The 57,671-nt window shown below is 42.5% G+C and carries 52 protein-coding genes, 3 tRNA genes, 3 rRNA genes, 1 pseudogene and 1 riboswitch (1 of these 60 running past the window's edge); of the genes and pseudogenes, 35 read left to right on the top strand and 24 right to left on the bottom strand.

The window, feature by feature from the left end:
- Positions 1-75, top strand: the end of a protein-coding gene (gene leuC, locus F9817_RS04575; protein WP_161153782.1) for a 3-isopropylmalate dehydratase large subunit. Its footprint begins 1,332 nt before the window's first position; the window shows 75 of its 1,407 coding nt (coding positions 1,333-1,407); its start codon lies off the left edge, out of view; it ends in the stop codon at positions 73-75.
- A gap of 17 nt (positions 76-92) precedes the next feature.
- Positions 93-695: a 3-isopropylmalate dehydratase small subunit gene (gene leuD / locus F9817_RS04570; protein WP_161153781.1), complete on the top strand. Its 603-nt coding sequence runs from the start codon at positions 93-95 to the stop codon at positions 693-695.
- 150 nt (positions 696-845) lie between these two features.
- Here the strand turns inward: leuD and rrf (F9817_RS04565) are convergent.
- The 3 genes from rrf (F9817_RS04565) to rrf (F9817_RS04555) all read right to left on the bottom strand — a co-directional run bounded on the left by rrf (F9817_RS04565) (position 846) and on the right by rrf (F9817_RS04555) (position 1,260).
- Positions 846-961: ribosomal RNA gene (gene rrf / locus F9817_RS04565) — 5S ribosomal RNA — on the bottom strand.
- Positions 962-1,012: 51 nt separating this feature from the next.
- Positions 1,013-1,088: transfer RNA gene (locus tag F9817_RS04560), tRNA-Thr, on the bottom strand.
- A 56-nt stretch (positions 1,089-1,144) separates the two neighbouring features.
- Positions 1,145-1,260: ribosomal RNA gene (gene rrf, locus F9817_RS04555) — 5S ribosomal RNA — on the bottom strand.
- 82 nt (positions 1,261-1,342) lie between these two features.
- On the opposite strand from rrf (F9817_RS04555), the gene rrf (F9817_RS04550) reads away from it, so the two are divergent.
- From rrf (F9817_RS04550) to thiH, 10 genes and pseudogenes are all read left to right on the top strand, one after another.
- Positions 1,343-1,458: ribosomal RNA gene (gene rrf, locus F9817_RS04550) — 5S ribosomal RNA — on the top strand.
- Between the two features lie 52 nt (positions 1,459-1,510).
- Positions 1,511-1,587: transfer RNA gene (locus F9817_RS04545), tRNA-Asp, on the top strand.
- Positions 1,588-1,646: 59 nt separating this feature from the next.
- Positions 1,647-1,723: transfer RNA gene (locus F9817_RS04540), tRNA-Trp, on the top strand.
- 660 nt (positions 1,724-2,383) lie between these two features.
- Positions 2,384-2,767 (top strand): fluoride efflux transporter CrcB, encoded by a 384-nt coding sequence (crcB, locus tag F9817_RS04535; protein WP_161153780.1) that lies wholly within the window; start codon positions 2,384-2,386, stop codon positions 2,765-2,767.
- 99 nt (positions 2,768-2,866) lie between these two features.
- Positions 2,867-2,965, top strand: a riboswitch (TPP riboswitch).
- 110 nt (positions 2,966-3,075) lie between these two features.
- Positions 3,076-4,867: pseudogene (thiC, locus tag F9817_RS04530) on the top strand (phosphomethylpyrimidine synthase ThiC); the annotation flags it as partial.
- A gap of 139 nt (positions 4,868-5,006) precedes the next feature.
- Positions 5,007-6,302: a thiamine phosphate synthase gene (gene thiE, locus F9817_RS04525; RefSeq protein ID WP_161153778.1), complete on the top strand. Its 1,296-nt coding sequence runs from the start codon at positions 5,007-5,009 to the stop codon at positions 6,300-6,302.
- Complete coding sequence (locus F9817_RS04520; protein ID WP_161153777.1) at positions 6,286-7,119, top strand: HesA/MoeB/ThiF family protein; 834 nt, start codon at positions 6,286-6,288, stop codon at positions 7,117-7,119. Before thiE ends, F9817_RS04520 begins: the two co-directional genes overlap by 17 nt.
- On the top strand, positions 7,112-7,315 hold the full coding sequence (gene thiS / locus F9817_RS04515; RefSeq protein WP_161153776.1) for a sulfur carrier protein ThiS: 204 nt from the start codon (positions 7,112-7,114) through the stop codon (positions 7,313-7,315). Before F9817_RS04520 ends, thiS begins: the two co-directional genes overlap by 8 nt.
- Before the next feature lie 3 nt (positions 7,316-7,318).
- On the top strand, positions 7,319-8,143 hold the full coding sequence (locus F9817_RS04510; RefSeq protein ID WP_161153775.1) for a thiazole synthase: 825 nt from the start codon (positions 7,319-7,321) through the stop codon (positions 8,141-8,143).
- Positions 8,140-9,267, top strand: coding sequence for a 2-iminoacetate synthase ThiH (gene thiH / locus F9817_RS04505; RefSeq protein ID WP_161153774.1), 1,128 nt, complete (start codon positions 8,140-8,142; stop codon positions 9,265-9,267). Before F9817_RS04510 ends, thiH begins: the two co-directional genes overlap by 4 nt.
- A 143-nt stretch (positions 9,268-9,410) precedes the next feature.
- Here the strand turns inward: thiH and choV are convergent, their stop codons facing one another.
- From choV to F9817_RS04465, 8 genes are all read right to left on the bottom strand, one after another.
- Positions 9,411-10,637 (bottom strand): choline ABC transporter ATP-binding protein, encoded by a 1,227-nt coding sequence (gene choV, locus F9817_RS04500; RefSeq protein ID WP_161153773.1) that lies wholly within the window; start codon positions 10,635-10,637, stop codon positions 9,411-9,413.
- On the bottom strand, positions 10,637-11,482 hold the full coding sequence (gene choW, locus F9817_RS04495; RefSeq protein WP_161153772.1) for a choline ABC transporter permease subunit: 846 nt from the start codon (positions 11,480-11,482) through the stop codon (positions 10,637-10,639). Before choW ends, choV begins: the two co-directional genes overlap by 1 nt.
- A 60-nt stretch (positions 11,483-11,542) precedes the next feature.
- Positions 11,543-12,481 (bottom strand): choline ABC transporter substrate-binding protein, encoded by a 939-nt coding sequence (locus F9817_RS04490; RefSeq protein WP_161153771.1) that lies wholly within the window; start codon positions 12,479-12,481, stop codon positions 11,543-11,545.
- 34 nt (positions 12,482-12,515) lie between these two features.
- Positions 12,516-14,213 carry a choline dehydrogenase gene (betA, locus tag F9817_RS04485; RefSeq protein ID WP_161153770.1) on the bottom strand — a complete coding sequence of 566 codons (1,698 nt, stop codon included), beginning with the start codon at positions 14,211-14,213 and terminating at the stop codon, positions 12,516-12,518.
- A gap of 9 nt (positions 14,214-14,222) precedes the next feature.
- Positions 14,223-15,683: a betaine-aldehyde dehydrogenase gene (gene betB / locus F9817_RS04480; protein ID WP_161153769.1), complete on the bottom strand. Its 1,461-nt coding sequence runs from the start codon at positions 15,681-15,683 to the stop codon at positions 14,223-14,225.
- A gap of 8 nt (positions 15,684-15,691) precedes the next feature.
- A complete protein-coding gene (betI, locus tag F9817_RS04475; protein ID WP_161153768.1) occupies positions 15,692-16,294 on the bottom strand; it encodes a transcriptional regulator BetI in 603 nt (200 codons plus the stop codon).
- A 266-nt stretch (positions 16,295-16,560) separates the two neighbouring features.
- Entirely contained in the window at positions 16,561-18,354 is a 1,794-nt protein-coding gene (locus F9817_RS04470; protein ID WP_161153767.1) for an aminopeptidase P family protein, read from the bottom strand.
- 145 nt (positions 18,355-18,499) lie between these two features.
- On the bottom strand, positions 18,500-19,459 hold the full coding sequence (locus F9817_RS04465) for a LysR substrate-binding domain-containing protein (protein ID WP_161153766.1): 960 nt from the start codon (positions 19,457-19,459) through the stop codon (positions 18,500-18,502).
- Between the two features lie 151 nt (positions 19,460-19,610).
- Here F9817_RS04465 and F9817_RS04460 point away from each other — a divergent pair, with 151 nt between their 5' ends.
- Together F9817_RS04460 and tsrA are read left to right on the top strand one after the other, a co-directional pair.
- Positions 19,611-20,774, top strand: coding sequence for a multidrug effflux MFS transporter (locus F9817_RS04460; RefSeq protein WP_161153907.1), 1,164 nt, complete (start codon positions 19,611-19,613; stop codon positions 20,772-20,774).
- A gap of 106 nt (positions 20,775-20,880) precedes the next feature.
- Positions 20,881-21,165, top strand: coding sequence for an H-NS-like global regulator TsrA (gene tsrA, locus F9817_RS04455; protein ID WP_161153765.1), 285 nt, complete (start codon positions 20,881-20,883; stop codon positions 21,163-21,165).
- Between the two features lie 49 nt (positions 21,166-21,214).
- Here tsrA and asnC read toward each other — a convergent pair whose 3' ends face one another.
- Positions 21,215-21,685, bottom strand: coding sequence for a transcriptional regulator AsnC (gene asnC / locus F9817_RS04450; RefSeq protein ID WP_161153764.1), 471 nt, complete (start codon positions 21,683-21,685; stop codon positions 21,215-21,217).
- Positions 21,686-21,918: 233 nt separating this feature from the next.
- Here asnC and F9817_RS04445 point away from each other — a divergent pair, with 233 nt between their 5' ends.
- A complete protein-coding gene (locus tag F9817_RS04445) occupies positions 21,919-22,701 on the top strand; it encodes a class I SAM-dependent methyltransferase (protein WP_161153763.1) in 783 nt (260 codons plus the stop codon).
- A gap of 82 nt (positions 22,702-22,783) precedes the next feature.
- A complete protein-coding gene (locus F9817_RS04440) occupies positions 22,784-23,191 on the top strand; it encodes a hypothetical protein (RefSeq protein ID WP_161153762.1) in 408 nt (135 codons plus the stop codon).
- Positions 23,192-23,300: 109 nt separating this feature from the next.
- On the opposite strand, the gene F9817_RS04435 is transcribed toward F9817_RS04440, so the two are convergent.
- Positions 23,301-23,726, bottom strand: coding sequence for a universal stress protein (locus tag F9817_RS04435; RefSeq protein WP_161153761.1), 426 nt, complete (start codon positions 23,724-23,726; stop codon positions 23,301-23,303).
- 250 nt (positions 23,727-23,976) lie between these two features.
- On the opposite strand from F9817_RS04435, the gene ftnA reads away from it, so the two are divergent.
- The 4 genes from ftnA (at position 23,977) to gntR (ending at position 27,354) form a co-directional block, all read left to right on the top strand.
- Complete coding sequence (ftnA, locus tag F9817_RS04430) at positions 23,977-24,504, top strand: non-heme ferritin (RefSeq protein ID WP_161153760.1); 528 nt, start codon at positions 23,977-23,979, stop codon at positions 24,502-24,504.
- Positions 24,505-24,578: 74 nt separating this feature from the next.
- Entirely contained in the window at positions 24,579-24,902 is a 324-nt protein-coding gene (gene uspB / locus F9817_RS04425; protein WP_161153759.1) for a universal stress protein UspB, read from the top strand.
- Positions 24,903-25,018: 116 nt separating this feature from the next.
- Positions 25,019-26,209 carry a BaiN/RdsA family NAD(P)/FAD-dependent oxidoreductase gene (locus F9817_RS04420; protein WP_161153758.1) on the top strand — a complete coding sequence of 397 codons (1,191 nt, stop codon included), beginning with the start codon at positions 25,019-25,021 and terminating at the stop codon, positions 26,207-26,209.
- 140 nt (positions 26,210-26,349) lie between these two features.
- The gene (gene gntR, locus F9817_RS04415; protein ID WP_161153757.1) at positions 26,350-27,354 is read left to right on the top strand and encodes a gluconate operon transcriptional repressor GntR; all 1,005 of its coding nucleotides are present in this window, start codon (positions 26,350-26,352) and stop codon (positions 27,352-27,354) included.
- Positions 27,355-27,477: 123 nt separating this feature from the next.
- On the opposite strand, the gene gntU is transcribed toward gntR, so the two are convergent.
- Positions 27,478-28,821 (bottom strand): gluconate transporter, encoded by a 1,344-nt coding sequence (gene gntU, locus F9817_RS04410; RefSeq protein WP_161153756.1) that lies wholly within the window; start codon positions 28,819-28,821, stop codon positions 27,478-27,480.
- Between the two features lie 158 nt (positions 28,822-28,979).
- On the opposite strand from gntU, the gene F9817_RS04405 reads away from it, so the two are divergent.
- Complete coding sequence (locus tag F9817_RS04405) at positions 28,980-29,474, top strand: gluconokinase (RefSeq protein WP_161153906.1); 495 nt, start codon at positions 28,980-28,982, stop codon at positions 29,472-29,474.
- 195 nt (positions 29,475-29,669) lie between these two features.
- On the top strand, positions 29,670-30,035 hold the full coding sequence (locus F9817_RS04400; protein ID WP_161153755.1) for a YbaN family protein: 366 nt from the start codon (positions 29,670-29,672) through the stop codon (positions 30,033-30,035).
- 180 nt (positions 30,036-30,215) lie between these two features.
- Here F9817_RS04400 and yjfF read toward each other — a convergent pair whose 3' ends face one another.
- The 7 genes from yjfF to F9817_RS04365 all read right to left on the bottom strand — a co-directional run bounded on the left by yjfF (position 30,216) and on the right by F9817_RS04365 (position 38,748).
- Positions 30,216-31,214 (bottom strand): galactofuranose ABC transporter, permease protein YjfF, encoded by a 999-nt coding sequence (yjfF, locus tag F9817_RS04395; RefSeq protein ID WP_161153754.1) that lies wholly within the window; start codon positions 31,212-31,214, stop codon positions 30,216-30,218.
- Positions 31,207-32,235, bottom strand: a complete 1,029-nt coding sequence (gene ytfT / locus F9817_RS04390; RefSeq protein ID WP_161153753.1) for a galactofuranose ABC transporter, ATP-binding protein YtfT — start codon at positions 32,233-32,235, stop codon at positions 31,207-31,209. The genes yjfF and ytfT overlap by 8 nt, the downstream gene beginning before the upstream one ends.
- Before the next feature lie 8 nt (positions 32,236-32,243).
- Complete coding sequence (gene ytfR / locus F9817_RS04385) at positions 32,244-33,740, bottom strand: galactofuranose ABC transporter, ATP-binding protein YtfR (protein WP_161153752.1); 1,497 nt, start codon at positions 33,738-33,740, stop codon at positions 32,244-32,246.
- Between the two features lie 83 nt (positions 33,741-33,823).
- Positions 33,824-34,786 (bottom strand): galactofuranose ABC transporter, galactofuranose-binding protein YtfQ, encoded by a 963-nt coding sequence (gene ytfQ / locus F9817_RS04380; protein ID WP_161153751.1) that lies wholly within the window; start codon positions 34,784-34,786, stop codon positions 33,824-33,826.
- Between the two features lie 376 nt (positions 34,787-35,162).
- Positions 35,163-36,152 carry an L-arabinose ABC transporter permease AraH gene (araH, locus tag F9817_RS04375; RefSeq protein ID WP_161153750.1) on the bottom strand — a complete coding sequence of 330 codons (990 nt, stop codon included), beginning with the start codon at positions 36,150-36,152 and terminating at the stop codon, positions 35,163-35,165.
- Between the two features lie 16 nt (positions 36,153-36,168).
- Positions 36,169-37,683 (bottom strand): L-arabinose ABC transporter ATP-binding protein AraG, encoded by a 1,515-nt coding sequence (araG, locus tag F9817_RS04370; RefSeq protein ID WP_161153749.1) that lies wholly within the window; start codon positions 37,681-37,683, stop codon positions 36,169-36,171.
- 57 nt (positions 37,684-37,740) lie between these two features.
- Positions 37,741-38,748: an arabinose ABC transporter substrate-binding protein gene (locus tag F9817_RS04365; protein WP_161153748.1), complete on the bottom strand. Its 1,008-nt coding sequence runs from the start codon at positions 38,746-38,748 to the stop codon at positions 37,741-37,743.
- 366 nt (positions 38,749-39,114) lie between these two features.
- Between F9817_RS04365 and F9817_RS04360 the strand changes: the two genes are divergently transcribed.
- The 3 genes from F9817_RS04360 to araA are packed head-to-tail and all read left to right on the top strand — an operon-like array spanning position 39,115 to position 43,079.
- Positions 39,115-40,818, top strand: a complete 1,704-nt coding sequence (locus F9817_RS04360; RefSeq protein ID WP_161153747.1) for a ribulokinase — start codon at positions 39,115-39,117, stop codon at positions 40,816-40,818.
- Positions 40,811-41,563 (top strand): L-ribulose-5-phosphate 4-epimerase, encoded by a 753-nt coding sequence (gene araD / locus F9817_RS04355; protein ID WP_161153746.1) that lies wholly within the window; start codon positions 40,811-40,813, stop codon positions 41,561-41,563. The genes F9817_RS04360 and araD overlap by 8 nt, the downstream gene beginning before the upstream one ends.
- 13 nt (positions 41,564-41,576) lie before the next feature.
- The gene (gene araA / locus F9817_RS04350; protein ID WP_161153745.1) at positions 41,577-43,079 is read left to right on the top strand and encodes an L-arabinose isomerase; all 1,503 of its coding nucleotides are present in this window, start codon (positions 41,577-41,579) and stop codon (positions 43,077-43,079) included.
- 213 nt (positions 43,080-43,292) lie between these two features.
- Here araA and F9817_RS04345 read toward each other — a convergent pair whose 3' ends face one another.
- Positions 43,293-43,616: a hypothetical protein gene (locus tag F9817_RS04345; protein WP_161153744.1), complete on the bottom strand. Its 324-nt coding sequence runs from the start codon at positions 43,614-43,616 to the stop codon at positions 43,293-43,295.
- A gap of 86 nt (positions 43,617-43,702) precedes the next feature.
- Between F9817_RS04345 and araC the strand changes: the two genes are divergently transcribed.
- A complete protein-coding gene (gene araC, locus F9817_RS04340) occupies positions 43,703-44,584 on the top strand; it encodes an arabinose operon transcriptional regulator AraC (RefSeq protein ID WP_345789711.1) in 882 nt (293 codons plus the stop codon).
- A gap of 156 nt (positions 44,585-44,740) precedes the next feature.
- On the opposite strand, the gene F9817_RS04335 is transcribed toward araC, so the two are convergent.
- Complete coding sequence (locus F9817_RS04335) at positions 44,741-45,649, bottom strand: DMT family transporter (RefSeq protein WP_161153743.1); 909 nt, start codon at positions 45,647-45,649, stop codon at positions 44,741-44,743.
- Between the two features lie 126 nt (positions 45,650-45,775).
- Here F9817_RS04335 and rmuC point away from each other — a divergent pair, with 126 nt between their 5' ends.
- The 7 genes from rmuC (at position 45,776) to tatC (ending at position 51,900) form a co-directional block, all read left to right on the top strand.
- Positions 45,776-47,305: a DNA recombination protein RmuC gene (gene rmuC, locus F9817_RS04330; RefSeq protein ID WP_161153742.1), complete on the top strand. Its 1,530-nt coding sequence runs from the start codon at positions 45,776-45,778 to the stop codon at positions 47,303-47,305.
- A 54-nt stretch (positions 47,306-47,359) separates the two neighbouring features.
- The gene (gene ubiE, locus F9817_RS04325) at positions 47,360-48,139 is read left to right on the top strand and encodes a bifunctional demethylmenaquinone methyltransferase/2-methoxy-6-polyprenyl-1,4-benzoquinol methylase UbiE (RefSeq protein ID WP_161153741.1); all 780 of its coding nucleotides are present in this window, start codon (positions 47,360-47,362) and stop codon (positions 48,137-48,139) included.
- 9 nt (positions 48,140-48,148) lie between these two features.
- Positions 48,149-48,754 (top strand): ubiquinone biosynthesis accessory factor UbiJ, encoded by a 606-nt coding sequence (locus F9817_RS04320; protein WP_161153740.1) that lies wholly within the window; start codon positions 48,149-48,151, stop codon positions 48,752-48,754.
- Complete coding sequence (ubiB, locus tag F9817_RS04315; RefSeq protein WP_161153739.1) at positions 48,751-50,385, top strand: ubiquinone biosynthesis regulatory protein kinase UbiB; 1,635 nt, start codon at positions 48,751-48,753, stop codon at positions 50,383-50,385. Before F9817_RS04320 ends, ubiB begins: the two co-directional genes overlap by 4 nt.
- Positions 50,386-50,427: 42 nt before the next feature.
- The gene (tatA, locus tag F9817_RS04310; RefSeq protein WP_161153738.1) at positions 50,428-50,676 is read left to right on the top strand and encodes a Sec-independent protein translocase subunit TatA; all 249 of its coding nucleotides are present in this window, start codon (positions 50,428-50,430) and stop codon (positions 50,674-50,676) included.
- A gap of 3 nt (positions 50,677-50,679) precedes the next feature.
- Positions 50,680-51,069, top strand: coding sequence for a Sec-independent protein translocase protein TatB (gene tatB / locus F9817_RS04305; RefSeq protein ID WP_161153737.1), 390 nt, complete (start codon positions 50,680-50,682; stop codon positions 51,067-51,069).
- A 66-nt stretch (positions 51,070-51,135) separates the two neighbouring features.
- Positions 51,136-51,900 (top strand): twin-arginine translocase subunit TatC, encoded by a 765-nt coding sequence (tatC, locus tag F9817_RS04300; RefSeq protein WP_161153736.1) that lies wholly within the window; start codon positions 51,136-51,138, stop codon positions 51,898-51,900.
- 51 nt (positions 51,901-51,951) lie between these two features.
- Here tatC and F9817_RS04295 read toward each other — a convergent pair whose 3' ends face one another.
- Positions 51,952-52,713, bottom strand: a complete 762-nt coding sequence (locus F9817_RS04295; protein ID WP_161153735.1) for a TatD family hydrolase — start codon at positions 52,711-52,713, stop codon at positions 51,952-51,954.
- 193 nt (positions 52,714-52,906) lie between these two features.
- On the opposite strand from F9817_RS04295, the gene hemB reads away from it, so the two are divergent.
- Together hemB and polA are read left to right on the top strand one after the other, a co-directional pair.
- On the top strand, positions 52,907-53,950 hold the full coding sequence (gene hemB / locus F9817_RS04290; protein ID WP_161153734.1) for a porphobilinogen synthase: 1,044 nt from the start codon (positions 52,907-52,909) through the stop codon (positions 53,948-53,950).
- 822 nt (positions 53,951-54,772) lie between these two features.
- Positions 54,773-57,562, top strand: a complete 2,790-nt coding sequence (polA, locus tag F9817_RS04285; protein WP_161153733.1) for a DNA polymerase I — start codon at positions 54,773-54,775, stop codon at positions 57,560-57,562.
- Positions 57,563-57,671: the final 109 nt, after the last annotated feature.

Below are 57,671 nucleotides of genomic sequence, written 5' to 3'. Positions count from 1 at the left end.
CACCTAGTTAGCCCAGCAATGGCCGCGGCTGCTGCAATCGCAGGGCACTTTGTCGACATCCGAGAAATCAACTAATTAGAAAGGACACTATCATGACAGGATTTAAACAACATACTGGTTTAGTTGTCCCATTGGATGCAGCCAACGTCGATACCGATGCGATTATCCCAAAACAGTTTCTACAAAAAGTAACACGAACTGGTTTTGGTAAGCACCTATTCCATGACTGGCGCTTTCTTGATGATGCAGGTGAACAACCTAACCCTGAGTTCGTATTAAATAAACCACAATACAAAGGAGCAAGTATCTTACTCGCTCGTGAAAACTTTGGTTGTGGTTCTTCTCGTGAACATGCACCTTGGGCACTTGCTGACTACGGTATTCAAGTAATGATTGCACCAAGTTTTGCTGATATTTTCTACGGCAACTCAATCAACAACCAAATGGTTCCAGTACGTTTGACAGAAGAGGAAGTCGATGAAATCTTCCATTTCGTACAAGCAACTGAAGGTGCAGAAGTCACTGTTGATCTAGAATCAATGACAGTAACAGCAAATGGCAAAAATTATTCATTTGAGATTGATGAATTCCGTCGTCACTGCTTACTCAATGGATTAGATAATATTGGCCTAACACTTCAACACGCAGATAAAATTGCCGAGTTCGAAGCAAACATACCTAATTTCTTGCAATAAAGAGCCATTCTTTATGAACAAAAGCTGCCGATATGGCAGCTTTTTTTATATCCGATAACCACAAACAAAAGTTCCTGAGGAAATATGAATATATACAGTAGGTATAAAACGAGAAAACCCCAGCCGAGTGGGCTGGGGTTTTGAAATAAAGCCTGGCGATGACCTACTCTCACATGGGGAAACCCCACACTACCATCGGCGCAATTTTGTTTCACTTCTGAGTTCGGCATGGAATCAGGTGGGTCCAAAATGCTATGGTCGCCAAGCAAATTCTGTATTATTGAGTAAAAAGAAGGCACTCAACAAATTGTAATAAATGGTGCTGATACCCAGAATCGAACTGGGGACCTCATCCTTACCAAGGATGCGCTCTACCGACTGAGCCATATCAGCTAAAGCGTCTGTTCAGACTAAAAGGCCCGTGATAACACGGGCCTCTTTAAATTAAAGCCTGGCGATGACCTACTCTCACATGGGGAAGCCCCACACTACCATCGGCGCGATTTCGTTTCACTTCTGAGTTCGGCATGGGATCAGGTGGGTCCAAAATGCTATGGTCGCCAAGCAAATTCTTTGTTGTTACCGCTNGAGAACGACAGCTTTCTGAATTAATTGTTGCTGCGATAGCGGTAACAACAAAGAATTTGCTTGGCGACCATAGCATTTTGGACCCACCTGATCCCATGCCGAACTCAGAAGTGAAACGAAATCGCGCCGATGGTAGTGTGGGGCTTCCCCATGTGAGAGTAGGTCATCGCCAGGCTTTAATTTAAACGGTAGAGTGTTAGACACTTTACGGTAAAAACCAGTTTCGCGGAGCGGTAGTTCAGCTGGTTAGAATACCGGCCTGTCACGCCGGGGGTCGCGGGTTCGAATCCCGTCCGTTCCGCCACTTATTTAAAAGCCTTAGTCTTAGACTGGGGTTTTTTCATATAAAAAATTTAATGTTTTAGGGGTGTAGCTCCAATTGGCAGAGCAGCGGATTCCAAATCCGCGTGTTGGGAGTTCGAATCTCTCCACCCCTGCCATAATTGAAGCCTTAGCAGCAATGCTAAGGCTTTTTTTACATCTGAATCATGGTGAATTGCTCCTAAGTGATAGAGCTACTCGTTATCTGACTAATGGAGTTGTGTATCTTGGCTGCTGGACTGCCGTCCAGTCGAATCTCCGGAATGCCGGCCGAGTCCCCCCTGCCATAATTTTAAGCCTTAGCAGTAATGCTAGGGCTTTTTATTTTGAGCTTAAAAAGCCTGTGTTTTTTTGTTTCTAGATTTTTGCCCCAGTCAAATATAGAGAGTAGGATTTTCAACTAAGTGGATCCTTAGACCATTAAATTACGGCTCTATAAGAATACTGGGTTTCTTTTATCGTTCGGCTCGATAGATATTATTACCCCTTAGTATGTAACTTGAGCCACTGTGAGACAGAGATTATTTTGTTATAGTTTTCGTTCTTTTTGATTTGGTTTTGAAAGACAAATCTGATCATGCTGAACTTTACTGTCTTATCTACCCGTTATAGCAATTCTACTTTTATTCGGATATAAGTGACTCCTGTAACTTTTTTATTTATCTATTCTTTCAGGTAGGATTAGTGGTAAATGAAAGTGATGATTTTTGTACTTATTTCTTAGCATTGGCGATTTTTTGTTTACAATAGTAAGCAAATATTACTATGTGGATTTCGATATGACTCAAATATCTATTTTGCTGTTTATTGCTATAGGCGGAGCATTTGGCGCTTGCTCTCGTTATTTAATTTCTGAGTGGACCGTTACCATGTTTGGACGAGCATTTCCTTACGGTACTCTATCTGTCAACATTATTGGTTCTTTTATCATGGGAATCTTAATGGCATGTTTTCAGAACGAATGGTTAGCTCCATACCCATGGCGTCAGGTAGTTGGTCTTGGTTTCTTAGGAGCGTTAACTACATTTTCAACGTTCTCTATGGATAACGTCTTGATGATTGAGCAGGGTGCATTCATTAAACTAGGTTTCAATGTGTTGTTGAATGTTCTATTCAGTATCTCAGCGGCTTATGTTGGCTATCAGTGGTTACTGCGTTCTTAAGTTTATTTTAAATAAAATGTTAAATTGAAGGCCTTCTCTCATTTTTGTTGTTCAATGAGAGAAGGCCTTTGTGTATTTAATTCGCTTGCATATAATAAAATTCACTTGTCGGAGTGCCATATGGCTGAGACCGTTAGTTCGGGATCCGTTGAACCTGATCAGGCTAGAACCTGCGAAGGGAACAAGAGAAGACACATCTCAGAAATGCTCTATTACTATTTCTGTCTTATCTTTGATCAATTTAACTGATCGCTCTTGTTGCATATATCCGTCAAGCATTATCCATCTAACTCATTGAGGAAAATGCTATGTCGAGTCGAAAGCAAAGCCGTTTACACGCTAAACAATTTATTCAATCACTATCTAATGAGCCGTTACCTAACTCAGAAAAGTCCTATTTGTTCGGTGGTAACCCCACGATAAAAGTCCCTTTTCGTAAAATATCCTTAAGTAAGACATTACTCGGTGGGAGCAAAGATAACCCTGAGTATCGTGATAATGCCCCTATCTATGTTTATGATACCTCTGGCCCTTATACTGACCCTAATGTAACCATTGATATTTTGTCAGGATTAGAGAGTGTGCGAAGTCAGTGGATAGAACAACGAGATGATACCGAAATATTAGCCAATTCTAAGTCCACCTATACATTAGAACGTTTGGAAGATCGTACACTTAATGACAGCCGCTTCCCTAACCAAACTATAATTCGACGCGCTAAACATTCACACTGTGTTACTCAACTTCATTATGCTCGAAAAGGCATTATTACTCCTGAAATGGAATTTATTGCCATCCGTGAAAATCAACGCTTAGATAATTTGGTTGACCCTCAATTGAGTAAACAACATCCAGGTCAACGCTTTTCTGCTAATACTCCTTCTTATATTACTCCGGAATTTGTTCGCCAAGAGGTCGCTGAAGGACGAGCTATTATTCCCAATAACATCAATCATCCTGAATCCGAACCAATGATAATCGGGCGTAACTTTTTAGTTAAGGTTAACGCTAATATTGGTAATTCCTCAGTGTCATCTTCTATTGAGGAAGAAGTAGAAAAATTAGTGTGGGCGACTCGTTGGGGAGCTGACACTATTATGGATTTATCTACTGGTCGACATATCCATGAAACACGCGAGTGGATTTTACGTAATAGTCCAGTTCCTATTGGCACTGTTCCTATGTATCAGGCTCTAGAAAAGGTAAATGGTATTGCTGAGGATCTGACTTGGGAAGTGATGCGAGACACTTTGATTGAGCAAGCAGAGCAGGGGGTTGATTACTTTACCATTCATTGTGGCGTGTTACTGAGATACGTACCTATGACAGCAAATCGAGTGACTGGAATTGTTTCTCGAGGTGGTTCTATTATCGCTAAATGGTGTTTAGCGCATCACCAAGAAAATTTTCTATACACCCATTTTGAAGAGATTTGCCAAATTTGCGCTGAGTATGACGTTGCTCTTTCTTTAGGTGATGGATTACGCCCTGGCTCGATTGCTGATGCTAATGATGAAGCTCAATTTTCAGAGTTACATACACTAGGTCAGCTAACAAAAATTGCTTGGGAACATGATGTCCAAGTCATGATTGAAGGCCCTGGTCATGTGCCTATGCATATGATTAAAGAGAACATGGATGAGCAGATGGAGCATTGCCATGAAGCTCCATTTTATACTTTAGGCCCTTTAACTACTGATATTGCACCTGGGTATGACCATATTACTTCTGGGATCGGCGCGGCTATGATCGGATGGTTTGGTTGTGCGATGCTTTGTTATGTCACTCCTAAAGAACACTTAGGGTTACCTAATAAAGAGGACGTAAAAACAGGTCTTATTACTTATAAATTGGCTGCCCATGCTGCGGATTTAGCGAAAGGGCATCCAGGAGCGCAGGTTAGAGATAACGCATTATCTCAGGCTCGTTTTGAATTTCGCTGGGAAGACCAGTTTAATTTATCTCTAGATCCTGATACCGCTAGAAAACTTCACGATGAAACCCTACCACAAGAGTCTGGGAAAATTGCTCATTTCTGTTCGATGTGTGGTCCTAAATTTTGTTCGATGAAAATTTCCCAAGAAGTTCGCCAGTATGCAGCTAGCCAATCTCATTCGGTATCAAGTAATCGGATAGATGTGGCTGATGTTACTGGAGGCATGGAAATGATGTCGCAACGATTTATTGATTCAGGTTCTCAGCTCTATCTTGAATCTGATTTAAAGGAGGGAAGGTCATAATGAACATTGATCTTCCTGAGCAGTTGGCTGTTGATGGCCTCGATACTCATATGGTAATGCAACAATTAGAAAAAAATGTGGAGTTTCTGCAGACACTTGGACTTTGTGAACCATCCATAGATATTGAGTATAGAGTTATATCTGGAGACATTATTTCAATCTCTTTCGATGATAAAAACCAAATCCATATTTTGCCAAGTAGGATAAGTAAGAGAGAGAAACAATATGACGTGTCGGGGTCTCTCTTATATCTGTACTATTCTACCGACATTCGTCGTTTAGTATCGGGTGACGCTGCTTATTCGCTGAGCCCATCGTTTTTGCTCAGATCTATCTTTGTTTCTCCGGAAGCTTCTGGATTAGACGCATGGTTTTTAGAAAATAGCACCGAAGGTATAGGAGCCCAATTTTCTAATTTGCCTATCAATATCCGTTATCATTTCTGTTGGCTGCTTACGTTACTCTGTCTGGAATTCACGCTCGAAGATAGTTTGTCATTAGCGCGGGTATTAGGACATGTTTCACGTGAAACATCTTGGCCAGTGAAGAAAGATGATTTTCCTGTACCTGTTGATCTCTGCTTTGCTAAAGAAGGGCAATTCAAAATAAGTTCTATCAGCTCTGATACGTTCTTTCCGGAGATATCCAAAGAGATTGGTTTGTACCCTGTTGTTGATAATACCAAATGGCTGAAAAAGCTTTTGGACTATGGTGTCAAAACGATTCAACTTAGGATTAAGGATAATAGGTCTGAAAGTTTGGAATCAGAAATTATCTCCGCAATATCCCTAGGGAAAGAGTACCAAGCTAATGTCTATATAAACGATCACTGGGAGTTGGCAATAAAGCATCAGGCATTTGGTGTCCATTTAGGTCAGGATGATATTAGTCAGCAAAATATTGATTGCTTAACTAAAGCCAATATTAGGCTTGGAATATCAACTCATGGATATTTTGAAATACTGCGAGCCATCAGATGTAGGCCAAGCTATATCGCGTTAGGGCATGTATTCGCGACAACAACGAAAAGTATGCCATCAAAACCACAGGGGCTGCATAAGCTTGCCGCTTATCTAAGTTTTATTGATTCATCGTCAGTTCGTTCGTTTGGAAGATTACCGACTGTAGCGATAGGTGGTATTCATTTAGATAATGCTCTGGACGTTTATAAAACAGGTGTGGATGGTGTCGCTGTTGTGAGGGCTGCCCATTTCAATCACCAGCAGCTTGAATCGATCGTGACTAAATTCCATGTTTTGGAGAAGAGAGGTAAAGCCAATGTCTTCTCTTACTGATGAACAATTTATTCGCTATAGCAAACATATTTGCTTGCATGAGTGGGGGGAAAAGTCCCAAATTCGTTTACTTGATAGTTCCGTTTTAGTAATCGGGTGTGGTGGTCTAGGTAATCATGTCGCGATCAGTTTAGCGGCGTCTGGCATTGGTCGTTTAGTGTTAGTGGATGATGATCAAGTAGAGCTCAATAATTTACCTAGGCAAATTTCTTTTAACATGGCTCAAGTCGGTGTTGCTAAGGTCGATGCACTTAAAGCAACTATAGAGATCCAAAACGCGGATTGCCGTGTTCGATGTATCAAACGTAGGATGACCGATGAGCAACTAATGTTAGAAGTCACGTTGGCTGATATTGTCATCGATTGTAGTGACAATATGCCGACACGTCAGCAAATTAATCAGTGTTGCTATCGTTGCAAAGTTCCCCTCATTTCGGGAGCAGTAACAGGATGGAAAGGGCAATTCTCTATTTGGGACTACGCACCAAAACAAGCTTGTTACTCCTGCCTATTCCCTGAATCACCTCAAGTTCACACCGCAACTAAAAACTGTGCTGATTTAGGAGTTGTTGCGCCTGTTGTTGGCATCATTGGCTATTACCAAAGCCTAGCTTGTCTTCAGTTACTTACCCATCAGAAAATCAGTTTTTCGACAAATAGGCTATATCGCTTAGATGGCAAGCGAGGAGATTGGAGTGAGTATTCGATTGTTGCTGATCCTCAATGTGCTGTCTGCAGAGAACAAAGAGTCACTGAAGAGGATACTCATATCCGTTTTAAACTAGATAGGCTATCGGGAGGGAAGGAAGATGATTGAAATAGTAATGAATGGAAATCGTTATACCATCGATATTAATTCGACCGTTTTGGATTTGGTGCAGAAACTTGAAATTGAATCACTCTCTATTGCGTTGGCAATTAATTATCAGGTAATACCGAATTCATTATGGTCGAGCGTGACTTTGGAACAAGGTGATTCGGTAACAACATTTAGTGCAGTAGTTGGAGGGTAAACGATGCTTAAAATCGCTGATAAAGTATTTTCTTCGCGTCTTTTTACCGGAACAGGAAAATTTGCTACAACCGAATTGATGTCTGAATCGATTAAGGCGAGTCAATCAGAATTAGTCACCGTCGCACTAAAGAGAGTCGACCCTCAACTAGGTGATAGTGGTAGTCGAAATTTATATCAAACCCTCAAAACATTAGGTGTTAATTTGCTACCAAACACTTCTGGTGCTCGTAGTGCAGAAGAAGCCATTTTTGCGGCGCAGTTAGCGCGTGATTTATTCGCGACAAATTGGATTAAGTTAGAAATTCATCCTGATAGTCGTTACCTGATGCCTGATCCCATCGAAACCCTACAAGCTGCGGAAAGTTTAGTTAAGCAGGGCTTCATTGTTTTACCTTATTGTCACTGTGACCCCGTTATATGTAAACGATTAGAAGAGGTAGGGTGTGCGACTGTAATGCCACTATCTGCTCCTATTGGTAGTAACCAAGGGGTAATCGCTCAGGAGTTTTTACGTATTATCGTTGAACAAGCTAATGTACCCGTCGTTATTGATGCTGGAATTGGGCATCCATCAGATGCAAGCAAAGCGCTTGAATTAGGTGCTGATGCAGTATTGGTGAATACTGCAATCGCAACTGCGAGTAACCCCGTTGAGATGGCTGATGCTTTTCGCTTAGCGGTTTTAGCAGGGAGGAAAGCTTGGAATATTGGTACTAATCAAGCGACGAATTTTGCGCAAGCTAGTAGTCCTATGACCGACTTTTTTAAATCTATAGCACAAGCATCGGTAGGTGAACCTCATAAGTTCGAGGGGGATAACTTATGAGCGGATATTTAAAACAATTCGAACAATTAGATTGGGATGGTTTATCTCTGGATGTGTACAGCCGAAGTGGTAGGCAAGTCGAATTAAGCTTAATCAAGAGCGGTAACGGTATACGATTGACATTTGATGATTTCAAAACGCTAGTGTCACCAGCGGCTTTTGCTTACTTACCACTTATGATTTCTCAATCACAGCAGTTAACTAAGCAACGTTTTGGTCATACGATATCAATGTATATACCTCTTTATTTATCTAACCTCTGTGCTAATGATTGTACCTATTGTGGTTTTTCTATGAGTAATCATATAAAGCGTAAGACGTTAAATAAGGATGAAGTTGTCGCCGAGTTAAAGGTCATTAAACAGAAAGGGTATGACAGCATCTTACTTGTTACTGGGGAACATCAATCGAAAGTAGGAATGGATTATTTTCGAGAAATGGTACCTATTGTGAAAAAGTACTTTTCATACGTTGCTCTCGAAATTCAACCGCTCAATCAGTTTGAGTATACAGAACTAAAATCACTAGGTGTTGATTCGGTATTGGTATATCAAGAAACATATCAACCTCGTACTTATGCCCAACATCATTTAAAAGGGAATAAAACAGATTTTCTATATCGCCTTGATACGGCGGATAGGTTGGGTAAAGCGTCGATAGATAAAATTGGCATTGGCGCGTTGCTTGGCCTTGATGAATGGCGGATAGACTCAGTATTCGCCGCGCATCACTTAGAATATTTACAGAGTAGATATTGGCGTTCTAGGTTTTCAGTTTCCTTTCCTCGCTTACGACCGTGTGAAGGGGGAATTAAGCCGAAATCATTAATCAGTGATCAGCAGTTAATACAGCTTATCTGTGCTTATAGGCTCTGTTTTCCTGAGGTTGAATTATCACTTTCTACTCGAGAATCCGCTGAGTTGCGTGATTTTTTAGTGCTTTGTGGTGTTACACATATGTCCGCGGAATCGAGCACTCAACCTGGGGGATATATTAATCGTGATAGCGAACTGGAACAGTTTTCTATTAGTGATAATAGAGCTACGGAAGAAGTCACCTCAATGCTGATTCAGAAAAATATTGATGTAATTTGGCATGATTGGTCGAGGGGATTTTCCTCATAATGTTTCACGTGAAACAGGCAAGGGTGAAATGACGAATATTGCTCAGGTTTAATAATAAAAAAGACGACAATGCTGTCGTCTTTTTCTTGGTCAATCTTCTGTTCAACATCATATAATTTAATTGATGCGTTGAAAGGGCTGCGTTATGCAGCTTTATCCTTTTTTGAGGAGGTTGTTCCAGTGACCACTGAATCGTCATCGTTATATTTGCCGAGTAGAGCATGATAAAAATCATGATCGTTTAGCGTACCGATGAGTTCATTATCTTCAACTAAGACAATTGGATGACCAGTATGATAGCGAATCTCAATGGCATCACGCATTTCAATGTCAGGAGAAGCAATAACAATTGAATCTTCGCTTAGCTCTGAGCATTCCAGTTGAGAGCTCCACTCAACAACTTCGTAGTCATTTTCTCCGGTGACTGCCCAATTCTTATCAGTTTTTTCTAACCAGATATCAGACTGATCACAAATCTGTATACGGTCCTGCTCATCACTTACTAGCTCATTAGCCGAATTCATCAAAGATCGTCCACGTAATACATTTAAAGGATTTGTGTGTGCCACGAAATCTTTCACATACTGTGTTTTGGGCTTAAGGATGATTTGTTCTGGCTTACTGTATTGAATCAATTTACCTGATTCCATAATCGCGATACGTGAACCAATTTTTAATGCTTCATCCAAATCATGGCTTACAAAGATAATCGTTTTGTTTAATTTTTTCTGTAGGTCTAACAGTTCATCTTGCAGTTGAGCTCGAATGAGAGGGTCGAGAGCTGAAAATGGTTCATCCATTAATAGGATATCACTGTCCATAGCAAATGCTCGCGCTAAACCAACGCGTTGCTGCATACCACCAGAAAGTTCGTGAGGGAATTGTTCAGCCCATTCACCAAGTCCAACCATATCTAGCTTTTCTTGTGCTCGGAGGCGACGTTCTTTCTTTGGTACGCCTTGCATTTCTAAACCAAAGGCAACGTTATCTAATACCGATAGCCATGGCATTAACGCAAACTTTTGAAACACCATTGAAATACGTTCTGTACGTAAATGGCGAAGGGTGGCTTCATTGCAGCTGGCGAGGTCAACTTCATCATCGCCATCTTTGATTTTTAATGAGCCGCGAGTAATTTTATTCAAACCATTAACGGCGCGTAGAAGGCTTGATTTACCTGAACCAGATAAGCCCATCAATACACAAATTTCGCCTTGGTTTACATCTAGTGAAACATTATCGACACCGACGACTAGTCCGGTTTCGTCGATAATTTCCTGACGTGTTTTGCCTTGGTCCAGTAGGCTAAGTGCCTTTTCACTGTGATCACCAAAAATAACGTCCAAGTTTTCAATGCTAATTGATTTCATTATTGCATGTCCTTACTGTTTGGTGCTTTACACATACGGTCGAGAATAATTGCCACAAGTACAATGGCTAATCCAGCTTCAAAACCTTGTGAGATATTGACAGTATTCAATGCTCGAACGACGGGTTTACCCAAGCCATCGGCACCAACAAGTGCGGCAACCACTACCATAGATAGGGACAACATGATGCACTGACTAACTCCAGTCATAATGCTTGGCATTGCAGCTGGAAGCTCAACTTTAAATAACAACTTCATTCTACTCGCACCAAAAGCTTTACCAGCTTCTACTAATTCCTCTGGCACTCTAGTGACGCCTAGATAGGTCAAACGAATTGGTGCTGCAATGGCAAAAATAATGGTTGAGATAAGCCCTGGAACAACCCCTAAACCAAACAGAACCAGTGTTGGAATAAGGTAAACAAATGTAGGAACGGTTTGCATGAGATCCAAAATAGGGCGCATCAGCGTGTACAGCCATGGGCGGTGGGCTGACATAATTCCAAGCGGTACTCCAACTAAAATACAGATGACAGTCGCTGAGAAAACCATTACGAAGGTTTCAAGCATTTCTTGCCAGTAGCCGAGGTTAAGTATGAGAAGTAGCGAAACGACTACGAAAATAACCAGCGAAATTCTACGATGTAACCACCAAGCTAAGGCAGCTGTAAGAATAATTGGTAGAGCAGGAGGCATGGCTTTAAATATGTCCACTAAGAACATAATCGCTGTCTCAAGAGAGATGGAGATAGCATCAAAAAAGCCAGATGCATGGATAGTTAACCAATCGACGACTGTTTCCATCCAGCTACCAAGTGGGATTTTGTAATCGGTAAAAATATTCACAATATATCCTTGTTAGTTCAGTGGAGCAAAACCATGCTCCACTGTTTTCATGAGTTAGAGTTAGGCGTTATCTTTCTCTTTCTCGAGATAGGCTTTAACCGCGGCTTCGCCAGGTTTGCCATCGATGGTTTTCACCCCTTTAAGCCATGTATCTAGATATTGTTCGTGAGATTGTAGCCATTCACGAGCGGAAACTGCTGGTTTCTGTTTGTCATTTAAAATACGACCCATTAAATGGTTTTCCATATTAAGGTCGAACTTAAGATTAGAGATCAGCTTACCTACATTCGGACACTGTTTTAGGTAGTTGTGGCGAACGTTGGTATACACCTTGGCACCGCCATAGTTAGGGCCGAAGTAATCATCACCACCGGATAGGTATTTCATGTCAAACTTGCTGTTCATTGGGTGAGGTGCCCAGCCAAGGAAAGCAATCCATTGATGGCGACGAATCGCTCGTGATACTTGTGAAACCATACCGGCTTCACTTGACTCAACAAGGTTGAAGTCTTTTAAGTTGAAAGCATCTTTATCGATCATCGATTGGATGAGACGGTTGCCATCATTGCCAGGTTCGATACCGTAAATGCGACTTTTGAACTTGTCGGCGTATTTTGCAAGGTCAGCAAAAGAGTGTACGCCTGCATCATAAACGTATTTTGGTACCGCTAATGTGTATTTGGCACCCACTAGGTTTGCCTGTAACACATCAACTTTTCCTGAATCACGATATTTAGCAATATCGCCTTCCATGGTAGGCATCCAGTTACCAAGAAATACGTCAATATCACCACTTGCCATCGAAGAATAAGTGACTGGTACTGAAAGGAGTTCGGTATGGGTTTTATATCCCAAACCTTTTAGCACTTCTGATGTTACAGCTGTGGTGGAAGTGATATCTGTCCAACCAACATCGGCAAAGCTAACTGAATCACAGCTATTTGCATAAGCGTTAAGAGACAATAACGCTGCGGCGGTGAAGGTAACGACTTTACGCATGTTTAATTTCCTTATCTTATGAAGTAATCACTGGCTAGATATCAGCGAGATCTCGCTGAGGTTTTTCTAAACGTTGTTGTTCTTGCCAGTTAGGATCTATCCAAACAGCGGCCTCACTTTTCGGCAGCATTTCATGACCCAAAATGAAATCTGCTGCTCGCTCAGCGACCATAATCGTAGGTGCATTGAGGTTACCGTTTGGAATGGTTGGGAAGATAGAAGAGTCGACAACACGGAGACCTTCTATACCACGCACTCGACAGGTTTCATCAAGTACGGCCATTGGGTCGTTATCTGCGCCCATTTTGCATGAGCATGAAGGGTGATAAGCACTCTCAACATTTTCTTTAACCCATTCGTCAATATCGGCATCTGATGAAATAGCCATTCCTGGCTGAATTTCATCGCCGCGATATTTATCCAATGCGGGTTGAGCGAGTATCTCCCTCGTGAGACGAATACAATCACGCCAATCCTGAATGTCTTGTTCGTGTTGTAAGTAATTAAATTTAATCGCAGGTTTTGCTTTGGGATCGGATGATTCAATCCAAATTTTACCGCGACTTAATGGCTTATTCGGACCAACGTGTACTTGGAAACCATGACCATCAAACGCTGTTCTGCCATCATATCGCATAGCAGCTGGTAAAAAGTGGTATTGTAAGTTTGGCCACTTGAGGCCCGCTCGTGAGCGGATAAAAGCGCACGATTCAAAGTGGTTCGTTGCGCCCAAGCCTTTACGAGTAAGTAACCACTCAGTACCAATCAAACCTTTGCTGATCAAGCCTAATTTGCTGTTAAGCGAGATAGGTTGTTCGCAGCGATATTGGAAATAGACTTCTAGGTGATCTTGAAGGTTTTCCCCAACACCAGGCAATTCGTGTTGAACTTCAACGCCCGCTTTTTCCAATACATCTTTTGGACCAATACCCGAGAGTTGAAGTAGTTGTACAGATCCAACAGAGCCTGCACTAGAAATGACTTCTTGATTAGCGAACGCATGATGGATTGTGCCATTCTTTTCAAATTCAACGCCAATTGCTTTTTTGTCTTTGAGGATGATTTTTCGTGTCAGTACTTTGGTCGCTACAGTTAGGTTAGGGCGCTTCATCGCGCGACGTAGGTAAGCGTTCGAGGTTGAAGCTCGCACGCCGTTGTCTACTGTCATGTGCATTGGGCCAAAGCCTTCTTGCTGGTAACCGTTGTAGTCTTTTGTTTCTGGGTAACCTGCTTGCTGGCCGGCATCAATAAATGCCTGATACAAAGGATTAAGCTCCATATCATTACCATTACAAGTTGCTAATGGTCCGTTACCTCCACGGTATTCGTCTTCACCTCCAATCCAGCTTTCTGCCTTTTTAAAGTAAGGAAGACAATTTGCGTAATCCCATCCTGTTGCACCATGTTCTTGCCATTCATCAAAGTCACAAGCATGGCCACGAACATAGACCATGCCATTAATTGATGAACTGCCACCAAGCACTTTACCGCGAGGACAATGAAGGCGACGTCCATCGAGTCCCTCTTCTTCGAGTGACTCAAATTGCCACGCGTATTTTGGGGTGTTCATTGGATAAGAAAGAGCCGTTGGCATTTGAATAAAAATGCTTTTATCACTGCCGCCAGCTTCTAAAAGTAATACAGAGTGCTTACCTGATTCTGTTAAGCGATCAGCCAAAACACAGCCGGCTGAACCGGCGCCAATAACAATGTAATCGTAATGCTGCTTCATCCTGCCTCCTTAAGCGTATGGCCCAACAAACTCGTTCAGTTCAATCAGAACACTCTTGGTTTGCGTATAGTGATTGAGTGTTTCAACACCATTTTCGCGACCCACACCTGATAGTTTGTAACCACCGACAGGCATTTGCGCAGGGGAGTCTCCCCAAGTATTAATCCAGCAGATACCGGCTTCGAGCTGGTGGATTACACGGTGAGCTCTAGATAGGTTTTGAGTGAAGACACCTGCTGCAAGACCGTAGTCGGTGTTGTTAGCACGTGCGATAACTTCTTCTTCATCAGAGAATTTAAGAACAGCCATGATTGGGCCGAAGATTTCATATTTCACGAAATCCATATCATCGGTACAGTCTGCAAATACAGTTGGGGCAACAAAGTTACCTTTATCTAAACCGTTTTCTGTCACTTGGTATCCACCTGTGAGTAGGGTGGCTGCGCTGTTTTTACCGTTCTCAATAAACTCGAGTACTTTCTCTAAGTGTTTTTTAGAAATAAGAGCACCGACCTGAGTGTTTAGATCCATCGGATCGCCGATGATCAGCTTTTCAGTGCGCTCTTTAAGTTGTGCCACAAATTTGTCGTAGATCTTTTCATGAACGAAAACACGAGTACCGTTAGTACATACTTCGCCTTGGGTATAGAAGTTAGCCATCATTGCAACAGAAACCGCTTGGTCAATTTGGGCATCATCAAAAATGATAAGTGGAGATTTACCGCCCAGTTCCATCGTTACTGACTTGAGTGTTTGTGCACTTGCACTCATTACTTTTTTACCCGTACCCACTTCACCTGTGAACGATACTTTCGCAATGTCTGGGTGACCTGTGAGCATTTGGCCAACACGGCCATCACCTTGAACAACGTTGAATACACCGTTAGGTACGCCTGCTTCAGTAAAGATTTCCGCGAGTTTCAGAGCAGTAAGAGGCGTTTCTTCTGATGGTTTGAAGATCATTGCATTTCCTGCTGCTAGAGCTGGAGCTGATTTCCACATCGCAATTTGAATTGGGTAGTTCCAAGCACCGATACCAGCACAGATACCTAAAGGCTCTTTACGGGTATAAAAAAATTGGCTCTCAGAAAGAGGTTGTTGCGCGCCTTCTTGTGCAGGGGCTAGTCCTGCGAAGTATTCGATAACATCGGCACCAGTAACAATGTCAACACAGTTTGCTTCTTGTAGTGGCTTACCAGTATCTAAGACTTCAAGTTCTGCTAACTCATCGTTACGTTCGCGTAAAATTGCTACCGCTTTGAGCAAGATTCGGCTGCGTTCAGTCGCAGACATAGCTGACCACACTTTAAAGCCTTCTTGTGCAGATTGAACTGCATCTTGCACATCTTGTTCACTGGCTTGACCTAAGACGGCAATTGCTTCGCCTGTAGCAGGGTTATGAGTGGTAAATGTTTCGTTAGATGTCGCTTTGCGAGCTTCACCATTAATGTATAAAGATGCTATTTCCATTGTTAAGCCTAATTAGTTGCCAGCGCACGATGCGCTAGTTGTTGTTCTAAATAATCGGTGATAATGAGTTTGGCTTTTTGAGTATTAATGCCTAAAGGGTTTAAAGCCCCACGTAACCAGATTCCGTCTATTAACGCTGCTATGCCTTGTGCAACTTGGTGTGCAACAGTGATAGGTAGTAATGCTTTGAGCTCTATCATTAAGTGTGAAATCAGGCGTTTTTCGTTAACTCGTTGTAGACGTAATAGCTGTGGGTCATGCATGGAATACGACCAAAAAGCGAGCCAAGTTTTTACAACTTCACTTTGGGCTTGAAAACCTGAGAAGTTAGCTTCAACAATGGCATTAATTCGCTCTTGATGGGCATGCTTAGGTATTTTTGCCAACGCTGTCATTATCGTTTGTGAATGTTCGCGCAATATCGCACGCATCGTTTCTTCAAGCAGTCCATGCTTGCCGCCAAAGTAATGATTAATGATGCCGGTAGACACGCCTGCCTCTCTACTGATCAAAGCAATACTTGCAGCATGCAATCCAACACGCTCGATAACGGTCATCGTTGCTTTGACAAGTTGTGGTTTACGTACTTCAGGCATCCCAACCTTTGGCATATCCATTCCTTTTAATTTTTATTGAACGGTTAATTAAATATAAGCTTACGCATATAATGTTTAGATCTCAAATTAAATTTTAACGAAATGTTGTCATTTTTATGTCTAAAAAGTGATTTTAAGCATTTTTAATCAGTAGGTTATGTGTGATTGTAAAATTTTTTAATAATTTTAAATTATTAGAGGTGAGATGGTTGGCTATATACAAAAAAAAAAATCCCTCAGTGCACAAAGCACTAAGGGATTGAATTAAGAATGAAGGGCAGTTAATCGTTGTGCAATAAGGGCTGTGTTGCTTGTTTTAGCCACTCTTTAACATCACCTTCAACCAGTGGGCTAACATCATCCCATACCGTTTGGTGGTAATCATTTAGCCATGCTAATTCTGGCTTAGTGAGAAGGTTTGTATCGATTGCTCGAGTATCTATAGGGCAACGAGTCAGCGCTTCAAAACCCATAACATTGAAATCACCATTGGTTTCAACATCAACAACCAGTTCAAGGTTTTCGATACGAATACCAAAACCATCTGCACGGTAATAACCTGGTTCATTAGATAGCACCATTCCCGGTTCAAACGGAAAGTTGTTCACCGCTTTGCCGATTCGTTGCGGCCCTTCGTGAACACTTAGGAAGTGACCCACACCATGACCAGTGCCGTGGTCAAAATCATAACCGTTAGCCCACAAATATTGGCGTGCTAGGACATCGAGGTGATGCCCACACGTTCCCTTCGGAAAACGTGCTTTTGCTAGCGCAATGTGTCCTTTAAGAACTAACGTATATTGTTGTTTCATCTCTTGAGAAATATTACCGATGGCGATTGTACGTGTGATATCGGTTGTTCCATCAATATATTGACCACCGGAGTCAACAAGGTAGAGCGTATTGAGTTCTAATTGGCCAGGCTTTGGCTGGTTGATGTGGTTGTAATGGCACATTGCGGCATTACTTGCTGCGGCAGAAATGGTGTCAAAGCTAAGGTCTGCTAGTGTAGGGTCTAGTTCTCTAAATGCTTGTAACGTATCTGATACCATGGCTTCATCAAGCGTTACACCTAACTCTACTTGTTTGTCTAACCATGACAAGAATTTCACCATAGCTGCGCCATCACGAATATGACATGCCTTCATACCTGCGATTTCGGTTGGATTTTTTGCCGCTTTGGGCATTAAACATGGATCGGCATCATTAATGATTTCAGCACCGGCATTTTGCAAAGAAAGCGTAAACCATGCGTTGCTGGTGGCTGGGTCTACGATAACCTTTTTGCTTGTTAACTTAGCGATAGTACTGGCCAATTGTTCAGGATGATGAACTTGGACGCCTTCTCCCACATGTTCATCAAAGTGATTTGCAACACGTTCAGGATCGAGGAAGAAGTCGACGCGAGAATCATTGTAAATGATGGCATGAGAAAGCAAGACCGGTAAGCGCGAGACATCGAGACCACGAATATTCAATAACCAACAAATTGAATCAAGCTCGGTTAAAATCGCGCAGTCTGCCTTTTTCTTTTTAAGAATATCGGCAATGGTCTTACGTTTGGTAGCACTATTGGTCCCGACCAACTCATCGCCCATAAGACGCATCGGTGATACGACGGGTGCAGGGCGGTCTAACCAGAGATCATCAACTGCGTTGGTCGCAGTGCTGCTCAATTCTAGTTCGCCTCCGAGTGTTTTTTGGGCCGCTGTCAGCCAGCTAGCTCGGTGCATTTTGGGATCAAAGCCAACTTTGCTGTCTGCAGGAAGTTCTTTAAGTAACCACTCTAAATAAGGTTCTTCGACAAGGTGTCGATATTCAAATAAATTTGCTGGTACTTGTTTACGAACTTGAACCGTATAACGACCATCAACAAAAATAGCCGCTTTATCTTTAGTTATCACAGCGGCACCAGCTGAGCCAGTGAATCCCGTCAGCCATTGCAGGCGTTCGTTATGTTCAGGGACATATTCACCCAAATATTCGTCTTCATGGGGAATAATGATCGCGTCAAGTTGATGTTGTGTCATCCAGTCGCGAAGCGCTTCGACACGTTGTGAAGTAGATGGTTGCATCTGAAAATATCCTTTAAAGACAGTCCTTATGACTATAAATGCATTGAGATCTAGTGATCTCTATTATGTATGGGTTGTCTGTGACCAGAAGGTATAAGCTACTCTTTTTGCAGATCGGGTGCAATTGGCAACACTGCGAGTACAACTAGGATTTATCATGATTGTGTTGCAGATGTGCTGTATTTCCCTTTATCAGTTTTCTTAGCCAAATTAGCGCTTGATCGTTTTCTCTTTCTTGGCTCCAAAATAGTGCATAAGCCATCGGAGGAAAGTCCATAGGCAAGGGGAGTTCAACGAGATCGAGTTGCTTGGCGATTGCTCGAGTGAAATGACTGGGAGCGGTAAAGATAAAATCGGTATAAGTACACAAAATTGCCGCACTATTATGATCAGGTACGGTGATACCGATATCTCGTTCTTGTCCTAAATCAGCCAGGCGGAAGTCCAGTAGCCAACGGTCATTGCCATCATAACGAACTTGAACATGTCGCACTGATAGGTAGCTTTCCAAATTCCATTCTCGATCAAGTATAGGGTGTCCTCGGCGTACGACACATTTTTGCGTATCTCGATAGATCTCTTCTGAACATATATTTTCTGGAATGGGTAGTGTGATTCGTGAATCGTTAATATCCACATCTCGACCTATGATACCTAAATCCAGCTCCCCCAATTGCAATTTTTGTAGAGTGTCATTATTCCAAGCGTGAGTGCTGATATTAAGGTTTGGACCATGTTGGAACAACGCAGGTAAAAAATGAGGAAGTAATAAGGGATAAACGCTTTCTACCGCTGCAAGTTGGAAGTGATATTCACTGGTTGATGGATCAAATTCAATGGGTTGTGTAATGAGTTCAATTTGATGGGTTAGCGCATCCAATTTAGGTTTTAGGTAAATAGTGGTGGGTGTCGCTTTTAGCCCATGAGAAGTACGAATAAAGAGAGGGTCATCAAATTGTTCTCTGAGTTTAGCTAGAGATTTACTGACGGCTGATTGGCTTAAGTAGAGTCTGTTTGCTGCCCTGGTAACGCTTAACTCTTCGGTAAGCACCTTAAGACAGACCAATAAATTTAGGTCAATACGCGCGAGTTTTTCTACCTTCATATGAATTTCCAATTAGGAATAATAGGAATGACAATATGCCATTGTTATTCATAACATCATTCGACTATCATGCGCCAGCACTTCGCCTACTTTAGTTATCTTAGGAGCTCAGCCTGTGAGAAAAAACACGGCAACCAACACCAAGTATCAGATGATTCTTCTGACGTTATTAGTGTTATTTAGTCCATTAGCGATTGATATATATCTTCCAGCCTTACCATTGATTTCTTCTACGTTTCACGTGGAACATGCGATGGCAAAATACACAATCACATGCTTTTTGTTTACCATGGGGGTTGGCCAGCTATTCGCAGGACCATTAGCGGATCGCTTTGGTCGTCGCCATGTTGCTTTGACAGGGGTGGTTATCTATTCTGCCAGTGCATTACTTGCATGGAGCGCGCAGACCATGGAATGGATGCTTACTGCTCGTCTATTACAAGGATTTGGTGCATGTGCGACAACTGTGGCAGCCTTTGCGACTGTTCGAGATGTATTTGGCCCTGAAAAAAGTGGCAAGATGATCAGCTATCTGAACGGTGCTATCTGTTTTATTCCTGCGTTAGCCCCAATTCTGGGGAGCTGGTTAACTCAGCATTATAGTTGGCGGGCTAATTTTTCCTTTATGGTGTGTTTTGCGCTCGTTTCAGGTTCGTTAATGTGGTTCAGTTTACGCGAAACCAATCCTTCTCAGCAAAGCGGTTTATCGACATTTAATCTCACTCGATATTGGGATGTTATCAAAAATCCTTCATTTTTATTCCATGCAGGGTTGTGTATGTTGTCAATGGGCGTTATTTTGGCGTATGTCACTTCTGCACCTCTAGTGCTAATGCAGCAGATCGGTTTGTCCATGGACCAATTCACTTTCTGGTTCGGAATTAATGCTATCGTTAATATTGTTGCTTGCTTAACAGCGCCATCCATGATGGATAAAATAGGAACTCATCGGTCGATAACGTTCGGTATATTATTAATAGGTCTATCAGGTGTTCTAATGGTAATATTATCGTCTGATCAGACTGCATTTCGTTTTATGTTGCCTATATTTATTTCATCGGTTGGATTTGCGTGGATTCTTGGCGCTGCCGCTGGTAAAGCGCTAGCCCCATTCGGAGATAAAGCAGGGACAGCGGCTGCTCTTCTAGGGCTATTCCAGATGAGCGGGTCTGGTTTGATTGTCGCTCTAGTGCAAAACTTAGAAATGACACCGTATTGGCTTATTGCCATACAGATGTGGCTTGTTGTTCCCGCCTTATTAATTATGTTTTCTGGTGTGGGACGTAAATGGCATCAATGGGTGCTTGAGCCTTAGTTTTAGGAAAGGTAAATTACCTTCCCGATTATTTAATTAAGTTAAAACCATTAATATATTAATGGCTTTAATGTTCCTATTAATTATTACGTTGGAATCATAATAAATGTCTCTTACAACCTACGAAATGGCTCGAATTTTAGAACAACTTGATGAGTCGCCAGAAAAGGTTATGTTTGGCAAACTTCTGAGTGAATTAGGTAATCAGAGTAGTGAACGTGTTCGCAGTGCTGCTAAACAAGTGCCAATAAGCATTTTGCGTGACTTAGTTTATCAATTTCAACAAGTGATTGATTCAAGAAAAGATGAACAGGTGGGTGTGCTAGCAAAAGAACTAGCAGAACAAGGTATTTCTGCAGATGAACTATTGAAATACCTAAATAATAAATAAGTCTCTTAATTAATTTTATAAAAAAACCCCAAATATTACTTGGGGTTTTTTATGGATTCACATTACGGCTTATCGGATTTTGTAAAGAAATAAGTGTTTCTGTTGATTGAACTTCATCAATAGCTTGCAACTTATCGATTAAAACGTGTTGTAATTCTTCTATCGAGCGGCACATTAATTTAACAAAAATATTATAAGCTCCGGTCGTGTAGTAAGCCTCAACAACTTCATCGAGAGCATTTAATTTTTGTAGTGCAGAATGATAATCGCGGGCCGCATTTAAATTAATACCGATAAAACAACATACGTCATAGCCAAGTTTTTTCGTATTTACTACGACTTCAGTTCCTTGGATGATGTCCCCAGCTTTCATTTTTTCAATGCGAACGTGAATCGTTGCTGGGCTAACATTAAATTGCTTTGCCATTTCTGCATACGGTGTTCTAGCGTCATCCATTAAAATCTTTAGGATGGCTTTATCAAGATCATCGAGTTTTATTGCTGTCACTGGGCTATTCATCCTATCACTTGTCAATTTCAACAACCGGTTTCACCATCTTAACACCTCCTTGTTCAGAGTAGTATCAATTGGAATAATTAAACCTTATTTTTAGAGAGTTTAGATGTTTTTCATATCGATGTTCAGATCTATTTTATCCAACGGATAACCGTTTAGTTTGGGAGAATATAGGTATTCATTAAGAAATCCGCTAAACTGCGCGTGTTGTTATTGGTTCTAACTGGAGTGCGTTTTTGCAGATACAACTGATTAGTGAATCATTAGGGCGAAGTGGTGAATTAGATGCTCTCGCCAGCCGCTGGAATCTATGTCATGACGAGACAAGTGACTTTGCTTTGGTATTAACTGATGAGCGCTTAGAACTGCGTAAATTGGATGAACCTAAGTTAGGGGCTATCTATGTTGACTGGGCCTCAGGTGCCGTTGCTCATCGACGTAAATTCGGTGGTGGTAAAGGGCAGGCGATTGCAAAAGCAGCAGGGCTCAATAAAGGTGCAATGCCGACAGTTTTAGATGGTACAGCAGGGCTTGGACGCGATGCCTTTGTACTGGCGTCGCTGGGGTGCCGTGTCCAGTTAGTCGAGAGACATCCTGTTGTTGCTGCGCTGTTAGATGATGGTATTAACCGCGCTAAGCAAGATGAAGATATTGGTCATTGGGTAACAGAGCGCGTTCAGTTATTGCATGCATCTAGTCATGATGCCTTATCTCAACTAATGAAAGACGACAATTTTGTGCGGCCTGATGTGGTTTATCTCGACCCTATGTATCCCCATCCAGAAGGCAAAAAGAAAAGTGCTTTAGTGAAAAAAGAAATGCGAGTTTTTCAATCTTTGGTTGGGGCTGATAATGATGCCGACAGTTTGTTAGAGCCTGCGTTAGCGTTAGCGACAAAACGGGTGGTCGTAAAAAGGCCTGACTACGCAGATTGGTTGGCTGAGCAAAAACCAACGATGGCAATTGAAACCAAGAAAAATCGCTTTGATGTTTATGTCTTATCATCGATGACAGAATAAATACGGTGATGTTGATTCTGTGATAGGGATGTTCAAAAGAGATGGCAGTCTATGAATCTCGTAGTATTTGGGTAATTCAGTAATGGTAAAACGCTTTTGTAAAATGAATCGCCAGGAGATTGCATTCTCATTGGATGAAATTAACCAGTTAGTTGCTGCTTCGGATTATGTTTGTCGCTCATGTGCGCGCTCGTCATGTAACAAAGCGAACTTATGTAAGCCTATTCGCATAGAAAAAGCACAGGTACAAGTCGCTGATACCAAGCAAGATGAACAGTCTGTACTGCCAACTCCGAATAAAAAGGCATTTAAGCTGGCAAAGAAAGGGCTTAAAAAGCAGCGTAAGCAATATAAAAAACTAAATAAGCTCTTAAAGAAACAGCAAAAACTGGCCAAAAAACAGCAGAAACTGCAGCGTAAGTTTGAGAAATTAACTCAAGCACCAGTCCCCCAAGTTGATTTGCTGGATACCGGTTCTTCTCTGCATTAATGATGTATTCAACGATATAAAAAATCCCACGAGTTTGAAGTGACCCCATAAAGTTGGACATTTCTTGTTACGCGGGATTTTTTTATATCAATTGTGTCTGAGCACTGCACTAATCGACAAATGGTACAACTAATAGATCAACAGGAGTGCAATTAATCAACTGTTTCGTTGAAGATAAAATCTTGCTCCAGAAGTCTTGGTGGTGACCACAAATGACCAAGTCGATATTAAATTCAGAAATGGTATCGCATATTTCATTACTTAGATCACCGCTCCCCACAAGAGTATGGTTGATAGGGTGGTTAGCGTATTTTGCTAACTCTTGCAGCTGGTTAAGAGATGCTTCCATAGAGTTGTGCTGAGTTTCAGCAAGATTGATATCAATCAGTCCGGTATACAGCTCAGCATAATTCACATCAATGTGAATAAAAGAAAGTTGCGCGTTCAAAGGCTTTGCCAGCGCCACCGCTTTGTCGACTATAACTTTGCTATCTTCAGAAAGATCGACGGCAACTAAGATGTGTTGATAACTCATAATGCTATCTCCTTGTAGGTGACTGTCTTAAGCCTATCACTAGTGCTATGAATTTTTTGCAGCGATGATCTCATATACCTTAAATGGCGGTTTGGCATGGGATTCAACGCCTTAATAATAAGTTTCTTTTCAAAAGAATAAGTTCATAAATTAAGTGAGATATTCATTATTGGTCATATTAGCTGCGCACATTACTAAATGATCATGGTATAGTTTGAATTAAATCGAAACAGAGAGTTAGGAGCTTTTCATGCTAGCGCAAGCCATGATTGATCAATTGAATGAGCAAATTAACCTAGAATTTTTTTCATCCAATCTATACTTACAAATGAGTGCTTGGTGTGAAGACAAAGGATTTGAAGGTGCAGCTCAATTTTTACGTAAACACGCAGCGGAAGAAATGGAGCATATGCACCGTCTTTTCACTTATGTAAGTGAAACCGGCGCTTTGCCAATCCTTGGAGCGATTGCAGCGCCAAAACATGATTATGCAGGTTTAGGTGACGTTTTTCGCGAGACCTATGAACATGAGCAGATGATCACTAGGAACATCAATAAGCTTGCTCATGTCGCATTCACTTCCCAAGATTACTCAACATTTAGTTTCCTTCAGTGGTACGTTGCAGAGCAACATGAAGAAGAGAAACTGTTTAAAGGCATTTTAGACAAGTTAGAACTTGTTGGTGAAGACGGTAAGGCTCTATTCTTTATCGACAAAGATCTAGCAGAATTGGCAAAAGCTAGCTCATCTTCACAATCAGATACCTCTGCTGAGTAGTAAGCAGTAAAAGACCAAATTCGGCGATTGTCTTTTTCTCTTGGTGTCTGATGTAAAGATGTGGGGAGGAAAAGATGATCGGCGGAGACATCATTCTATTTGCGTTGCTTTTTGTAACAGCAGTTAATTTAGCACGATGCTTAAGTGCGTTGCGTTCTCTGTTATACATTATGCGTAACGTGCATCCATTACTGTATCAACAAGTCGATGGTCGAGGTTTCTTCTCACCACAAGGCAACTTATCTAAACAAGTGCGCCTCTACTATTACATCAAAAGCAAGGAATATACTCATCATCATGATGAACTCTTTACGGCAAAATGCGATCGGGTTCGTCAGTTATTTATTCTTTGTGTTGCTTTAATTGTGGTTACCACCGTTGCTGCGTTTATTCTTTAGCCAGAGATTGGAAAGCATTAGATTTGCCGTTAGAATACAGGCCTCACGTATTATAAGGATGTGCATCGCACATCCTTTTTTGTTTCTTCTCTATGGTTGATTAAGAGTATTAAGGCATGAGTAAACAAGTCGATGTCGTTATCATCGGTGCTGGCGCAGCCGGTTTAATGTGCGCAGCGCAAGCAGGAAAGCGTGGACGAAAGGTGCTGATCCTCGATCATGCGAAAAAGCCGGGCCGGAAAATTTTGATTTCTGGTGGCGGTCGCTGCAACTTCACTAACTATGACGTTTCTGCAGAAAACTACTTGTGCCAAAACCCTCATTTCGTCAAATCCGCCTTATCTCAATACACTAATTGGGATTTTATCTCGATGGTGAGTAAGTACGGTATTGAGTTTGAAGAACGTGATCATGGCCAGTTGTTTTGCCTTGAATCGGCAAAAGATATTGTCAGCATGCTACTTAAAGAGTGCGAACAACCTAATATTGAGCAGCAATACCAAGTGGATATTGAAGCAATACAGACCATCGATGACGGTGGGTTTGTTTTGGCCACTAACAAAGGTGAAATCGTTTGTCAGTCGCTGGTGGTTGCAACGGGTGGTCTATCGATGCCAAAACTCGGAGCAACACCGTTTGGTTACAAAATTGCTGAGCAATTTAATTTGCCAGTCATCTCAACCTCCGCCGGTTTAGTGCCATTTACCTTGCACAAAGAAGATAAAGAGGCGTTTGCAGAATTATCTGGAATTGCGGTACCAAGCGAAATCGCAGCCCAATCAGGTAAAACGTTTAAGGAAGCGTTACTCTTTACTCACCGCGGTTTATCTGGCCCTGCTGTATTACAGATTTCTTCTTACTGGAAGCCTGGGCAGTCCGTGAGCGTGAACCTGATTCCCAATATTGATTTAGAGGTTGTTTTACAACAAGCATTAGCAGAGCACCCTAACCAAACACTAAAAACGACGCTTTCTCGCGTGTTACCAAAACGCTTGGTTGAGGTGCTTATTGAGCGTAAATTACTAGTCGATAAGCCGTTAAAGCAGTTTCAAGGGAAGCAATTAGAACAAGTAGTTAGAGCACTAGAAAACTGGCAAGTGTTACCTAATGGTACAGAAGGCTATCGCACTGCTGAAGTGACGTTAGGTGGGGTGGATACTCAGTTTATCTCCTCTAAAACCATGGAATGTACCAAAGTAAAAGGGTTGTTCTTTGTTGGCGAAGTCATGGATGTAACCGGCTGGTTAGGTGGGTACAATTTCCAATGGGCATGGTCAAGCGGTTATGTTGCCGGCCAGTGGGTATAAATTGCGCCTAAACATACCCCTGTGGGGCGGTGACTGGTTGTAAAGCATAAACTATTATATGATTCATCAATTACAATGAATATGTGGTTATTCATATGGTTAGCTAAGTTACCTGTGATTCACACTAAAAATGAAAATTTATGAGCAAAAAGCGTAGACCAACGCTACAGGATGTAGCAGATCAAGTCGGTGTCACTAAGATGACGGTCAGCCGTTATCTTAAAGATCCAAATCGCGTATCGGAAAAGACACGCGAGCGGATTGCTAACGCGTTGGAATCGTGTGGTTATATTCCTAACCGAGCTCCAGAAATTTTAGCTCAATCGCGCAGTCGTGCCATTGGTGTATTGGTGCCATCGCTTACCAACCAAGTGTTTGCTGAAGTGATTCGTGGTATTGAAAAGGTGACGGGTAAGTTTTGCTATCAAACCATGTTTGCTCATTATGGTTATCGTCCCGATGTGGAAGAGGCGCGGGTCGCTTCTTTGTTGTCATACAATATCGACGGCTTATTATTATCAGAAAGTTACCACACACCTAGAACAGTTCGTATGATTGAAACTGCGGGCATACCTGTGATTGAAATGATGGATATCGCTTCTCCTTCTATGCAGCAGTGTGTGGGGTTTGATAACACCCTAGCTGCGAAAGAGATGGTGGAAGCCATGATTGCTCAAGGTCATCGCAATATTGTCTATCTAGGAGCTCGTATGGACGTTCGTACCAAGCTAAAGATGCATGGATACGAGTCTGTGATGCGCAGTGCAGAACTGACGCCGAGAGTGGTGACGACTGACGATGCTTCTTCTTTTTCCCTTGGTGCGAGTTTATTACGCAAGAGTTTGGCGTTATACCCAGATTTAGATAGTTTCTTTTGTACCAATGATGATTTGGCTGCTGGGGTTATTTTTGAGTGTCAGCGCCAGGGCATACGTGTTCCTCAAGATATCGGCGTCGCCGGATTCCACGGTCATGATATTGGGCAATCGATGGCACCGAAATTGGCCAGCGTTGTTACGCCTCGTGAGCAAATCGGTCGTATTTCAGCTACAGAACTACTAGAACGCCTCGAAGGAAAAGAGGTTGAAAAATCAATCATTAATCTAGGTTATCGGATTGATTTAGGGGAAAGTTTAAGAACGTAATATATCGAACTTATTTTGAAGAAAAGCCGCACGGCTAATGAGAGGTCTAACCGTGCGGTAAGTTGTGGAGCGTGTTTATCGACTGATTAAAGTCTCAAAGCACTTATCATTATTAGAATTTGTTTATAAGAAAAACGATACCAGCATTGCCACGATCCCGCCTGTGGTGCCTATGATAGTTTCCATAATAGTCCAGCTTTGCAGAGTCTGCTTCTCTGTTAATCCTAAATAGCGGTTTGCCAACCAAAAACCCGAATCATTTACATGAGAAAATACAATTGCCCCACCGCCAATTGCGATGGTGATCGCAGCTAGCTGTGCGCCATCCAAGTGTAGGGCGGTTAACATTGGTGTGATCAATCCACAGGCCGTTAGCATTGCCACGGTTGCGGAACCTTGAATGACACGCACTGCTGCAGCCAAAATAAAGGCTAAGGCAACAATAGGTAGTCCAGATCCAGAAAGGGTATTACCTAGCGCAGCCCCCACACCTGAATCGATTAATACTTGTTTAAATACGCCGCCAGCACCAGTAACCAAGATAATGACACCTGCTGGTTGTAGGGCGCTACCACAGATATCCATGATCTTGTCATTTGCAATTCCTCGTTTCACCCCCAACACATAAAAAGCTAGTAAGCAGGCAAGCAAGATGGCGGTAAATGGGTGACCAAGCAATGTCAGCCAGTCATGCAGAGAAGAGTTGGGATCGACAAAACGAGAGACGATGGTTTTTAAACCAATTAAGATCAAAGGAAACACGACAATACTAAGCGATAAAGCAAACGAGGGAATTGTTTCGCCTTCACGTTGTTGGTTGTCTGCTTGCTCGTGTTCTGGAAGCTCTACATGCACTTTCTTAGCAATGTAGCTGCCAAAAATTGGTCCACCTAAGATCATGGCTGGAATACCTGCAAGCAAACCAATAAGAATCATGTAACCAAAATCTGCATGTAACTGCGATGCGACGAGAATAGGGCCTGGAGCAGGAATCAAAAATGCCTGACATGCTGCGATACCAGCAAGAAGGGCAATACCGATTTTCATCACACTGCCGCCACCTTTGCGCACTACCGCAAAGGCAATACCAATCAGTAACACGACGGCAACGTCAAAAAACAGTGGCAGGGCGCAGATAAAACCGGTCAGACTCATTGCCCAGTGAGCTTTTTTATGTCCAAATTTACCTAATAGTGTGTGAGCAATTTGATCAAGCGCGCCTGTTTCTTCCATTACGCGGCCAAACATTGCTCCTAGGGCAACGACAACAGCAACAAACCCCAGTGTTCCTGCCATGCCTTTTTGAATGGTATCGGCAATAGTCGCGGGATTCATTCCTGAAAAAAGTCCAGCAAGCATTGATACCAGAATCAGAGAAACGATGGCATGAAGCCTCACTTTCATTACGAGAAAAAGAAGCAGTGCAATTGAGCCTATTGCCGTCAAGATCAATGTTAGATCAGACATAAGTTTACCTTTTGTTTGTATGTTAGTTTGTTCACATTTTTGTAGGTTACCGGTAACATGTTACGGGTAACGTGTTACGATGAAAACCAACAAAGATTGGAAATGAGAGAGAGGTCAATAAAGTGACTGCTGAGAAAAAAGGCAACAGCTACCTGTTTATGGGCGTTTCAAGTTGTGGTAAGTCGTCGATTGGTGCTGCGGTTGCCCGTCAATTAGAAGCTAAATTTATTGATGGTGACGATCTCCATCCCAAAGCGAATATTCTTAAAATGAAATCTGGCCATCCACTCAACGATGATGATCGAGCGCCGTGGTTAGAGCGAATTAATGATGCGGTGTTTAGCATTGAAATGAAACACGAAGAAGGCATCATTGTTTGTTCCGCATTGCGTCAAAAGTATCGCGACCAAATTCGTCAAGGAAATAGTAAGCTGACGTTTATTCATTTATATGGTGATTTTGAATTGGTAAAAGGACGGATGTTGGCTCGAGAGGACCATTTTATGCCAATTGAATTATTGAAGAGCCAGTTCGAAACGTTAGAAAAGCCCACGATTGAAGAAACGGATGTTATTGAAGTCAGCATTGATGGCTCTTTTGATGATGTTGTCGCTCGTTGTGTAACCGCTATTAAACAGCATCAAACAGCATAAGATCCCCGCTAATATTTCATTTGATGGTCATGAACTCTTTCATGGTCATCATGTTTTCAATTACTTTAAATACATCACAATTAAAGCAAATCATGTTGCTCCATCGGTCATTTTCCATCACTGTTCTGGCACGCTGTTGAAGTGGAGCATCTATACTGGTGGCATATGACTGCTCATGGATGACAGGTAGAGTGAATGAAATTATGGATGTATAAAGTCATTGCGATAGTCAGCTTGGGGCTTGCCTTTGCTGGTATTCTGCTCCCCGGATTGCCAGCAACAGAGTTTGTCATTCTTTGTGCATGGGCATCTGCGAAGGGTTCTCCGACTATTCATCGTTTTCTTATGTCGAAGCCATTTTTTCGAGATATGGTTGAGAATTGGCAAAATGGTAAAGTTATCTCGCGAAAAAACAAAATATTGTCTGCGATTTCAATGTTAATTTGTTTTGTGATTCTTATCGTTCATCCGGTACCGATATGGGTTATCGTGACGGCGACAAGTGGTATGTTGATTGGTAGTTACTTTATTTGGCGTCGACCTGAGCAGCGCAGCGATTGATTGCTAAAGAATCCAATATTAATGAATTGTGACGACTTACTTACCTAAAAATATCTTTCCTCAAATTCCCCCTTCTATTCACGCAAGAAAAAGCCCCCCTGGCAAGCGGACTCTTGAAACCAGAGGGGAAACAATAATAAAGATTGTTAACGTAAGGCTTTCATTGTCTAAGCGCGCTAATTAGCCAGCTCCTGCATTGAGTGTTTGAGTGGTGTGCACGACTTTGCGTTTTTCCGTCATCATAATGAGCAGTCTTTGCATTCCGATAAAACTGAATAACAAGATACCGACGATAATTTTGGTCCACCATGAACTCAGTGTGCCATCGAAGGTGATGTAGGTTTGAATGAGCCCTTGAATTAATACACCAAACAAGGAGCCAAAAACGGTACCGACCCCGCCAGTTAATAGCGTGCCACCAATGACTACGGCTGCGATTGCATCCAATTCCACACCCACTGCTGCGAGTGGATAGCCAGCGGAGGTATATATGGAGAATACGATTCCTGCTAATGTCGCTAAGGTAGTGGATAGGGTGTAAATCCCAATGGTTGTCATACGTACGGGAACGCCCATGAGTGAAGCAGAGGTTGCATTACCACCAATGGCATAGACGTTATTACCAAAACGAGTCCGATGGGCAAGTAACATGCCTGCTAAGACAACAAATAGCATAATGACAGCCAGTAAACTTAAGCGACCACCGCCAAAAATATGCCAGATTGTTCGAGATAGCTCTCGGTAAGTAGGGTGCTGAATTGGGATGGATTGTTCTGAAATTAGAAAACTGGTTCCGCGCAGAAAGAACATCCCAGCCAGCGTGACGATGAATGCTGGTATTTTTAAGGTATCGATGATCCATCCCATAAAGGCACCGAATAGTGCTCCCAGTATAAGAGCAATAATCATGGCAAGATAAGGATGAATGCCAAAATCACTGATCAGTGTCGCAATGAGCACGCCTGTAAAAGCGATGACAGAGCCTACCGATAGGTCGATGCCACCAGAGAGAATGACAAAGGTCATGCCAACGGCCAATATACCTAGAAAAGCGTTGTCTGTTAGTATGTTACAAATCACTCGCGTGCTTAGGAATGCTGGGAATTGCAGCGCGCAGAAAAAATAGCCCAGTAGGAACACACAAATGGTGATGAATAGTGGGAAATGACGTTTAATCATGATGTTTCATTCTCCCTTTAATCGCACGTATAACCGCTGGAGATTGCAAGACCAGTACGACAAGCACAACAACAGCTTTAACAATCTGATTCCATTGTGGTTGGTAGCCGGAAAGCAATATACCGGTATTAATACTTTGAATGATGTAGGCACCAATTAGGGCTAAAAAGAGATTAAAGCGGCCGCCCATTAATGAGGTTCCACCAATAACCACAGCCAAAATCGCATCCATTTCTAGGTATAAGCCCGCGTTGTTGGCATCAGCACCTTGAATATCTGCCGCAACGACGATCCCAGCAATGGCTGACATGACACCACTGACAACGTACACAGACATGACGATCGCTGGTGTATGTAATCCTGCATTCTTAGCTGCGCGAATATTAATCCCCACGGATTCGATAAATAATCCGAGAGCGGTTTTCTTAGTTAATGCCCACACAGCAAGTGCTGCAAATAACATCAGCCATACAGGGGTGGGGAAATACAGCAATGTGCCACTGCCAAACCAAGCAAGCGTATCACTGGTAAAGGTAATGATTTGGCCCTTGGTGATTAATTGGGCAATCCCTCGTCCTGCCACCATTAAAATAAGCGTGGCGACGATGGGCTGAATTTTAAAAATAGCGACTAAAAGACCATTCCATAAACCGCACAAGGCTCCGGCGACAAGGCCACAGAGTAGAATAACAGTAGGGTCATAACCTTGGTGGGCCATGCTAGCCATAACTGCGCCACTGATGGCCATCACAGCACCTACCGATAAGTCGATGCCACCTGTCGCAATCACTAACGTCATTCCCACCGTTAGTAAAGCAACGGGAGCGCCACGGTTGAGAATATCAATCAAGCTCCCAAAGAGCCGTCCATCTTGGATATGAATAGAAAAAAAGTTATCTGCAATAAAACTATTCACTAAAAGCAGCAAAACCAATGCTGCGATTTGTGGTGTGCCTTTGGGAAGATGGAGCAGAGGCTTGTGCCCCGACTTGGGCAAAGTAGATCGGGTTAAAATACTCATCGTTCACCTCACATTGCGATAGCTTGCATAATGGCGGGTACCGATAGATCCTCAGTGGTAATTTCTGCCACTTGCTTTCGGTCTTTCAGCACGATAATTCGATCGGCATAGCCGACTAATTCTTCAAGTTCTGAAGAGATAACTAATAGAGCTAACCCGTTTGCACATAAACTTTCTATTAATCGAATAATCTCAGCGTGAGCACCCACATCAATACCGCGAGTGGGTTCATCGAGAATTAAGAATTTTGGCTTAGTGAGTAGCCAGCGAGCCAATAAGACTTTTTGTTGATTGCCACCAGATAAAAATTCGACAGGTTGCTCTATATTCGGCGTTTTAATGGCAAGTTGTTTGATAAACCTTTCGGTTACTTGTTCCTGCTCTTTACGCGACAATGGCCTGAACCATCCACGCTGAGCCTGAAGAGCTAAGATAATATTTTCTCGTACTGACGCCGCGCCAATAATACCGTCGGTTTTGCGGTCTTCTGGGCAATAGCCGAGTCCTAAGTGAGACGCTTGCCGTGCTGAGTGAATAGATACTACGTTATCTTGCAGTTTACATTGGCCAGAATCATTAGCTTCAATGCCAAAAATGACTTGGGCAGTTTCAGTTCGGCCTGAGCCTAATAACCCAGCTAAACCAACAATTTCTCCTGCATGCACTGCAAGGTTGAATGGTTCGATAGTCCCTTTTTTACCGTAATCAGATAATTGAATAATAGGCTTATCATGCCAAGTGGTTTTTCCTGCACGTTTGAGGGCATTCTCTTCGAGTTCTCTACCAAGCATCATTTTTACCAGCTCGATCTGTGGTAGGTCTGCTGTTTCTTTGGTACCGACCAACTGGCCGTTACGCAGTACGGTAATCCGATCACTCACTTGGTAAACTTGATCAAGAAAGTGAGTAATAAAAATCAGGCTGACACCACGTGCTTTAAGTTGGCGCATGATATCAAACAGCATGTTGACTTCGTTACCATCTAAACTCGCAGTTGGTTCATCCAAAATTAAAATTTTTGCCGACATTGAGATGGCACGAGCAATGGCAATAACTTGTTGTATAGCCACGGAAAACTGATTTAAAGGAAGAGAAACGTCAATGTGTAAACCATAGCTAGTTACAATCTCTTTCGCCTTTATTTCCATGGATTTACGGTCTACAAAACCAAATCGGCGGGGTTCATGACCAATAAACAGGTTGTCCATGACTGACATGTTGGGTAACAAGTTGACTTCTTGATAGACAGTCCCAATGCCTAAGTGTTGAGCATCCGAAGTGTTTTGCGGTGAGATAGGGCGACCTTCTAACAAAATCTCCCCTGAATCTTTGTGATATACCCCAGTGAGGGTTTTGACTAGCGTAGATTTACCCGCGCCATTTTCTCCTAGCAAAGCCATAATTTCGCCTTTACGCAAAGAAAAGTCGACGTTCTGTAACGCTTTTACGCCCGGAAAAGTTTTACAGATACGCTTGGCGTTGAGTACCAGTTCTGGATTGGACATGGTAACGACTCCGTATACACCTCATATGCATGGGCATATGAGGTGGTAACCAAATAATCAATAAACAACGTGGTAACTAGGTTTTAATACCCAAGGTTCTTTTTAATTTCTAACTCTTTTGCGGCATCTTTAGGTAAGAAAAGAGTAGATTTAGTGACTATTTTTTTCGGAGGGATAATCCCTTTTTCTTTATACGAAATTAATGCATCGAAAGCTGGGCCAGCCATATTTGGTGTTAATTCTACAGTGGCGTTGGTTTCACCCTTTAACATGGCGCGGAATATATCTGGCACGGCATCAATAGAGACAATTAATATATCTTTTCCTGGCTGTAACCCTGCTTCTTTAATTGCTTGGATTGCACCAATAGCCATGTCATCGTTATGAGAAAATACAGCACAAATTGATTTGCCATTATTTTCCGCTTTAATAAAGCTTTCCATAACTTCCTTACCTTTGCTACGGGTAAATTCACCAGATTGGGTACGGGTAACATGAATGTTTTTAACGTCTTTAATGGTTTTATCAAACCCTTCTTTACGCTCGATTGCCACACTTGAACCAACGGTGCCTTGCAACTCTACAACATTGCAATTGTCTCTATCTTTGACCTTGTTAACCAACCAATGAGCGGCAACTTCACCTTCAAGTACGTCGTTAGCGGCAACAGAGGTCATGTATAAAGAGTTGTCATCGACATCAACGGTACGGTCAAGTAAGAACACTGGAATATCGTAGTCTTTGGCTTCTTCAAGCACCGGTTCCCAGCCAGTTTGGACTACAGGAGCAATAAATATCGCATCGACACCTTGAGCGATAAAGGATCGAACAGCTTTAATTTGGTTTTCTTGCTTTTGTTGGGCATCTGAAACTTTTAGTGTGATTCCTCGCTTCGCTGCTTCCGTTTTTGCTACGGATGTTTCAGCAGCCCGCCAGCCAGATTCTGAACCAATTTGAGAGAAACCCACGGTGAGGTTATTTGCCATCGACGCACCAGACATCAATAACGAACTGATCGCGAGGGCCAGAGTTAGTGGTTTTAACATATTGATGTTCCTATATTCTCATCCTGATTAAAATACTTATATTATTTTTACCATTAAATTATTTTTAAATTTAAAGGTATATATCGATATTTTAATTAATGGATGTTTGTTTCACGGATTAAAATAATAGTTAGGGTAGTTCTTTATAATATTTTGTTTCCATGTGAGAGTATGTCGAAATAGGTCTACTGATGGCGAGATTTGTCACATAATATTTTGGCTAGCGATATTGTCCATTTTAATAGCAAACAAAATAACATCTTGTTCACAAAAATATTTTTATAGCTAAAGGTGATAAAAAAGCTCTCTGCGAGAGGTGACAGAGAGCTTTTGGTTGATTTACCGTGATGATTATTTTCGTGACTAGAGTTAGCCGTTAAGCACGAGATTTTTGTTTGTAACGGTCAAAGATAACCGCTGCGAGTAAAATGGCACCGCGCACTACATATTGAGCAAAAGGTGACATATTTAGTAGGTTCATTGCATTTTCTACCGTACCTAAGATAAGCACACCGGCAATGACATATGAGACTTTACCAATTCCCCCCTTAAGTGAAACCCCACCTAAAACGCAAGCTGAGATCACGACGAGCTCGAAGCCGACGGATGTCATTGGCTGACCACTAGTCATCCTAGCCGCGAGAATGACGCCAGCAAGGGCAGAAATAAAACCAGACATAGTGAATATAATCAGTTTGGTTTTTACAACATTAACACCTGCGAGTCTTGCGGCCTCCTCGTTACCCCCTATGGCTAATGTGTTGCGTCCATAAACGGTTCTATTAAGCAGAAATGCAAACACGGCAAAGGTAACGATGGTAAGCCAAATGGGCGTTGGGACCCCAATAAATGACGAATTACCCAGTGTGAAAAAGCTCTCCTCAGTAATACCCACCGCTTTACCATCTGAAATGATATAGCCAAGACCACGAGCAATTTGCATAGTTGCTAAAGTGGTAATCAGTGCATTGATCTGCAGTTTGGCAATGACAAAACCATTGAGTAGACCAAAAGCAACACCAGAGAGTAATCCGGCGCCAACTCCGAGAATGACACTGCTGGTGGCATTGATGGCAACGGCTGTCACAACTCCCGAGCATGCAATCACAGAAGCGACAGAAAGGTCGAGGTCACCACATGCTAAACAAAATAGCATGGCACAGGCCACCATACCGCTCATAGAAATGGCTAGGCCAAGACCTTTCATATTAATGAAGGTAGCAAAGTAGGGCACAAACAGGGAGCAGAGTAAAAATAACCCTGCAAAAACCAATAACATACCGAATTTATCCCAGATATGAGCAAGATTAAATCGGTGCGATTTTTCTTCAGGTTGTGTCACTTTCGATGTACTTGAAATAGACATAAGGTTCTTCCTTTGGTTACGCCGCTGTTTTCTCTTCGCCTAACATAGCGAGGCGAAGCGCAGTTTGTTCGTTAAATTGGTTGCGTTGTAGTTCTCCTGATACGCCCCCATCTTTCATTACGAGCACGCGATCGGATATGCCGAGGACCTCGGGGAGATCGCTCGATACCACGAGTACCGTGACGCCATTTTCAGCCAGCTTAAAAATCAGCTCATAGATCTCAGATTTCGCCCCGACATCAATACCTCTGGTAGGTTCATCAAGCAAAATGACACTCATCGCCGTTGATAACCAACGGCCAAGAATCACTTTTTGCTGGTTGCCACCAGAGAGTTCGCCCAGTTTTTGTTCGAGGGAGGCGGCCTTCACGTTGAGTGCTTTACGTTGAGTGGCTGCGTTGGTCTCTTCCCAAGAAAAATCGATCAAACTTTTGAGTTTTAGATGCCATGGGCGTGCGCTGATATTGGTATTTTCTGCCACCGAAAGGATCGGCACGATACCATCTCTTTTGCGATCTTCCGGGCATAAGGTAATGCCGGCTCGAATCGCATCTTCTGGTTTACGAATTGAGATAGGGGTGTCGTGAAGATAGAGTTGGCCACCGGTAGGTTTTTCTGCACCAAAGATTAATTTGGTTAATTCTGTGCGACCTGCTCCGACTAAACCAAATAAGCCTAAAATCTCACCTTGACGAATATCGAGTGAAACGGGAGAAGTAATTCCAGGTCCTTGAAATTCTTCGATTCGTAATCCGCTTTCACCTAAAGGTCGCGCACGATAGTTATAAATATCGTTAATTTCACGCCCTACCATGAGCTCGACTAAACGCTCATGTGTGAGGTGGGACATATCGTCGAATGTTTGCACAAGCGTGCCATCTTTAAAAATGGTGATCGCATCGCATAGAGTAAATATTTCTTCCATTCGATGCGACACATACAAAATGATCTTGCCTGCATCACGCAATTCTCTAATCACAGTGAAAAGGTTTTCAATTTCACGTTGTGACAAACTACTGGTGGGTTCATCAAAGGCAATAATCTGAGCATTACGACTCAGAGCTTTGGCTATTTCGACCATTTGCCACTGACCAATAGAAAACTCCTTCAACGGACGAGATGGATCAAAATGTTCACCAAGACGTTGTAGTTGTTCTTTAGCCATGGCATTTAACGTATCAAAATCAACACGTCCGCCTTTGGTTGGAAGTTGGCCTAAGTAGATATTTTCCGCCACGCTAAGTTCAGGAACTAGGTTGAGCTCCTGATAAATAATCGCGACACCATGGTCGAGAGCATCGTTGGCGCTATGAAATACCAATTGTTGACCATCGATATTTAAGTGGCCTTCTGTCGGTTGGTGCAAGCCACTTAATGTTTTTAGCAATGTGGATTTACCCGCACCATTTTCACCCATCAAAGCATGGATGCTGCCGCGATTGGCCCGAAAGTTAATATCAGTGAGTGCCTTCACGCCAGGGAAGTGTTTGGAAATATGACAAAATTCTAAAAATGAGGGGGAGTTGTTCATACCATCTCTCCTATGTGTGCAAACTTAGCATCAGCACGTTTGCTGATGCTAAGAGAGTTACAAGCCTTTTTTTGCAAGTTCTTGTTTGTAGTTATCACGAGTGATGAGCACCACGTCTGTGACCTCAACAAACTTCTTCGGCGCGACGCCGTCGTGAACCCATTTATAGAGAGATTCGATACTTTTATAACCGTGCACATCTGGACTTGGTAGCAGAGAACCATAAAAACCAGTTGGTTTAGATTTGGCTAATTCATTGACTGCATCGACACCATTAATACCAATTCCTATGACGTTATTGGCATTAAATCCTTGACCTTCAGTCGCACGAATACCGCCTAAAACGGTATTGTCATTCATGCCGACGACTAACCACTGTTTGACACTCGGATACTGGACAAGCAAAGAGTTGGCGGCGTCTAAAGCGCCTGGAATATCATTGGTTTTGGTTGGGACTCGGTGAATTTGATTCGCAGGAAAACCGGACTCTTGAATCGCTTTTATTGAACCATCGACACGGCGACGGGCTGTATCCAATTCATCAGCGGTAATCGCCATGACACCTGTTGAAGATTGATCCCAGCCGCGGTGTTTCATTTCTTTAATTAATTCTTCACCTTGACGATAACCAATTTGGCTAGCGGCCATCATCACTAAAGGCACGTTAGTCATCGGCTGGCCTTTTGCGTTTAAGAATTGGTCATCGACAGTGATCACTTTGAGATCGTAACTTTTGGCTTTGGCCATGATCGCAGGGCCGAGTTTTGGGTCTGGGGTGCAAATAACAAATCCTTTTGCACCACTGGCCGCTAAGGTATCTATCGCGTTTAGCGTTTTTTCACCATCAGGAATTGCCATTTTAACGACATCGAAGCCCATGTCTTTTCCGGCCTGTTCTGCAAATGACCATTCAGTTTGAAACCAAGGTTCTTCTGGTTGTTTGACCAAATAACCAAGTTTCATTGTGTCATCGTCAGAGCCAAATAGGGAAAAGGCACTGGCAGAAGCGCTGAGTAGGGTTAACCCTGACAACGCTGCAGTAGTAAGTAGGGTTTTTAGTTTCATTATTATTTATCCATTTTTAGGAATGTAGGGTGTTCCGTTGGTGATTATTTACACTGCTGTGGCACGTGGGTAGTGATAGAAATCACAGCAAAAAAATGTAGCGAATTTGTCCATTCATTTAGCTAGGATAGATATGAAGTGGATCTCGTTATAGTCATGTTCGTTCACGAACATGACATTTTGTCGCATATTAGCGTCATTTTTGTGTGATCTTGGTCAAATGGATATTTTTGGTGGTTTTTTTAAGCTAACGCACGGAATTTGTCTTGTGGCGTTTTTATCCATACTTGTAGCAGCTTGATTCATGGCTGAACGGAAGGGGCGCGGTTATAACAAATAGCAATTCCAACCATTGATGGAGCTGTCATGGACACTTTCACTACACATCAAGCTCATGTTATCGGTCTTGATTTTGGTTCAGATTCTGTACGTGCATTATTGGTTAATGCGACAAATGGCGAAGAAGTCGCCTCTGGAGTTACCTACTATCCGCGCTGGATGAAAGGTATGTACAGTAACCCTGAACAGTCTCAATTTCGTCATCACCCTCAAGACTACATTGAAGCGATGACCAGTGCAGTCAAGGATACGTTGGCACAAGTACCAGCCCAGATTGCACAATCTGTTGTCGGTATTGGTGTTGATACTACAGGTTCTACCCCTGCACCTATCGACAAGAATGGTAATGTTCTCGCGCTTCTTCCTGAATTTGAAAACAATCCTAATGCGATGTTTGTGTTGTGGAAAGATCATACTTCTGTTGAAAAAGCAGAACTCATCAATGAGTTAGCTCATGGCAACGATTTCCCTGATTACACCAAATATATCGGTGGTATTTATTCGTCTGAGTGGTTCTGGGCAAAAGCAGCTTGGATCAGTGAACAAGATGACTCAATCGCAAAAAATGCCTACAGCTGGGTAGAACTTGCTGACTGGATTCCTGCGCTGATCAGTGGTAACCAGCATCCTGATCGCTTCCGTCGTGGCATTTGTGCCGCAGGTCATAAAGCGATGTGGCATGAAAGCTGGGGTGGCCTACCTGATGAAAAATTCCTGACTGCAATATCTCCAACTTTAAGTGGGATGCGCGATCGTATGTTCGAACGCGTATATACCTCCGATGAAGAAGCTGGCCGTCTATCTGCTGAGTGGGCTGAGCGTTTTGGCTTGCCAGAAGGGATCGCTGTTGCAATTGGTGAGTTTGATTGTCACATGGGTGCTGTCGGTGCTGGTGCTGGTGCACACGATTTAGTCAAAGTTATTGGCACGTCTACTTGTGACATTTTGATGGTCGATCATGACCAAGTTGGTGACAAAACTATCCATGGTATTTGCGGCCAAGTGAAGGGGAGTGCGCTTCCTCAATTGACCGCGCTTGAAGCAGGTCAGTCTGCATTTGGTGATATTTACGCTTGGTATAAAAATCTTTTGATGTGGCCGTTGCAGCAGTGGGCCGCGCAAAATCCAGACCAAGCAGAAGCAGTGAAAGGCATCGAAGACCAATTAATTCCTCTGTTGGCAGATGCTGCACAAAATTACGAAGTCCAAGCCACCTCCCCATTAGCTATGGACTGGCACAACGGTCGTCGTACTCCGTACGCGAACCAGCGCCTTAAAGGTGCATTAACCGAGTTAAATCTTGGCTCTAGTGCACCCGCTCTTTTCTCGGCATTAGTTGAATCGACTGCTCACGGTGCAAAAGCAATTGTAGATTGCTTTGTGGACCAAGGCATGGACGTCAATCGTGTGATTGCCATTGGCGGTATTTCTCAAAAATCACCGTTTGTGATGCAGATGTGTGCTGATGTTATTGGGCGTGAAATAGCGATTGTTCGCTCTGAACAATGTTGTGCTTTGGGGGCGGCTATATTTGCGGCGGTCGTTGCGGGTGTGCACCCAGATAGCGAAACCGCACAAAAAGTGATGGCAAGTCCTATTTGTCAAACTTATCAACCTAACTCAGCAACTCAAGAGCGCCGCGAGCAACGTTATGGTGCCTATCGTGAGTTAGGCCGTCATATCGAACAAATCGAAGAATTCCACTTATCTCAGGAGCGTAGCAATGGCTGAACATGCAGTGCTAAATAACCCCCGTAGCGCTCATTTTGAGCGTATACGTCAACTTCGCCATCAGGTTTGGCAAGCCAATATGGATCTTGAACGCCACCATTTAGTGACGTTTACGTGGGGCAATGTCTCTGCGATTGATCGAGAGTCAGGTTTGGTTGTCATTAAACCGAGTGGTGTTGCGTATAGCGAGCTCTCAGCAGAAAACATGGTGGTGGTTGATCTTGAAGGTAACGTGGTAGAAGGCTCCTTGAAACCCTCTTCAGATACCGCAACCCACCTTGTGCTATATCGCGCTTACCCTGAGATAGGTGGTGTTGTTCATACTCACTCATCACACGCGACATCATGGGCTCAAGCTGGAAAACCTATTCCTGCTCTTGGTACCACACATGCGGATTATTTCTATGGTGATATTCCGTGTACTCGTGCGTTGAGTAATGAAGAAATTAAAGATGATTACGAATACAACACCGGTAAAGTCATTGTTGAAACTATTGGTGATAATGAGGCTACCGCTATTCCTGGAATCATCGTTAAAGAGCACGGTCCATTCAGTTGGGGTAAAGACGCAGCACAAGCGGTTCACAATGCTGTTGTGATGGAAGTTGTCGCAGACATGGCTCTGCAAACCCTACAGATAAATTCCAACGTTGATCATATCAATCAAGCCCTACTGGATAAGCATTACTTACGTAAACACGGCGCTAATGCTTATTACGGACAGTCCTCATCCAATAAAAAATAATTAAGGGAAAGTTATGAAAGTATTTAATGATAAACAAGTCTGGTTTGTGACCGGTTCTCAACATCTTTATGGTCCTGAAGTATTACAACAAGTAGCTAAAGATAGCGGTGCTATTGTCAATGGTTTGAATTCTGCTGAATCTATTTCAGTGCCTATTGTAGAAAAAGGCATTGTAAAAACACCGGATGAAATTTTAGGTGTGTGTCGTGCGGCGAACAATGACCCAGACTGTCTTGGTTTAGTACTTTGGATGCACACTTTCTCTCCAGCAAAAATGTGGATTGCCGGTCTATCTGAACTGAACAAACCTTTCTTACACTTGCACACTCAATTCAATGCAGCTCTCCCTTGGGATACCATTGATATGGATTTCATGAACCTGAACCAAAGTGCTCACGGTGACCGTGAATTTGGCTTCATTGGTACTCGTTTAGGTTTAGATCGCAAAGTGGTTGTTGGCCACTGGGAAGATCCTGAAGTTCACCATCAAATTGATAACTGGTGTCGTGCCGCCGTAGGTAAACAAGCAGGTCGCGACCTAAAAGTGGCTCGTTTTGGTGACAACATGCGTCAAGTAGCGGTTACTGAGGGTAATAAAGTTTCAGCACAAATTGCATTCGGTTATGAAGTGAATGCTTACGGTTTAGGTGAGCTTTCTGAAGCGGTGAATTCTGTCTCTGACGCTGATGTTTCTCGTCTTTTAGATGAATACGCATCAACTTATGTTATGGATCCCAAATTACTGCACGACAGTGATTTGCTGAAAATCATGCAAAAAGAAGCACGCTTAGAAGCAGGTATGGAAGCTTTTCTGACTTCTGTTGGTGCGAAAGCCTTTACCAATACATTTGAAAACTTAACCGGTATTGATAGCTTACCTGGCCTTGCAACCCAACGCTTGATGTCAAAAGGTTATGGTTACGGCGGTGAGGGTGACTGGAAAACGTCTGCGATGACTCACATCATGAAGACGATGGCTCAAGGTTTGTCTGGCGGTACTTCATTTATGGAAGATTACACCTATAACTTTGGTGGTCGCGGCCAAATTTTAGGCGCGCACATGTTGGAAGTTTGTCCATCGATTGCTGCAGCTAAGCCTCGTCTTGAAATTCATACACACACTATCGGTGTTCGTTGTGAAGTTCCTCGTTTACTCTTCTCTGGACAAGCGGGGCCTGCCGTGGCAGTGTCTGTTATTGATTTAGGAAACCGTTTCCGCATGTTGGTTAGCAAGGTCAATACCGTTGAGCCACCTGCAGACCTACCAAAACTTCCAGTTGCACATGCTCTATGGGAACCAGAACCTAATATCCAAACTGCAGCTGCTGCGTGGATTCATGCTGGCGGTGCTCACCATACTGTTTACACTCAAGCAGTGACCTTAGATACATTGGGCGACTATGCCGATATTCTGGGTATGGAAATGGTGGTCATCGATGAAAACACTAACATTCGTCAGTTCAAAACTGAATTGAAAGCTAATAGCATGTACTACCGTTTAGCATCTGGTATCTAAATACTGATTTAATATTGGTATAAGTAAACTTAGCCCTTTCTCATTTGAGAAGGGGCTATCGGCTTGAGGTAGTAAAATTGGTTAGTGAGGAATCAGCTCCCAATCGTTGCTACACCATTGCACAAAATCATTGGCAGCTGAGAGTCGCACGGATTACTCCGACGACTTTTCAGGTTGTGCATGGTGATACGCTTGTTTTTGAAGGTCGGTTAATCATTGAAAATAATGGACAACCGATAAATTTAGAGTCTGTTCAATGGAAGTTTCGACACCGCGCTGATCGTGTAGAGCAGTGGGGGCAAATAAGTCATGTCGATCAGCTTTCCATAAACATGAATTACTACTTCCATCAAGGGGCTCTAGTGATAGAGTACCTGGCGCGCAATAGTATTCCCACGCGACTTGAAATTCGTCATGAGGTTCACGCCAAAGATTTATCGCCAGTGGGTCAACTAAGCACTCCTTTACCAGAAGTAAATCATCATTGGCATCGACGACGACACGGCTTGCCGAGCGACTTTTTAGTTCAGTCTGCAAGTACAGACCTGTTCAGGGAAGCATTTTCAGCAACTCAATGGATTGTGTTAGATAAAATGTGAACTAGAAAATCGTAATTGGTCGATGTGCAACATACACTAGCGATAAACATCAACGAAGCCTTTGGTATGCAGAACACCGATCCATTAAAACCGGGTTATAACTTTGACGCTCATCTCGTCGCCGGACTGACTCCTATTATTGAGGGGGATGAACTCGATTTTCGTATCGAACGACCTAATGGGATGAAAGGCTACATCATTAACTTTACTAGTAAAGGTGAAGGGTCTATTTTCTCTGGCGAAAACGAGTTCAAAGTACGTGCCGGAGATATTTTACTTTTCCCACCAAGTGCGGCTCACTTGTATCAGCGTAGTGCTGATAGTGCTTCATGGTTCCATCGTTGGGTCTACTTTAGACCTCGTGCGTTTTGGAATGATTGGCTGACTTGGCCAACAGAAGTGAATGGTGTCTATGTGACTCAAGGATTACCATTGTCGGTGACCCAGCCATTAGAAGAGTTGTTTATTGATATTGAATATACCGCAAAGTCCGATTTGCCATATCGCAATGACTTATCAATCAATTTATTAGAGCAGCTTTTAATCCGATGTAAAACCGTTCAACCAGACGTGGTAACTAAGCCCATTGATCCACGTGTGATTGAAGCAATGAATTACATGACACAGAACTTAAATCAAGATTTCACCTTAGAAGATGTTGCTGCCCATGCTTGTTTGTCGCCTTCACGCTTAGGGCATCTATTTCGTGATGAGATGAAGATGACCATTACCCAATGGCGCGATGATCAGCGTATTAGCCGTGCCAAGCAGCTGTTAGTGACCACTCACTATTCAGTTAACCATATTGGTCGTATTGTTGGGTATTCCGATCCACTCTATTTTTCTCGTGTATTCAAACGTAAAGCCGGGGTTAGTCCTAAGCTCTATCGTGAGCAAATTACCTAATATACCCAAATGACCTCAAGATGCAGGATTCAGAGCTTCATCAACGAGCCTAGATCAAGCTCAATCACGGTTGGAATGGTCATTCCCTTTCAACGTGTATAATATCGACATCGAAGAATGAAATAAGCAGCATTGGTCACCCATGCTGCTTTTTCTTTACCCTTGAGACGGTGCTTCTTGAGAGGCTTTTTTACTTTTGAATTGCTGAATAACCAAACCACAAATGATCATCACTAACCCCACTAATGTTGACGGGTGGATGGTTTCGCCAATGATGGTGGCCAATAGAATCAGAGAAATAAAAGGGGATATAAAAATCAGGTTGCTGACTCGGGCCGTGTTATTGGTATTTTTTAAAGCACTTAACCATAAAACGAAGGTAATACCCATTTCAAATAGCCCCACGTAGGTAACAGCTAACCAGCCTTCACCATTGATATGGTGCCAATCTGAACCTTCGTAAAGGCTTAACATGATCGCAAATGGAATTGCGACTAAAAAGCCTAATAACACGCTGATGATGGGGTCAGCTTTATTTTTGGCATTCAGAATCCAATAACCAGACCATAGTAAAGTGGAGAACAGCGCTAAGGCCACACCTGAGGTGCTGTCAAATTGAAGACTCAACACATCGCCTTTGGTGGCAATGACAATCACACCGATATAACTCAGTACGCATGCAATCCAATCTTGTTTACGAATCGTTTGCCCTAAGAAAAAAGCGGCCATGAGTGTCAAAGTAATCGCCCAACTGTAGTTGATGGATTGAGCCTGAGAGGCTGGCAATAAATCATAGGCTTTGAATAAAGTGACGTAATAGGCCAAAGGGTTCACTAATCCGAGCAATAAGTAATACCATGGATTAGAGAGAAAGGTTGCAGGAAGCTGTTTTAAACGGCCGGTACATTGACAAATAATGATTAAAGCAAGAGCAGAAACAATGCTTGCTGCTGTGAGCATTTGAACAGGCGTAAATTGAGCCAAAGTTAGCTTAAACGCAGTTGCAACTGTTGACCATAATAGCACCGCAGATAACCCCAGCCCGATGGCTCGGCGTTCATTCATGAGAAGAGTTCCAATAAAAGTAAGTAAATCTAGTCTATAGGGTGATTTATCGTGCGACAAACTGGACATTTATCCAGTATGGAAATACCATTTTCAACAGAGAATACAACTGGGTAAGCAGTCATTATGCAATGGATCATTGAACATCAACTCACGCTTTTGTCTTCGCTAGTTAGTGCCGCTGTTGCAGGGGGTGTTGCGAGCTGGTGGATCAAGCAAAAGTTGCAGTTAAAGTCACAACTGCTTGAACAGCAACTTGAAAGCCAAACGCATTGGCACCAGCAGCAAGTTGAACAGCTTAAACGATCTCTTCAGGAGGCTCAGCAAGAGCTTGAGGACTTGGATAGTCAGCGTGATCGTGCTGAATATGAATTGAAACAATCACACGGTAAGGTAATGGCAGCATTGGAAAAGCTGCGTTATTTTGAAGCAGTTAAACAAGAACGACAGCAATATGCCGATGATTTAAATAAAGCTCGTGAACAGAAGGCCCAACTGGAAGTTCAATTACACGAACAACAAGCTCGTCATCAACAGCAGCTGGAATCTAACCAAGAAAAATTGGCGTTGCTAGAACGAGCGGAAGAACGTTTAAAGCAGCAGTTTGAACACCTTGCTAATCAGCTGTTTGAAGCAAAAACGGCCAAAGTTGATCAACAAAACCAACAAAGCTTGGCTGGGATTTTGAATCCGCTACGCGAGCAATTGGAAGGGTTTAAAAAGCAAGTCAATGATAGCTTTAATCATGAATCAAAAGAGCGTCATACCCTAGTTCATGAATTAAAGAACTTGCAGCGTTTAAATGAACAAATGGCGAAAGAAGCGGTCAATCTGACCGAAGCGTTAAAAGGTGACAATAAACAGCAAGGGAATTGGGGTGAGGTCGTCTTAGCGCGAGTGCTTTCGGAATCAGGATTACGTGAAGGCCATGAATATCAAACACAGGTAAGTTTGCAAAACGAAGCCGGTAAGCGTTATCAACCGGATGTGATCGTTTATTTACCTAACGATAAACAAGTCGTCATCGATTCTAAAATGACGCTGATCGCTTATGAACGCTATTTTAATGCGGAAACCGATGAGCAGCGTGAACGCGCTTTGCGTGATCATTTGCTCTCAATTCGTAGTCATATAAAAGGGTTAGGACAGAAGGATTATCATCAACTCAAAGGCATCAAAACACTGGATTATGTGTTGATGTTTATTCCGGTAGAACCCGCGTTCCAAGTCGCTATTCAGGCCGATCCTAGTTTGGTGAATGATGCGATGGAGCAAAATATTATTTTAGTAAGTCCGACAACGCTATTGGTTGCATTGCGTACTATTGATAACCTATGGCGTAATGAACGGCAAAATCAAAACGCACAAATTATCGCTGAAAGAGCGAGTAAGTTGTACGATAAGCTGCGTTTATTCGTAGAAGACATGGAAGGCTTGGGGACATCGCTTGACCGAGCTAACCAAAATTATCAGGGCGCCATGAATAAGCTGGTATCGGGTCGTGGGAATGCGATTCGTCAGGCCGAAAGTTTTAAGCAGTTGGGAGTAGAGATCAAACGCTCTATTCGCAGCGGCATTGCTGAGCGTTCTCAATTTGATGCGAATGAGGAAAATACGTTGTCGGAAAGACATCAGGCAACGGATAAAGTAAACTAGCTCATCCCCAGTCGCAGTTTGATAGTTAGGCTCTTGTGCCTAAGAGGAAAAGAAATGACGGACATCCGCGTAAATTCGAACTCAGAAGAGACTCAAGAAACAACGCATTTCGGTTTCGAAACCGTTAATAAATCAGAAAAAGCAAGCAAAGTAGCCCAAGTATTCACTTCAGTTGCGACCAAATACGACATCATGAACGATTTGATGTCTGGTGGCATTCACCGGTTATGGAAACGTTTTACGATTGATTGTGCCGGTGCTCGACCTGGCCAGCGTATTCTCGATTTGGGCGGGGGTACTGGGGACCTAACCGCTAAATTTTCTCGTATTGTTGGTGAGAAAGGTCATGTAGTTCTTGCTGATATTAACAACTCAATGCTGAATGTAGGGCGCGATAAGCTGCGTGATCATGGCATTGTTGGCAATGTCCACTATGTACAAGCGAATGCAGAAGAACTGCCATTCCCAGATGACTACTTTGACTGCATTACCATTAGCTTTTGCCTACGTAATGTGACAGACAAAGATAAAGCAATTCGTTCTATGTTTCGAGTTCTGAAGCCAGGCGGTCGTTTATTGATTTTAGAGTTTTCTAAACCTGTTTTTGAACCTTTATCAAAAGTGTACGATGCATACTCATTCCATATTTTACCAAGAATGGGGCAAATGATTGCTAACGATCCTGAAAGCTACCGTTACCTGGCTGAATCGATTCGAATGCACCCAGATCAAGAAACGTTGAAAGGGATGATGGACGACGCAGGCTTTGAACAAACGCAGTATTTCAATTTAACTGGTGGGATCGTTGCATTGCACCGTGGTTATAAATTTTAAGGTTGCCTTATGCCATTTGTACCTTTGGTTACAGCTGTCATCGAAACATCGCTTAACACTCTGATAAACGATAACCCAGATTTGGTTCGTCGTTTAGCACGACTAAAAGGTCAAGTGATTCAGCTGCACCTTAAAGAGATAAATAAAACCCTGACGTTTATATTTAGTCAGCAGATTGATGTGTTATCTGACTATGAAGGTCAGCCTGATTGCTATCTATCACTACATTTGTCGGTATTACCACAATTGCGAGAGCAGGCGAATATCACACAGTTGATTAAGCAAGATAAAGTGGTGTTAGACGGCGATATTCAGTTGGCGCAAAAATTCGCGCAGTTGATGACTGATTGTAAGCCGAATCCTGAAGAGTGGTTATCTCGCGTGACCGGCGATGTTGTTGCTCATTCTGTCGTGCAAGGCTCCAAAGATATTTTCCAATTTGTGCAAGATCGTGTGAATAAGCACAACGCACATTTTGGGCAAGTGTTGACGGAAGAGTGGCGCATTGCACCAGCACCTCTAGAAATCGCCGATTTTTGCGATCAAGTGGATGAAGTGAAAAGCCAGGCTGCTCGTGTTGAGGCAAAAATTCAACAACTGTTGGAAACTCTATGACCCTGTCAGAAATGAAACGACTTTATCACATCATTAAGGTGCAACTTGAATATGGTGTGGATGAGCTTTTACCTAATCATGAGTTAACCAAGGCGCCGTTACTGGCCCGTAAAGGTCTATTCTGGATTAGAAATAAGCACTCCGATCGTCCATTAGGTGAGCGTTTACGCCTCGCTTTACAAGAGTTAGGGCCTGTTTGGATTAAGTTGGGACAGATGATGTCAACTAGACGTGATCTGTTTCCCCCCCATATCGCAGATGAACTTGCTCAGCTACAAGATAGAGTTTCTCCTTTTGATGGCGAATTGGCTAAACAGCGTATAGAGTCTGAACTTGGTGGTCCTATCGACACATGGTTTGACGATTTTGATATCAATCCGCTAGCGTCAGCTTCGATCGCTCAAGTCCATACAGCGAAACTGAAAGCAACAGGTCAAGATGTTGTATTAAAAGTCATTCGCCCTGATATTCAACCCGTTATCGATGCCGATATTAAGCTGATGTATCGCTTGGCTCGTATTGTAGCAAAAGCGGTCCCAGATGCGCGTCGTTTGAAACCCGTTGAAGTTATTCGTGAATACGAGAAAACTCTGTTAGATGAATTGGATTTGCGCCGTGAAGCGGCCAATGCCATTCAATTAAGACGTAACTTTGAAGGCAGTGAAGAGCTTTATGTTCCTGAAGTACATACTGACTACAGCACTCAATTTGTCATGGTTTCGGAACGTATTTACGGTATACAGGTCTCAGATCTTGCTACGTTAGAAGCCAATGGCACGAATATGAAGTTACTCGCTGAGCGTGGTGTCAGTGTTTTCTTCACACAAGTATTTCGTGACAGCTTTTTCCATGCTGACATGCATGCTGGCAATGTGTTTGTTTGCCCAGAGCATCCGGACAATCCACAATGGATTGGTCTCGATTGTGGGATTGTCGGTACCTTAAATAACGAAGATAAACGGTATTTGGCCGAGAACTTCTTAGCTTTCTTCAATCGTGATTATCGTAAAGTGGCTCAACTACATGTTGATTCGGGTTGGGTGCCTTTTGACACCAACATTGATGAATTTGAAGTCGCGATTCGGATTGTTTGTGAACCTATATTTGCAAAACCTCTATGTGAAATTTCCTTTGGTCATGTGTTATTGAATTTGTTTAATACCGCACGTCGTTTTAATATGGAAGTTCAACCACAGTTAGTTCTTTTGCAAAAAACCTTACTGTATGTGGAAGGCTTAGGTCGCCAGTTGTACCCGCAATTAGATTTGTGGGAGACGGCAAAACCTTTCTTAGAACAGTGGATGAGGCAGCAAATTGGACCTCAGGCAGTAATAAATGCTGTCAAACAACGTGCACCGTACTGGGTGGAAAAATTACCCGAGCTACCAGAGCTACTTTATGATAGCCTCAAACAAGGTAAAGTGATGAATCAGCGCATCGACCAGCTTTACCAAGGATATCGAGACAGTAAGCGACAACACGCAACCGGTAAATTTCTTTTTGGTGTGGGTGCAACACTTATCGTTTGTTCTACCATTTTGTTTACGAGTAATTTGGAACAAATTGCTTTAGGTAGTGGGACAGTCGGTATTCTATTTTGGCTGTTAAGCTGGCGCTCTTATCGCCGCTAAACGAGACATTAATCAGTTAAGTAATAACCCGAGGTATAGAAAATGGGTGGAATCAGTATTTGGCAACTGCTTATTATTGCTGTCATCGTGATCCTGCTGTTTGGCACTAAAAAACTACGCGGCATCGGTGGTGATCTAGGCGGCGCTGTTAAAGGTTTCAAAAAAGCAATGGAAGACGAAGACTCTAACGCTGCGAAGAAAGATGCAGATTTTGAAGCAAAAAACATTGAACAGCAAAACAGTGCATCTGCAACCACAGCAGAAACTAAAAAAGATAAAGAGCAGGCATAGATAGTGTTTGATATCGGTTTTTGGGAACTGGTATTAATCTCCGTTGTTGCTCTGGTTGTTCTCGGTCCAGAACGTTTACCTCATGCGATTCGTTCCGTTGCTAAATTTGTTAGTGCGGCGAAAAGTATGGCGAATAGCGTTAAGGATGAGCTTTCTCAAGAATTGAAGATTCAAGAGTTACAAGAGAATTTACGTAAAGCTGAAAAAATGGGGATGAAAGACCTTTCTCCCGACTTGCAAAAAACGGTGGATGAGCTGAAGAAATCAGCCCAAGACGTTCAGCGTTCTTATGCAAATGAAAATCAGCCGGAAGCGTCATCTGAAACCGATGAAAAAGAAGCTACCGTTCAAAAAACAGCTTCTTCATCTACTGTTACCGACAAAGCCGACTAATCCTTTATTAGAGAGTTACCTGTAGTTTGAGGGTAACTCTTTTTGATCCGTTTCTATGGGGTTCTAATGTCTTCAGTTGAAAATGAGCAGACTCAGCCTCTGATCACTCATCTGCTTGAGTTGCGTAATCGCTTATTACGCAGTGTTGCAGCAGTATTAGTGGTCTTTCTGGCACTGGTCTATTTTTCTAATAATATCTATGAGTTTATCTCAAGGCCATTAGTGGATCGTCTTCCTCATGGCGCGAGTATGATTGCGACCGATGTGGCTTCTCCACTGTTTACACCACTTAAACTGACATTAATTGTGGCTGTATTTATTTCTGTACCTTATATCCTTTATCAGGTATGGGCGTTTATCGCTCCTGGTTTATATCGTCATGAACGGCGCCTCATCTTTCCTCTTCTGATGTCGAGTTCATTACTGTTTTATTGCGGCGTTTCCTTTGCGTATTTTGTCGTATTTCCACTTGTGTTCGGTTTCTTTACTGCTATTTCGCTTGGCGGGGTTGAGTATATGACCGATATCACCAGTTATCTCGATTTTGTTCTTGCTCTATTTTTGGCATTTGGGATCGCTTTTGAAGTGCCTGTTGCGATTATCTTATTGTGTTGGACTGGCGCAACAGATGTAAAAAGCCTCAAACAGAAGAGACCATACATCGTGGTCGGTGCTTTTGTTGTTGGTATGCTTTTAACTCCTCCAGATATGATTTCACAAACCTTACTCGCTGTGCCTATGTGCTTGTTGTTTGAAATTGGTCTGTTCTTTGCTCGTTTCTATACAAGAAGAGATGAGATAGATGATGAAGCGGAAAGCGCAGAAGAATAGAATGGATATAGATTTAAAAAAGCGACCAATTGGTCGCTTTTTTATTGGGAGTTAAAGCTGAAATAAATGCTTGGCATTACGGGTCGTAATCGTATCGATTTCTTCGGCTGAATAAGGCGTTAACTCCACAATTCTGTCGAGCACGAGGCGAGTGTAGGATGGCTCGTTACGTTTACCTCGATGCGGAACCGGAGCGAGGTAAGGGCAGTCTGTTTCTAAAATGACGTAATCCATATCCAGATGGGGAATCACTTTATCCATTCCACCATTTTTAAATGTAGAGACCCCACCTAACCCTAGGTGAAAGCCCAGATCATTAATCGCTTTAGCTTCCTCAATGCTGCCTCCGAAACAGTGGAACACTCCTCGAAGATTGCCATCTTGTTCTTGTTTAACCAGTTGTAAGGTTTCTTCCATTGAGTCACGCGTGTGGATCACTACCGGAAGTTGTTTTTCTTTTGCCCAGCGCATTTGACTGATAAAGGCGATTTCCTGTTCTTTTTTAAACGTTTGATCCCAATATAAATCAATCCCAATTTCCCCCACAGCAATAAAAGGATGCTTATCGAACCATGCTAACATCTTGTTTAGTGTGGTTTGATAATCCTGTTTTACGTCACAAGGGTGTAACCCCATCATCGAACGACAGATAGTTGGGTAGGCGGCTTCTGTTGCTAGCATCGGTTCAATGGACGCTAAGTCGATATTCGGCAGCAGAATATGTTCAATACCTTGTTCGATAGCGCGCTCTACGACCTCATCTCGATCGTGATCGAATTCTTTAGCGTAAATGTGAGCATGAGTATCTATCATGATGGTCTCTCGTTGCTTGGGTGTTATTTATTCGCAGTATACGTTAGTCAGCGTTGTGAATCATTGAAGGATTTTTCGTTATTCCTCTGGTACAGAAAGTTAAGAGTGATATGATTTTGGTAACACTTCCAAAATAAAGCTCAACCACCACCGCATCTTTGGTGCTGTGCGTGTCATAAAGAAGGAGAGTCTAGTGTCCATATCTATCCAAGGCCAATTCCCTGGCCGTCGTCCTCGTCGTATTCGTAAACATGATTTTAGCCGCCGTCTTATTGCAGAAAATACACTGACTGTCAGTGATCTTATCTATCCTGTTTTCGTGCTTATGGGTAAAGGACGTCGTGAAGAAGTGGAATCAATGCCTGGCGTTGATCGCTTATCTATCGATTTACTTATTGAAGAAGCGCAATATCTAGCCAATCTTGGTGTGCCTGCTTTGGCGCTATTTCCTGTCGTGAACCAAGATGTGAAAACCTTGGATGCAGCAGAAGCATATAACCCAGAAGGTTTAGTGCAACGTGCTGTGCGGGAGCTTAAAGCTCATGTGCCAGAGATGGGGGTTATTACTGATGTGGCTCTAGACCCTTATACTACGCATGGTCAGGATGGCATTATTGATGAAACAGGGTATGTTCTGAACGAAGAAACAACCGAAGTGCTTGTTAAGCAAGCTCTGTCTCATGCTGCCGCAGGTGCAGATGTTGTTGCTCCATCAGATATGATGGATGGCCGAATTGGTAAAATCCGTGAAGCATTAGAAGAAGCGGGACACATATACACTCAAATTATGGCCTATTCAGCGAAGTATGCGTCGGTTTACTATGGTCCTTTCCGTGATGCAGTTGGCTCATCTAGCAATTTAAAAGGTGCGGATAAGAAGAACTACCAAATGGATCCTGCTAATAGCGATGAAGCATTACATGAAGTTGCAATGGATGTGAACGAAGGTGCCGATATGGTCATGGTTAAGCCTGGTATGCCGTATTTAGACGTTGTTCGTCGAGTTAAAACGGAACTTCAAGTGCCAACGTTCGCTTATCAAGTATCTGGTGAATATGCGATGCATAAAGCTGCGATTATGAATGGGTGGCTGAAAGAGAAAGAAACCATCATGGAATCTTTATTGTGCTTTAAGCGTGCTGGTGCTGATGGAATCCTAACGTATTTTGCTAAAGATGTTGCTGAATGGTTAGCTCAAGAAAATGCGGAAACAGCGCAGTACCTTAAACGAGACTAATTCTATTATTTAATCATTATCGTCGGGTAAAGATAGAACAAACGGGTTGACTAGTAGTCAGCCCGTTTTTTGTTTTAAAGATTCATATCACGAATAATTGAGAGCAAGATCTCTTTTATGGTATGGCTCTAAAAAATAATGAGACTTTTTCTCATTTAGGTGTTGACTATTAAATGAGAATAATTATTATTAACCATGTCTTAGGGAATGACGTAGCGGTTTAGACGAGAAAGTAACTTAAGCTCTTATTTCGGTAACGTTACAATTTTTGTTCTAAATCCACGGAAGTTCTTTTTGACACGACATTGCTCACATTGCTTCCAGTGTAATTTAGGCTTTATGGTGAAGCTGATTAAATTTGGCTTTAACCTGTATTGCTAGGCGACATCTTATGATGTCGCTTTTTTTATGCCTCGGATTTGGCGTTTGCCATCAAATTCTTCAACCAACCGTTTGCGTAAACTTTTTAATCGTTGAAACTTCAAACAATAGGATCTGATCTCGATCCCAGCTTAGTAATCGATAGCGTAAAAATCTTGTCCACAAAGTGTGATCGAAGAACGATCATAAAAAGAAAGATCGATCTAATTATTTTTATTTAAAAAACAACAAGATAGCTTTTATTTTTGATGTTTAAAAGACGGTTTGATAACCAGTGGATAAAAAATATAAACAGACTTATCCACAGGGGGGGGGTTGTTTAGCAGAATATTTGAACAACGTGATCTTATTGAGTAAAACTAGCTAGGACATGGAAACCAAGCAGCAGTCGTGGCATCCTTACCCATTAACCAATAATCTCACTTGGACAGCAAAACAATTATGGCTCGCATACCTGATAACCCACTCATTCTTATTGATGGTTCTTCTTATCTCTATCGTGCATTTCACGCCTATCCAGGCACGATGAGTAACGGTGATATTCCAACCAATGCCATATATGGTGTGGTTAATATGGTCCGCAGCATGATGCGTCAATTTTCTTCAGATCGTATTGCGGTCGTATTTGATGCAAAAGGTAAAACATTCCGCGATGATATGTATCCGGAATACAAAGCCAATCGCCCACCAATGCCTGACGATCTTCGTTGCCAAATTGAGCCGTTACATAACATTATTAAGGCATTAGGTTTACCTCTGATTTGTGAGTCAGGTGTTGAAGCTGATGATGTGATAGGTACGTTGGCAAGCCAAGCATCGAAAGCAGGTATGCCGGTACTCATCAGTACCGGAGATAAAGACATGGCTCAGCTTGTTGATGATAACGTGACTTTAATTAACACCATGACAAATGTCGTGATGGATCGTGAAGGGGTTATCGATAAGTTTGGGATTCCACCTGAATTGATCATCGATTACCTTGCGCTTATGGGAGACAAAGTCGATAACATTCCAGGAGTTCCTGGTGTTGGTGCAAAAACGGCTTTAGCCTTATTACAAGGCATTGGTGGTTTAGATGAACTGTACGCCAATTTAGATAAAATCGAACCTTTAGGTTTCCGTGGTTCAAAAACGATGGCGAAGAAACTTGAAGACAATCGTGAGAACGCTTACTTATCTTACGAATTGGCCACCATTAAACTCGATGTCGAGATGGAATTTTCTCCAGAATCGCTACTTAAGCAAACGCCAGAAAAAGATCGGTTGGTTGAGCTCTATGGTCAAATGGCATTTAAATCTTGGTTAACTGAGTTACTTGATGGTGGTGATGGTACTGTTGTCGCTGATGAAAAATCCGGAGCGGGTCGCTACAGTGATCCAGAAAAAAAATCGGTTGAATCTGTTGCAGTAAAAATAGACCGTAGCCAATATCAAACCGTACTGACCAAAGATGAATTTAATCAGTGGGTTGAAAAACTAAAAGTTGCGAAAGAGTTTGCTTTTGATACGGAAACTGACAGCCTTGACTACATGGTAGCGAATTTAGTCGGTGTTTCTTTTGCAATTGAAGAAGGAAAAGCTGCTTATGTTCCTGTTGCTCACGATTATTTAGATGCGCCAGAGCAATTAGATCGTGATTGGGTATTAGCCCAGCTTAAGCCGTTGCTAGAAGATGCAAATTTGGCGAAAGTCGGCCAGAACTTGAAGTATGATGCGAGTGTTTTAGCGCGTTATGATATTCATATGCAAGGCATTAAACATGACACCATGTTGGCGTCTTATGTCTACAATAGCGTCGGCGGCAAACATGACATGGATAGCTTAGCATTACGCTTTCTTCAGTATAGTTGTATTTCATTTGAACAGGTAGCAGGCAAAGGTAAAGCGCAACTTACTTTCAATCAGATTGATTTAAATGAAGCCGCCCCTTATGCCGCAGAAGATGCCGATGTTACTTTGCGTTTACATCATCAGTTGCAATCGCTTATTGAAGAAGATGAAGCTTTACAAAAAGTATACCAAGACATTGAAATGCCATTAGTGCCTGTGCTTTCTCGTATGGAAAGAGCAGGGGTCTTGATTGATGACATGTTGCTTGGTGCTCAATCGCAAGAAATCGCTCAACGATTGGATGAACTAGAACAAAAGGCGTTTGACATTGCAGGTCAGGAATTCAATTTAGGTTCACCTAAGCAGTTACAAGCGATTCTATTTGAAAAAATGGAATTACCTGTTGTGAAGAAGACACCGTCAGGTGCTCCTTCCACTAACGAAGAAGTTCTGCAAGAACTTGCGTTAGATTACCCATTACCTAAAGTGATTCTCGAATATCGAGGTTTAGCGAAACTCAAGTCCACGTACACTGATAAATTGCCGAAGATGATTAATGCGGCAACTGGACGAGTTCATACTTCGTATCACCAAGCGGTCACAGCCACAGGACGTTTGTCTTCTACCGATCCAAACTTGCAAAATATACCAGTGCGTAATGAAGAAGGTCGTCGTATTCGCCAAGCTTTTGTTGCGCCACATGGCCGCAAGATCATGGCAGTCGACTACTCGCAAATCGAGTTGCGGATTATGGCGCATCTTTCTGGCGATAAAGCACTCGTGGATGCGTTTAAGCATGGAAAAGATATTCACGCTGCTACAGCGGCTGAAATACTAGGCACTACGATTGATAATGTGACGAGTGAGCAACGTCGACGAGCTAAGGCCGTTAACTTTGGCTTGATTTATGGCATGAGTGCTTTTGGTTTGGCAAAACAGCTTGGTATTCCACGCGGTGAAGCCCAACATTATATGGATACTTATTTCGAACGCTATCCTGGTGTCATGCAGTATATGGAAGATACACGTAGTCGAGCTGCTGAGCGGGGTTATGTCGAAACCATTTATGGACGTCGTTTGCACCTACCTGAAATTAAATCACGTAATGGTATGCGTCGCAAAGCTGCGGAGCGTGCTGCGATTAATGCTCCTATGCAAGGCACTGCAGCCGATATCATCAAGAAAGCGATGTTATTGGTCGACGAATGGATAGAACAAGAAGGCAATGGTCGAGTGACTTTGTTAATGCAAGTACACGATGAATTGGTTTTTGAAGTTGATGAGTCATGTTTGTCCGAAATTGAAAGTAAAGTACAAGAATTGATGGAATCAGCTGCAGATCTGCATGTTCCTCTTGTGGCAGAAGCTGGGCATGGTGATAACTGGGAACAAGCACATTAGGTTAAATTTTGACTAATTTGCCTCAATAGTATGAGCCAGCGCACAGTCGCTGGCTTTTTTATATAAAGAAAAAAACTTTTTTGTCGCTTTAAAAAACAAGGTATTAAAA

This window comes from Vibrio eleionomae (assembly GCF_009874545.1).
GTDB lineage: Bacteria > Pseudomonadota > Gammaproteobacteria > Enterobacterales > Vibrionaceae > Vibrio > Vibrio nitrifigilis.
Note: the sequence above shows the minus strand (reverse complement) of the source record. Positions and strands in the feature narration are given on the sequence as shown.

Excerpts from the sequence above, each read along its gene's own strand:
- leuD (WP_161153781.1), top strand. The coding sequence starts at position 93 with ATGACAGGATTTAAACAACATACTGGTTTAGTTGTCCCATTGGATGCA.
- crcB (WP_161153780.1), top strand. The coding sequence starts at position 2,384 with ATGACTCAAATATCTATTTTGCTGTTTATTGCTATAGGCGGAGCATTT.
- thiE (WP_161153778.1), top strand. The coding sequence starts at position 5,007 with ATGAACATTGATCTTCCTGAGCAGTTGGCTGTTGATGGCCTCGATACT.
- F9817_RS04520 (WP_161153777.1), top strand. The coding sequence starts at position 6,286 with ATGTCTTCTCTTACTGATGAACAATTTATTCGCTATAGCAAACATATT.
- thiS (WP_161153776.1), top strand. The coding sequence starts at position 7,112 with ATGATTGAAATAGTAATGAATGGAAATCGTTATACCATCGATATTAAT.
- F9817_RS04510 (WP_161153775.1), top strand. The coding sequence starts at position 7,319 with ATGCTTAAAATCGCTGATAAAGTATTTTCTTCGCGTCTTTTTACCGGA.
- thiH (WP_161153774.1), top strand. The coding sequence starts at position 8,140 with ATGAGCGGATATTTAAAACAATTCGAACAATTAGATTGGGATGGTTTA.
- choV (WP_161153773.1), bottom strand. The coding sequence starts at position 10,637 with ATGAAATCAATTAGCATTGAAAACTTGGACGTTATTTTTGGTGATCAC.
- F9817_RS04490 (WP_161153771.1), bottom strand. The coding sequence starts at position 12,481 with ATGCGTAAAGTCGTTACCTTCACCGCCGCAGCGTTATTGTCTCTTAAC.
- betA (WP_161153770.1), bottom strand. The coding sequence starts at position 14,213 with ATGAAGCAGCATTACGATTACATTGTTATTGGCGCCGGTTCAGCCGGC.
- betB (WP_161153769.1), bottom strand. The coding sequence starts at position 15,683 with ATGGAAATAGCATCTTTATACATTAATGGTGAAGCTCGCAAAGCGACA.
- betI (WP_161153768.1), bottom strand. The coding sequence starts at position 16,294 with ATGCCAAAGGTTGGGATGCCTGAAGTACGTAAACCACAACTTGTCAAA.
- F9817_RS04470 (WP_161153767.1), bottom strand. The coding sequence starts at position 18,354 with ATGCAACCATCTACTTCACAACGTGTCGAAGCGCTTCGCGACTGGATG.
- F9817_RS04465 (WP_161153766.1), bottom strand. The coding sequence starts at position 19,459 with ATGAAGGTAGAAAAACTCGCGCGTATTGACCTAAATTTATTGGTCTGT.
- F9817_RS04460 (WP_161153907.1), top strand. The coding sequence starts at position 19,611 with ATGATTCTTCTGACGTTATTAGTGTTATTTAGTCCATTAGCGATTGAT.
- tsrA (WP_161153765.1), top strand. The coding sequence starts at position 20,881 with ATGTCTCTTACAACCTACGAAATGGCTCGAATTTTAGAACAACTTGAT.
- asnC (WP_161153764.1), bottom strand. The coding sequence starts at position 21,685 with ATGAATAGCCCAGTGACAGCAATAAAACTCGATGATCTTGATAAAGCC.
- F9817_RS04440 (WP_161153762.1), top strand. The coding sequence starts at position 22,784 with ATGGTAAAACGCTTTTGTAAAATGAATCGCCAGGAGATTGCATTCTCA.
- F9817_RS04435 (WP_161153761.1), bottom strand. The coding sequence starts at position 23,726 with ATGAGTTATCAACACATCTTAGTTGCCGTCGATCTTTCTGAAGATAGC.
- ftnA (WP_161153760.1), top strand. The coding sequence starts at position 23,977 with ATGCTAGCGCAAGCCATGATTGATCAATTGAATGAGCAAATTAACCTA.
- uspB (WP_161153759.1), top strand. The coding sequence starts at position 24,579 with ATGATCGGCGGAGACATCATTCTATTTGCGTTGCTTTTTGTAACAGCA.
- F9817_RS04420 (WP_161153758.1), top strand. The coding sequence starts at position 25,019 with ATGAGTAAACAAGTCGATGTCGTTATCATCGGTGCTGGCGCAGCCGGT.
- gntR (WP_161153757.1), top strand. The coding sequence starts at position 26,350 with ATGAGCAAAAAGCGTAGACCAACGCTACAGGATGTAGCAGATCAAGTC.
- gntU (WP_161153756.1), bottom strand. The coding sequence starts at position 28,821 with ATGTCTGATCTAACATTGATCTTGACGGCAATAGGCTCAATTGCACTG.
- F9817_RS04405 (WP_161153906.1), top strand. The coding sequence starts at position 28,980 with ATGGGCGTTTCAAGTTGTGGTAAGTCGTCGATTGGTGCTGCGGTTGCC.
- F9817_RS04400 (WP_161153755.1), top strand. The coding sequence starts at position 29,670 with ATGAAATTATGGATGTATAAAGTCATTGCGATAGTCAGCTTGGGGCTT.
- yjfF (WP_161153754.1), bottom strand. The coding sequence starts at position 31,214 with ATGATTAAACGTCATTTCCCACTATTCATCACCATTTGTGTGTTCCTA.
- ytfT (WP_161153753.1), bottom strand. The coding sequence starts at position 32,235 with ATGAGTATTTTAACCCGATCTACTTTGCCCAAGTCGGGGCACAAGCCT.
- ytfR (WP_161153752.1), bottom strand. The coding sequence starts at position 33,740 with ATGTCCAATCCAGAACTGGTACTCAACGCCAAGCGTATCTGTAAAACT.
- ytfQ (WP_161153751.1), bottom strand. The coding sequence starts at position 34,786 with ATGTTAAAACCACTAACTCTGGCCCTCGCGATCAGTTCGTTATTGATG.
- araH (WP_161153750.1), bottom strand. The coding sequence starts at position 36,152 with ATGTCTATTTCAAGTACATCGAAAGTGACACAACCTGAAGAAAAATCG.
- araG (WP_161153749.1), bottom strand. The coding sequence starts at position 37,683 with ATGAACAACTCCCCCTCATTTTTAGAATTTTGTCATATTTCCAAACAC.
- F9817_RS04365 (WP_161153748.1), bottom strand. The coding sequence starts at position 38,748 with ATGAAACTAAAAACCCTACTTACTACTGCAGCGTTGTCAGGGTTAACC.
- F9817_RS04360 (WP_161153747.1), top strand. The coding sequence starts at position 39,115 with ATGGACACTTTCACTACACATCAAGCTCATGTTATCGGTCTTGATTTT.
- araD (WP_161153746.1), top strand. The coding sequence starts at position 40,811 with ATGGCTGAACATGCAGTGCTAAATAACCCCCGTAGCGCTCATTTTGAG.
- araA (WP_161153745.1), top strand. The coding sequence starts at position 41,577 with ATGAAAGTATTTAATGATAAACAAGTCTGGTTTGTGACCGGTTCTCAA.
- F9817_RS04335 (WP_161153743.1), bottom strand. The coding sequence starts at position 45,649 with ATGAATGAACGCCGAGCCATCGGGCTGGGGTTATCTGCGGTGCTATTA.
- rmuC (WP_161153742.1), top strand. The coding sequence starts at position 45,776 with ATGCAATGGATCATTGAACATCAACTCACGCTTTTGTCTTCGCTAGTT.
- ubiE (WP_161153741.1), top strand. The coding sequence starts at position 47,360 with ATGACGGACATCCGCGTAAATTCGAACTCAGAAGAGACTCAAGAAACA.
- F9817_RS04320 (WP_161153740.1), top strand. The coding sequence starts at position 48,149 with ATGCCATTTGTACCTTTGGTTACAGCTGTCATCGAAACATCGCTTAAC.
- ubiB (WP_161153739.1), top strand. The coding sequence starts at position 48,751 with ATGACCCTGTCAGAAATGAAACGACTTTATCACATCATTAAGGTGCAA.
- tatA (WP_161153738.1), top strand. The coding sequence starts at position 50,428 with ATGGGTGGAATCAGTATTTGGCAACTGCTTATTATTGCTGTCATCGTG.
- tatC (WP_161153736.1), top strand. The coding sequence starts at position 51,136 with ATGTCTTCAGTTGAAAATGAGCAGACTCAGCCTCTGATCACTCATCTG.
- F9817_RS04295 (WP_161153735.1), bottom strand. The coding sequence starts at position 52,713 with ATGATAGATACTCATGCTCACATTTACGCTAAAGAATTCGATCACGAT.
- polA (WP_161153733.1), top strand. The coding sequence starts at position 54,773 with ATGGCTCGCATACCTGATAACCCACTCATTCTTATTGATGGTTCTTCT.